This is a genomic window from Phaeobacter sp. PT47_59, assembly GCF_028890025.1.
Lineage (GTDB): Bacteria > Pseudomonadota > Alphaproteobacteria > Rhodobacterales > Rhodobacteraceae > Phycobacter.
In genome coordinates this window covers 168,386-223,972 of the sequence record NZ_JARCJL010000003.1, presented here as the reverse complement: position 1 = coordinate 223,972, position 55,587 = coordinate 168,386, and the positions used below count along the sequence as shown (strand labels likewise).

55 protein-coding genes and 1 riboswitch (2 of these 56 only partly in view) are annotated in these 55,587 nt (G+C 63.6%); of the genes, 24 read left to right on the top strand and 31 right to left on the bottom strand.

Going from position 1 to position 55,587, the window contains the following annotated elements:
* The 6 genes from PXK01_RS04370 to PXK01_RS04345 form a co-directional block, all read left to right on the top strand.
* A protein-coding gene (locus tag PXK01_RS04370; protein WP_274859022.1) for a hydrogen peroxide-inducible genes activator crosses the window boundary here: on the top strand, positions 1 to 241 show its end. The gene continues 686 nt to the left of window position 1, outside the view; the window shows 241 of its 927 coding nt (coding positions 687–927); its start codon lies beyond the left edge, outside the window; the stop codon is at positions 239 to 241.
* 388 nt (positions 242 to 629) lie between these two features.
* On the top strand, positions 630 to 1,766 hold the full coding sequence (locus PXK01_RS04365; protein WP_274847435.1) for an ABC transporter substrate-binding protein: 1,137 nt from the start codon (positions 630 to 632) through the stop codon (positions 1,764 to 1,766).
* A gap of 60 nt (positions 1,767 to 1,826) precedes the next feature.
* The gene (locus PXK01_RS04360; protein ID WP_274859021.1) at positions 1,827 to 2,747 is read left to right on the top strand and encodes a branched-chain amino acid ABC transporter permease; all 921 of its coding nucleotides are present in this window, start codon (positions 1,827 to 1,829) and stop codon (positions 2,745 to 2,747) included.
* 2 nt (positions 2,748 to 2,749) lie between these two features.
* Positions 2,750 to 3,733 (top strand): branched-chain amino acid ABC transporter permease, encoded by a 984-nt coding sequence (locus PXK01_RS04355; RefSeq protein WP_446728357.1) that lies wholly within the window; start codon positions 2,750 to 2,752, stop codon positions 3,731 to 3,733.
* Positions 3,726 to 4,487 (top strand): ABC transporter ATP-binding protein, encoded by a 762-nt coding sequence (locus PXK01_RS04350; protein WP_274847438.1) that lies wholly within the window; start codon positions 3,726 to 3,728, stop codon positions 4,485 to 4,487. Before PXK01_RS04355 ends, PXK01_RS04350 begins: the two co-directional genes overlap by 8 nt.
* On the top strand, positions 4,484 to 5,173 hold the full coding sequence (locus tag PXK01_RS04345; RefSeq protein WP_274859020.1) for an ABC transporter ATP-binding protein: 690 nt from the start codon (positions 4,484 to 4,486) through the stop codon (positions 5,171 to 5,173). The genes PXK01_RS04350 and PXK01_RS04345 overlap by 4 nt, the downstream gene beginning before the upstream one ends.
* 102 nt (positions 5,174 to 5,275) lie before the next feature.
* Here PXK01_RS04345 and PXK01_RS04340 read toward each other — a convergent pair whose 3' ends face one another.
* Genes PXK01_RS04340 through PXK01_RS04320 form a run of 5 tightly spaced genes read right to left on the bottom strand, consistent with a single transcriptional unit; the run spans position 5,276 to position 8,692 of the window.
* Entirely contained in the window at positions 5,276 to 5,926 is a 651-nt protein-coding gene (locus PXK01_RS04340) for an energy-coupling factor ABC transporter ATP-binding protein (protein WP_274859019.1), read from the bottom strand.
* Entirely contained in the window at positions 5,923 to 6,705 is a 783-nt protein-coding gene (gene cbiQ, locus PXK01_RS04335) for a cobalt ECF transporter T component CbiQ (protein WP_274859018.1), read from the bottom strand. The genes PXK01_RS04340 and cbiQ overlap by 4 nt, the downstream gene beginning before the upstream one ends.
* Positions 6,702 to 7,292, bottom strand: coding sequence for a cobalt ABC transporter permease (locus PXK01_RS04330; RefSeq protein ID WP_274859017.1), 591 nt, complete (start codon positions 7,290 to 7,292; stop codon positions 6,702 to 6,704). Before PXK01_RS04330 ends, cbiQ begins: the two co-directional genes overlap by 4 nt.
* Complete coding sequence (cbiM, locus tag PXK01_RS04325) at positions 7,289 to 7,900, bottom strand: cobalt transporter CbiM (RefSeq protein ID WP_274859016.1); 612 nt, start codon at positions 7,898 to 7,900, stop codon at positions 7,289 to 7,291. Before cbiM ends, PXK01_RS04330 begins: the two co-directional genes overlap by 4 nt.
* A gap of 6 nt (positions 7,901 to 7,906) precedes the next feature.
* Positions 7,907 to 8,692 (bottom strand): DUF4198 domain-containing protein, encoded by a 786-nt coding sequence (locus PXK01_RS04320; protein WP_274859015.1) that lies wholly within the window; start codon positions 8,690 to 8,692, stop codon positions 7,907 to 7,909.
* A 129-nt stretch (positions 8,693 to 8,821) separates the two neighbouring features.
* Positions 8,822 to 9,023: riboswitch (cobalamin riboswitch) on the bottom strand.
* Positions 9,024 to 9,277: 254 nt separating this feature from the next.
* Between PXK01_RS04320 and PXK01_RS04315 the strand changes: the two genes are divergently transcribed.
* Positions 9,278 to 9,547 (top strand): glutaredoxin family protein, encoded by a 270-nt coding sequence (locus PXK01_RS04315; RefSeq protein WP_274859014.1) that lies wholly within the window; start codon positions 9,278 to 9,280, stop codon positions 9,545 to 9,547.
* 197 nt (positions 9,548 to 9,744) lie between these two features.
* Positions 9,745 to 10,686 (top strand): hypothetical protein, encoded by a 942-nt coding sequence (locus PXK01_RS04310; RefSeq protein ID WP_274859013.1) that lies wholly within the window; start codon positions 9,745 to 9,747, stop codon positions 10,684 to 10,686.
* A gap of 25 nt (positions 10,687 to 10,711) precedes the next feature.
* On the opposite strand, the gene PXK01_RS04305 is transcribed toward PXK01_RS04310, so the two are convergent.
* The 6 genes from PXK01_RS04305 to PXK01_RS04280 form a co-directional block, all read right to left on the bottom strand.
* On the bottom strand, positions 10,712 to 11,989 hold the full coding sequence (locus tag PXK01_RS04305) for an amidohydrolase family protein (RefSeq protein WP_274859056.1): 1,278 nt from the start codon (positions 11,987 to 11,989) through the stop codon (positions 10,712 to 10,714).
* Positions 11,989 to 12,933, bottom strand: coding sequence for an ABC transporter permease (locus PXK01_RS04300; protein WP_274859012.1), 945 nt, complete (start codon positions 12,931 to 12,933; stop codon positions 11,989 to 11,991). The genes PXK01_RS04305 and PXK01_RS04300 overlap by 1 nt, the downstream gene beginning before the upstream one ends.
* A gap of 1 nt (position 12,934) precedes the next feature.
* On the bottom strand, positions 12,935 to 13,984 hold the full coding sequence (locus PXK01_RS04295) for an ABC transporter permease (RefSeq protein ID WP_274859011.1): 1,050 nt from the start codon (positions 13,982 to 13,984) through the stop codon (positions 12,935 to 12,937).
* Complete coding sequence (locus PXK01_RS04290; RefSeq protein ID WP_274859010.1) at positions 13,974 to 15,518, bottom strand: ABC transporter ATP-binding protein; 1,545 nt, start codon at positions 15,516 to 15,518, stop codon at positions 13,974 to 13,976. Before PXK01_RS04290 ends, PXK01_RS04295 begins: the two co-directional genes overlap by 11 nt.
* 16 nt (positions 15,519 to 15,534) lie before the next feature.
* On the bottom strand, positions 15,535 to 16,560 hold the full coding sequence (locus PXK01_RS04285) for a BMP family protein (RefSeq protein ID WP_274859009.1): 1,026 nt from the start codon (positions 16,558 to 16,560) through the stop codon (positions 15,535 to 15,537).
* Positions 16,561 to 16,811: 251 nt separating this feature from the next.
* Complete coding sequence (locus PXK01_RS04280) at positions 16,812 to 18,434, bottom strand: acyl-CoA synthetase (protein ID WP_274847452.1); 1,623 nt, start codon at positions 18,432 to 18,434, stop codon at positions 16,812 to 16,814.
* A 195-nt stretch (positions 18,435 to 18,629) separates the two neighbouring features.
* On the opposite strand from PXK01_RS04280, the gene PXK01_RS04275 reads away from it, so the two are divergent.
* From PXK01_RS04275 to PXK01_RS04265, 3 genes are read left to right on the top strand one after another with little or no spacing between them, the layout of a single operon-like run.
* On the top strand, positions 18,630 to 19,337 hold the full coding sequence (locus PXK01_RS04275) for an ABC transporter ATP-binding protein (RefSeq protein WP_274847453.1): 708 nt from the start codon (positions 18,630 to 18,632) through the stop codon (positions 19,335 to 19,337).
* 4 nt (positions 19,338 to 19,341) lie between these two features.
* Positions 19,342 to 21,705, top strand: a complete 2,364-nt coding sequence (locus PXK01_RS04270; RefSeq protein WP_274847454.1) for an ABC transporter permease — start codon at positions 19,342 to 19,344, stop codon at positions 21,703 to 21,705.
* 7 nt (positions 21,706 to 21,712) lie between these two features.
* A complete protein-coding gene (locus tag PXK01_RS04265; protein WP_274859008.1) occupies positions 21,713 to 22,921 on the top strand; it encodes an efflux RND transporter periplasmic adaptor subunit in 1,209 nt (402 codons plus the stop codon).
* 22 nt (positions 22,922 to 22,943) lie between these two features.
* On the opposite strand, the gene PXK01_RS04260 is transcribed toward PXK01_RS04265, so the two are convergent.
* From PXK01_RS04260 to PXK01_RS04235, 6 genes are all read right to left on the bottom strand, one after another.
* Positions 22,944 to 23,375 carry a PaaI family thioesterase gene (locus PXK01_RS04260; RefSeq protein ID WP_274859007.1) on the bottom strand — a complete coding sequence of 144 codons (432 nt, stop codon included), beginning with the start codon at positions 23,373 to 23,375 and terminating at the stop codon, positions 22,944 to 22,946.
* Between the two features lie 124 nt (positions 23,376 to 23,499).
* Entirely contained in the window at positions 23,500 to 24,324 is an 825-nt protein-coding gene (locus tag PXK01_RS04255; protein ID WP_274847457.1) for an IclR family transcriptional regulator, read from the bottom strand.
* An 18-nt stretch (positions 24,325 to 24,342) separates the two neighbouring features.
* Complete coding sequence (locus PXK01_RS04250; protein ID WP_274859006.1) at positions 24,343 to 25,683, bottom strand: TRAP transporter large permease; 1,341 nt, start codon at positions 25,681 to 25,683, stop codon at positions 24,343 to 24,345.
* A complete protein-coding gene (locus PXK01_RS04245; protein WP_274847459.1) occupies positions 25,683 to 26,195 on the bottom strand; it encodes a TRAP transporter small permease in 513 nt (170 codons plus the stop codon). The genes PXK01_RS04250 and PXK01_RS04245 overlap by 1 nt, the downstream gene beginning before the upstream one ends.
* Positions 26,196 to 26,321: 126 nt before the next feature.
* A complete protein-coding gene (locus PXK01_RS04240) occupies positions 26,322 to 27,383 on the bottom strand; it encodes a C4-dicarboxylate TRAP transporter substrate-binding protein (RefSeq protein WP_274859005.1) in 1,062 nt (353 codons plus the stop codon).
* A gap of 212 nt (positions 27,384 to 27,595) precedes the next feature.
* Positions 27,596 to 28,636 carry an AraC family transcriptional regulator gene (locus PXK01_RS04235; RefSeq protein ID WP_274859004.1) on the bottom strand — a complete coding sequence of 347 codons (1,041 nt, stop codon included), beginning with the start codon at positions 28,634 to 28,636 and terminating at the stop codon, positions 27,596 to 27,598.
* A 182-nt stretch (positions 28,637 to 28,818) separates the two neighbouring features.
* Between PXK01_RS04235 and PXK01_RS04230 the strand changes: the two genes are divergently transcribed.
* The 3 genes from PXK01_RS04230 to PXK01_RS04220 are packed head-to-tail and all read left to right on the top strand — an operon-like array spanning position 28,819 to position 31,376.
* Positions 28,819 to 29,595 carry an SDR family oxidoreductase gene (locus PXK01_RS04230; RefSeq protein ID WP_274859002.1) on the top strand — a complete coding sequence of 259 codons (777 nt, stop codon included), beginning with the start codon at positions 28,819 to 28,821 and terminating at the stop codon, positions 29,593 to 29,595.
* A gap of 35 nt (positions 29,596 to 29,630) precedes the next feature.
* Positions 29,631 to 30,866 carry a styrene monooxygenase/indole monooxygenase family protein gene (locus PXK01_RS04225; protein WP_274859001.1) on the top strand — a complete coding sequence of 412 codons (1,236 nt, stop codon included), beginning with the start codon at positions 29,631 to 29,633 and terminating at the stop codon, positions 30,864 to 30,866.
* Positions 30,867 to 30,875: 9 nt separating this feature from the next.
* Complete coding sequence (locus PXK01_RS04220; protein WP_274858999.1) at positions 30,876 to 31,376, top strand: flavin reductase family protein; 501 nt, start codon at positions 30,876 to 30,878, stop codon at positions 31,374 to 31,376.
* A gap of 39 nt (positions 31,377 to 31,415) precedes the next feature.
* Here the strand turns inward: PXK01_RS04220 and PXK01_RS04215 are convergent, their stop codons facing one another.
* From PXK01_RS04215 to PXK01_RS04200, 4 genes are all read right to left on the bottom strand, one after another.
* A complete protein-coding gene (locus PXK01_RS04215; RefSeq protein ID WP_274858998.1) occupies positions 31,416 to 31,964 on the bottom strand; it encodes a hypothetical protein in 549 nt (182 codons plus the stop codon).
* Positions 31,965 to 31,980: 16 nt separating this feature from the next.
* Positions 31,981 to 32,820 carry a holdfast anchoring protein HfaB gene (hfaB, locus tag PXK01_RS04210; protein WP_274858997.1) on the bottom strand — a complete coding sequence of 280 codons (840 nt, stop codon included), beginning with the start codon at positions 32,818 to 32,820 and terminating at the stop codon, positions 31,981 to 31,983.
* The gene (locus PXK01_RS04205; protein ID WP_274858996.1) at positions 32,813 to 33,169 is read right to left on the bottom strand and encodes a hypothetical protein; all 357 of its coding nucleotides are present in this window, start codon (positions 33,167 to 33,169) and stop codon (positions 32,813 to 32,815) included. The genes hfaB and PXK01_RS04205 overlap by 8 nt, the downstream gene beginning before the upstream one ends.
* A 205-nt stretch (positions 33,170 to 33,374) precedes the next feature.
* Positions 33,375 to 34,310, bottom strand: a complete 936-nt coding sequence (locus PXK01_RS04200) for a 2-hydroxyacid dehydrogenase (RefSeq protein ID WP_274858995.1) — start codon at positions 34,308 to 34,310, stop codon at positions 33,375 to 33,377.
* Positions 34,311 to 34,434: 124 nt separating this feature from the next.
* Between PXK01_RS04200 and PXK01_RS04195 the strand changes: the two genes are divergently transcribed.
* A complete protein-coding gene (locus PXK01_RS04195) occupies positions 34,435 to 35,670 on the top strand; it encodes an acyl-CoA dehydrogenase family protein (RefSeq protein ID WP_274858994.1) in 1,236 nt (411 codons plus the stop codon).
* A gap of 5 nt (positions 35,671 to 35,675) precedes the next feature.
* Positions 35,676 to 36,476, top strand: a complete 801-nt coding sequence (locus tag PXK01_RS04190; RefSeq protein ID WP_274858993.1) for a thioesterase family protein — start codon at positions 35,676 to 35,678, stop codon at positions 36,474 to 36,476.
* A 311-nt stretch (positions 36,477 to 36,787) separates the two neighbouring features.
* Here the strand turns inward: PXK01_RS04190 and truA are convergent, their stop codons facing one another.
* Entirely contained in the window at positions 36,788 to 37,570 is a 783-nt protein-coding gene (gene truA / locus PXK01_RS04185; protein WP_274858990.1) for a tRNA pseudouridine(38-40) synthase TruA, read from the bottom strand.
* A 145-nt stretch (positions 37,571 to 37,715) separates the two neighbouring features.
* Between truA and PXK01_RS04180 the strand changes: the two genes are divergently transcribed.
* The 4 genes from PXK01_RS04180 to PXK01_RS04165 all read left to right on the top strand — a co-directional run bounded on the left by PXK01_RS04180 (position 37,716) and on the right by PXK01_RS04165 (position 41,751).
* Positions 37,716 to 39,134, top strand: coding sequence for a YcjX family protein (locus tag PXK01_RS04180; RefSeq protein ID WP_274858988.1), 1,419 nt, complete (start codon positions 37,716 to 37,718; stop codon positions 39,132 to 39,134).
* Positions 39,131 to 39,685, top strand: coding sequence for a GNAT family N-acetyltransferase (locus tag PXK01_RS04175; RefSeq protein WP_274858986.1), 555 nt, complete (start codon positions 39,131 to 39,133; stop codon positions 39,683 to 39,685). Before PXK01_RS04180 ends, PXK01_RS04175 begins: the two co-directional genes overlap by 4 nt.
* Complete coding sequence (locus PXK01_RS04170; protein ID WP_274858984.1) at positions 39,682 to 40,719, top strand: YcjF family protein; 1,038 nt, start codon at positions 39,682 to 39,684, stop codon at positions 40,717 to 40,719. The genes PXK01_RS04175 and PXK01_RS04170 overlap by 4 nt, the downstream gene beginning before the upstream one ends.
* A 318-nt stretch (positions 40,720 to 41,037) precedes the next feature.
* Positions 41,038 to 41,751 carry a VIT1/CCC1 transporter family protein gene (locus tag PXK01_RS04165; protein ID WP_274847475.1) on the top strand — a complete coding sequence of 238 codons (714 nt, stop codon included), beginning with the start codon at positions 41,038 to 41,040 and terminating at the stop codon, positions 41,749 to 41,751.
* Positions 41,752 to 41,911: 160 nt separating this feature from the next.
* Here the strand turns inward: PXK01_RS04165 and PXK01_RS04160 are convergent, their stop codons facing one another.
* A complete protein-coding gene (locus tag PXK01_RS04160; protein WP_274858983.1) occupies positions 41,912 to 42,445 on the bottom strand; it encodes a hypothetical protein in 534 nt (177 codons plus the stop codon).
* Between the two features lie 377 nt (positions 42,446 to 42,822).
* Between PXK01_RS04160 and ileS the strand changes: the two genes are divergently transcribed.
* Positions 42,823 to 45,744 (top strand): isoleucine--tRNA ligase, encoded by a 2,922-nt coding sequence (gene ileS, locus PXK01_RS04155; RefSeq protein WP_274858982.1) that lies wholly within the window; start codon positions 42,823 to 42,825, stop codon positions 45,742 to 45,744.
* Between the two features lie 99 nt (positions 45,745 to 45,843).
* On the opposite strand, the gene PXK01_RS04150 is transcribed toward ileS, so the two are convergent.
* Complete coding sequence (locus PXK01_RS04150; RefSeq protein ID WP_274847478.1) at positions 45,844 to 46,314, bottom strand: hypothetical protein; 471 nt, start codon at positions 46,312 to 46,314, stop codon at positions 45,844 to 45,846.
* A gap of 319 nt (positions 46,315 to 46,633) precedes the next feature.
* On the opposite strand from PXK01_RS04150, the gene PXK01_RS04145 reads away from it, so the two are divergent.
* Positions 46,634 to 47,116 carry a methylated-DNA--[protein]-cysteine S-methyltransferase gene (locus tag PXK01_RS04145; protein ID WP_274847479.1) on the top strand — a complete coding sequence of 161 codons (483 nt, stop codon included), beginning with the start codon at positions 46,634 to 46,636 and terminating at the stop codon, positions 47,114 to 47,116.
* Between the two features lie 65 nt (positions 47,117 to 47,181).
* On the opposite strand, the gene PXK01_RS04140 is transcribed toward PXK01_RS04145, so the two are convergent.
* From PXK01_RS04140 to PXK01_RS04130, 3 genes are all read right to left on the bottom strand, one after another.
* Positions 47,182 to 47,820, bottom strand: coding sequence for a hypothetical protein (locus tag PXK01_RS04140; protein WP_274858980.1), 639 nt, complete (start codon positions 47,818 to 47,820; stop codon positions 47,182 to 47,184).
* Positions 47,821 to 48,010: 190 nt separating this feature from the next.
* Positions 48,011 to 48,706, bottom strand: a complete 696-nt coding sequence (locus tag PXK01_RS04135; protein WP_274847481.1) for a CDP-alcohol phosphatidyltransferase family protein — start codon at positions 48,704 to 48,706, stop codon at positions 48,011 to 48,013.
* Positions 48,707 to 48,745: 39 nt separating this feature from the next.
* Positions 48,746 to 48,925, bottom strand: a complete 180-nt coding sequence (locus PXK01_RS04130; RefSeq protein WP_274858979.1) for a hypothetical protein — start codon at positions 48,923 to 48,925, stop codon at positions 48,746 to 48,748.
* Positions 48,926 to 49,135: 210 nt separating this feature from the next.
* On the opposite strand from PXK01_RS04130, the gene PXK01_RS04125 reads away from it, so the two are divergent.
* The gene (locus PXK01_RS04125; protein ID WP_274858977.1) at positions 49,136 to 49,747 is read left to right on the top strand and encodes a class I SAM-dependent methyltransferase; all 612 of its coding nucleotides are present in this window, start codon (positions 49,136 to 49,138) and stop codon (positions 49,745 to 49,747) included.
* A 28-nt stretch (positions 49,748 to 49,775) separates the two neighbouring features.
* On the opposite strand, the gene PXK01_RS04120 is transcribed toward PXK01_RS04125, so the two are convergent.
* The 3 genes from PXK01_RS04120 to fsa all read right to left on the bottom strand — a co-directional run bounded on the left by PXK01_RS04120 (position 49,776) and on the right by fsa (position 52,471).
* Positions 49,776 to 50,696, bottom strand: coding sequence for a tyrosine recombinase XerC (locus tag PXK01_RS04120; RefSeq protein WP_274858976.1), 921 nt, complete (start codon positions 50,694 to 50,696; stop codon positions 49,776 to 49,778).
* Entirely contained in the window at positions 50,693 to 51,403 is a 711-nt protein-coding gene (locus tag PXK01_RS04115) for a DUF484 family protein (RefSeq protein ID WP_274847485.1), read from the bottom strand. Before PXK01_RS04115 ends, PXK01_RS04120 begins: the two co-directional genes overlap by 4 nt.
* A 414-nt stretch (positions 51,404 to 51,817) precedes the next feature.
* On the bottom strand, positions 51,818 to 52,471 hold the full coding sequence (fsa, locus tag PXK01_RS04110; RefSeq protein ID WP_274847486.1) for a fructose-6-phosphate aldolase: 654 nt from the start codon (positions 52,469 to 52,471) through the stop codon (positions 51,818 to 51,820).
* A gap of 107 nt (positions 52,472 to 52,578) precedes the next feature.
* On the opposite strand from fsa, the gene PXK01_RS04105 reads away from it, so the two are divergent.
* A complete protein-coding gene (locus PXK01_RS04105; protein ID WP_274858975.1) occupies positions 52,579 to 54,774 on the top strand; it encodes a primosomal protein N' in 2,196 nt (731 codons plus the stop codon).
* A gap of 8 nt (positions 54,775 to 54,782) precedes the next feature.
* Here the strand turns inward: PXK01_RS04105 and PXK01_RS04100 are convergent, their stop codons facing one another.
* On the bottom strand, positions 54,783 to 55,587 hold the 3' portion of the coding sequence (locus PXK01_RS04100; RefSeq protein ID WP_274858974.1) for a YeeE/YedE family protein. Its footprint extends 257 nt past the window's final position; only the last 805 of its 1,062 coding nucleotides appear in the window; the start codon falls outside the window, past its right edge; it ends in the stop codon at positions 54,783 to 54,785.

Genomic DNA, 55,587 nt, shown 5'->3' with positions numbered 1-55,587 from the left:
TCGCCTGATGGCGGCCTCTGGCGCGGGGGTGGCGATCCTGCCCGAACTTTACGCACGGGTGCAGGCGAAGCAATGCCCTGAAGTTGTGCTGAGACCGCTGGAGGTGCCGGGGGCCAGTCGCAGGATCTCGTTGATGCAGGTGTTTTCCGAGCAGGAGATGAACGGCACCGAGATCCTGGCGGATGCCCTGTTGACCCAGGCCGGATCCGCCGGATTGAGCGTGGAAAAGACTTCTATTTGAAAGGGTTGCACTTATCGCGGCAGGACATGTCCTCGGCGCGGGGGCGCTGTTGCGAGGCTTGGCGCGTTTTCCGGCACCTCCACAAAAATGTTTTAAGGTTTAATATTTTAATGTTGAAATAATGAAGGGAAGCTGCCTAGAGTTTTCATGTCGGCACCCGCCCCGAAGGTCCAGTTCGAAGAAGACCACAGCGGCGGGGCATGCTGGCGAAGGATCCGGCGCCTTAACTGCACCACGACCCGACTTCGGGCGCAAGGTGTCCCCATCAGAGGGAAAAGGCCAGGAAGGACTGGCGCCACCGGCCCATAGCGGAAATAGTGGTGGCATGGAGATAACCGCGGCAAACGCGGATCCCGGTCCAATAACTGCAATAGGGAGACTTTGGGAAATGAAAGCAATCAAGACTCTGGCACTGGCAACCGCCGTTTCGGCCCTGGCCGTGGCGGCGCAGGCGGACACCAAGATCGGCATGATCACCACCCTTTCGGGCGGCGGTGCGGGCCTTGGCGTCGATGTGCGCGACGGTTTCATGATGGCCATCGAAAAGGCAGGCCGCAGCGATGTGGAAGTGGTGATCGAGGACGATCAGCGCAAGCCTGAAACGGCGGTACAGCTGGCCGATCAGATGATCCAGTCCGAGAAGGTCGATATCATGACCGGCATCATCTGGTCGAACCTCGCCATGGCCGTTGTGCCTGCCGCCACCGCGCAGGGCGTGTTCTACCTGTCGCCCAATGCTGGCCCTTCGGCCCTGGCGGGCAAGCGCTGCCACGAGAATTACTTCAACGTCGCCTGGCAGAACGACAACCTGCACGAGGCGGCAGGTGCCTATGCCAGCGATACTGGCTACAAGAACAGCTTCATCCTGGCGCCGAACTACCCGGCGGGCAAGGACGCTTTGACCGGCTACAAGCGCATGTACAAGGGCGATCTGGCCGGTGAGATCTACACCAAGCTGGGCCAGACCGATTACGCCGCCGAGATCGCCCAGATCCGGGCCTCGGGCGCGGATTCGGTGTTCTTCTTCCTGCCCGGCGGCATGGGGATTTCCTTCCTCAAGCAATATGCCGACAGTGGCGTCGACCTGCCCGTGGTGGGCCCGGCCTTCAGCTTTGACCAGGGCATCCTGCAGGCCGTGGGTGAAGCCGCTCTGGGCGTCAAGAACACCTCGCAGTGGAACAAGGATCTGGACAACGCGGCCAACGCCGAATTCGTGGCGGGCTTCCAGGAGAAATACGGCCGTCTGCCCTCGCTTTATGCCAGCCAGGGTTATGACACCGCCAACCTGATCCTGAGCGCGCTTGAGAAGGCCGATGTCTCCGACAAGGACGCCTTCCGTGCGGCGCTGGAGGCGGCGGATTTCGCTTCCGTGCGCGGTGAGTTCAAGTTCGGCCCCAACCATCACCCGATCCAGAACATCTACGTGCGCGAAGTGATCAAGGAAGGCGATGTCTTCACCAACAAGATCATCGCCACCGGTCTTGAAATGCGCGGTGACGCCTACGCCGCCGAGTGCAAGATGTAAGAGACCTCCAATCCGGTGGGGGCGCTGACCGCGGCGCCCCCAATCCGGCGGAACAATTCCATGTCCATAATCCTCATTCTTGAGCAGGTCCTGAACGGGTTGCAGTTCGGGATCATGCTATTCCTCATGGCTGCGGGGCTGACACTGGTCTTCGGCGTCATGGGGCTGATCAACCTTGCCCATGGCGCGCTGTATATGGTGGGGGCCTTTGCCGCCGCCGCCGTGGCGGGGCTGACCGGATCCTTCCTGTTGGCGCTGGTGGCTAGCCTTGCGGCTGCGGCCGCAGCTGGCGCTATTGTCGAGGTCGCGGTGATCCGGCGGCTTTATGATCGCGATCACCTGGACCAGGTGCTGGCCACATTCGCGCTGATCCTGATCTTCTCCGAAGGCACGCGCTGGATCTTCGGCTCCTTTCCGCTGTTCCTGGATGTGCCGGACTACCTCTCCGGCCCGGTGAGCCTGCCCGGCGGGATCGAATACCCGCTCTATCGGCTGACGATCATCGCCATCGGACTGGTGGTGGCGGCGGCGCTGTTCTGGCTGATCGCGCGCACCCGGATCGGCATCCAGATCCGCGCAGGCGAGGCGGATCGTGAGATGATCGCGGCGTTGGGGGTGGATATTTCCAGGCTCTACACGCTGGTTTTTGCCCTTGGCGCGGCGCTGGCGGGGCTGGCCGGTGCCCTGGTAGGCGCGATCCAGTCGGTGCAGGTCGGCATGGGCGAACCCGTTCTGATCCTGGCCTTCGTGGTGATCGTGATCGGTGGCATCGGCTCGATCAAGGGCGCGCTGGTGGGCGCGGTCCTGGTGGGGCTGACTGACACGCTGGGCAAGGTCTTCCTGCCGCAACTCTTTGGCCTGTTCATGGAGCCCGCAAGCGCCACATCCGTGGGGGCGTCGCTGGCTTCGATGCTGATCTATATCCTGATGGCGCTGGTCCTCTTGGTGCGCCCGTCGGGCCTATATGGGGGGAGCAACTGATGCTGACCCGCGAAACAACCTTGAACATTGCGCTGGCGGCGGCGCTGCTGGCGGTGCCGCTTCTGGCGCTGGCGATGGACGAGATCTTTATCATCACGCTCGCCACCAAGGTCGCGATCCTGGCGCTGGCGGGTGTCGGCCTCAATATCGCGCTGGGCATCGGCGGGCTGGTAAGCCTGGGGCATGCGGCCTTTTTCGGGATCGGCGGCTATGCCATGGGGATCCTGGCGGCCCACGCCCAGAACTATGAGCCGATCCTGGAGGCGCCCTTCCTGATCGAAGGCACCAACCAGATGCCCATCATCTGGCTGGTCGCCATCGTCGCCAGCGCCTTGGCGGCGCTGGTGATCGGGGCGCTGTCCCTGCGCACCTCGGGCGTCTATTTCATCATGATCACGCTCGCCTTTGGTCAGATGCTCTACTACTTCGCGATCAGCTGGTCCGCCTATGGCGGCGAGGATGGTCAGTCGATCTGGGTGCGCAACGAATTTCCGGGGCTGAATACACTAGATCCGATCCAGTTCTTCCTGATTGCCTATGTGATCCTATGCGTGGTGCTGGTCTTCTCTGCGCGTCTTGCACGTTCGCCCTTTGGGCTTGCCCTGGCGGCAGCTCGGCAGAGTGAGGAACGCGTGATGACCGTGGGCCTCACGCCCTTTCATCTGCGGCTGGTGGCCTTTGTCATCTCGGGCGCGATCACAGGTCTTGCCGGCGCGCTCTATGCGGACCTCAACCGGTTCGTGAGCCCCACCATGCTGAGTTGGCACACTAGTGGCGAGATCATGGTCTTTGTCATCATCGGTGGGGTGGGACGACTGTTCGGCCCGGTCGTGGGTGCGGCGGTCTTTATCCTGCTCGAACACATTCTTGGCGGGTTCAGCGAATACTGGCAGATCTTCCTTGGCCTATTGCTGCTCTTGATGGTGCTCTTTGCACGCGGCGGGCTGATCGGAGCCATTGCCGGACGGGAGGTGGCCCATGACTGACATGACCCCGGTTCTGAAAGTCGAGGGCATCAGCAAAAGCTTTGGCGCGCTGAAGGCCAGCGACAATGTGAGCCTTGATCTGCGGCCCGGTGAAATCCACGCCTTGATCGGCCCCAATGGTGCGGGCAAGTCGACCCTGATCAAGCAGATCTCGGGCAGCCTCAAGCCTGACAGTGGTAGGATCGAGGTGCTGGGCCGCGATGTCACCGATCTGGATACGGTGGCGCGGGCGCGGCTGGGGCTGGGGCGGACCTTCCAGATCTCGTCCCTGGCGATGGAATTCACGGTGCTGCAGAACGTGGTGCTGGGCGCGCTGGGTGCGCGGGGGCGGGCGTTTTCCTTCTTGCGCAACGTGATGAAGGACAAGGCGCTGCTGGAGCCTGCGCAGCGCGCCCTGGAACGCGTCGGCCTGCAGGACGAGGCGCAGCGGCGCACTGCGGATCTGTCGCACGGGCAACGCCGCCAACTGGAGGTCGCCGTGGCGCTGACGCTGCAGCCGAAACTCTTCCTGATGGATGAACCGATGGCGGGGTTGGGGGCAAGCGGATCAAAGGCCCTGACCGGTTTCCTCGATGAGTTGCGCCATGAGGCGCCGATCCTTCTGGTGGAACATGACATGGACGCGGTCTTTGCCCTCGCCGACCGGATCAGCGTGCTGGTCTATGGCGCGGTGATCGCCACCGGCACGGCGGATGAGATCCGCGCCAATGCAGAGGTGCGCCGCGCCTACCTCGGAGAGGAGGACGCCGCATGAGCCTGTTGTCGCTGAGCAATATCGAGGCCTCTTACGGCCCCTCGCAGGCGCTGTTCGGTGTCTCGCTGGATCTGGCCGAGGGCGAGGTCGTCGCCCTTATGGGCCGCAACGGCATGGGCAAGACCACCACGATCAAGTCGATCTGCGGCATGGTGCAGCCCTTTGCCGGGGATCTGCGCTTCGATGGGCATGACCTGCGGCAGATTGCGTCGCACAAGATCGCGCGGCTAGGCATCGGTCTGGTGCCCGAAGGACGCCGCTGTTTCGGCCCGCTGACGGTGGAGGAAAACCTCACCGCCGCCGCCCGGTCAGGGCCTTGGGATTTTACCCGCGTCGCCGGGCTGTTTCCGCGTCTGAAGGAACGGCGCGACCAGACCGCCAGTTCGCTTTCTGGCGGCGAGCAGCAGATGCTGGCCATCGGCCGCGCCCTGATGACCAACCCGCGCCTCTTGATCCTGGACGAGGCAACCGAAGGTCTGGCTCCGGTGGTGCGACAGGAAATCTGGGCAGCGATTGCGCAGCTGAAGCGCGAGGCGGGCCTGTCGATCCTGGTGGTGGACAAGACGCTGAAGGAGCTCGCCCAGATCGCCGACCACGCGGTGATCCTGAACCGGGGTCAAAGCGTCTGGACCGGCAGAATGGACGCGCTGACCCCGGATCTGACCGACCGCTACCTAGGCGTTTGAAATCGGAGCAAAGTCCAGATCCGTCCGCGTCTCTGCGCAAAGGGCGCGGGCGGGCGGATCGCCAGCCCGATCAATGACCAGTCCGGTCAATGGCCAGTGCGCTCACATGGGAACCAGCCTGCCGCCCTGAAGCTCCAGCCGCTCCGGTGCCAGTGCCGCGCGAAAGGGAGTGGAATGGCTGACCAGCAGGATGGCCTGCGGCAGGGACAGCAGGATCTCCAGCAGACGTGCCTCGTTCTCGGGGTCCAGCGCATTGGTCGGCTCATCCAGCAACAGCGCCTCCGGCTCCATCGCCAGAACCGTTGCCAGGGTGATCAGACGCTTTTCACCGCCTGACAGCTTGTGGGTGCTGCGATCCTTGAGATGCATCAGATCCAGATCGCCCAGCACCCGATCCACAATCGCCATCGCCTCGTGCCGGGATTTGCCCAGGTTCAAGGGGCCAAAGGCGATATCCTCGGCCACCGTGGGGCAGAACAGCTGATCGTCCGGATCCTGAAAGACCAGCCCGATGCGGCGCCGGACCTCGTGAAAATCGGCCTCTTCCTTGCGGTCTTTGTCAAAGATCCTCACAGCCCCCGACGAAGGCCGCTGCAGGCCAAGGGCGATATGCAGAAGGGTGGATTTCCCGGATCCGTTCGGACCGGTGATCGACAGCCGTTGCCCTGCCTGCAGATGCAACGAGGCCCCGGTCAATACCGGCGGTTGGCCGGGATAGGCAAAGCAAATCTTTTCAAGTGCGATGATCGTCATGCAACATCCAGAATGATCAGGCCAAGGCAAAGCACGGTGAAGCCAGTGCCAAAGGTGACGTCCCGGCGGGCCAGGGTAAACTCCTGCAGCAACGGCATCCGGCCCGCAAAACCGCGACATTTCATTGCCCCCAGAATACGTTCGGAGCGCTCAATGGCCCGCACCAGCATCATCCCCAACAGATAGCCAAAGCTGCGGTAGCTGTGCCAATTGGTGCCGGGCCGAAACCCGCGGACCTTCATCGCGGCCCGCAGGCACTGGTATTCGCCATGCAGCACGTCAATATAGCGGATGGTGAACATCAGCAGATGCACCAGCGTTTCAGGGCAGCGCAACCGGTGCAGCGCATGCCCAAGGGTGACCGGCTCCAAGGTGCCGAGCAGCACCAGCACTGCCAGGATCACCGCATTCGCGGTGAGCGCGATTTCGACGGCCTGCCACAGCCCCTGCCAACTGGCCGCAAGCCCCCACAGGACAAGGATCGGATCGCCGGGAACCGTGAAGGGCAACAGCAGCAACATGACCAGGATGAACCCGTCCATCATCGCCATCCGCCTGAGCGTCCGGCGCCATGGCAGCCGCGACATCACCAGGAGCGACAGCGCGATCGCCAGCGCCGCAAAAAGGGCGGTCAGCGACGACAGCGCAACCACCACGACCGCGAAGACACAGGCCATCACGATCCGCAACCGCGGATCGAGCCGGGCGATCAACCCCTGGCGGGCCAATGCGCCAGAACCGGCAAGCGCCTTCTCTTGGGGGCCAAGAACATGTGTCATCGCGCGCCCAACTTGCGCCGCGCGGCAAGGTAGAAGCCAAGTCCGAACAGCCCAAGGATATAGCCGATGCCGCCCAGGATGGTCTGGACATCGTTCTGCTCCCGGTAGGCGGCAATCTCGCGGCGCAAGGGGCGTATCTCGTCGCGCAGGAGGTCGGCAATGGCCTGCTGCTCTTCTTCGGTGAGCGATGCCACAGCGACAGCAGCGGTCGTCGGCGCAGCAGGTTCTGTGTCAGCGGTAGAAGGCGCAGCCTTGCGGGGGATGACACCCATGATCCTGGCCACCTCCCCGGCAGGCATGGTGACTTTGGCCACATGCCCGGCGCCGAGATCGGCAAAGAAGGTATGCGACACCGCCCGTGTCGGCCTGAAGACAAAGAACCCATCCGCGTCGGATACGGTCCGGCCCAGTTCCGCGCCATCCGGGCCGGTGACGATGATCTCCGCCCCCCTTGCCATCGCCCCGTCGGAAAAGCCGATTTCGCCTTCGATGATTGCGCCGGAGGCAAAGACCCCGGCGATCACCTTATGTGCAGCTGCGGGCAGCGGCGCGCAGCACAGGGCAAGGAGGAATGCCAGCCGTTTCATGCGGGTGCCCTGGTGAAAAACAGCTCTGGCTTTGCCTTGCGGGCCAGAAGGATGGCAAAGCCCGTGAGCACCGCCTCGATGGCCATCACCGGGATATGGGTAACGAACACAAGTTTCGCGGCAGGCAGGAACTGATCCCCCGACAGGGCCAGCGCGCCCCCCACCATGACCGTGGTTGCAGCAATCGCAGAGGCTCCACCGATGCCGCCCCAGATGGCGCCGTGCACAGGCGTGCCGCGCCCGATCAGCGGTCGCAGCAGCACCCCAACCAAGACAGCAGGCAGGGCAATATTGAGCGTGTTGATGCCAAGGACGGTCAGACCGCCGAAGCCAAAGAAAACCGCCTGCAGCAAGAGCCCCACGAAAAGCGCCGGAAAGGCGGCCCAGCCAAGCATCAGCCCGGCCAGACCGTTCAGGATCAAATGCACCGAGGACGGGCCGATCGGCACATGGATCAGGGAGGCCACGAAAAAGCTGGCCGAAAGAACGCCGGCCGTGGGAATGCGATCCAGATCCAGCGATTTCAGCCCCCAGGCAATCCCTCCCGCGGCCGCGAGTGCGCCGCCGATCACGACAGGGTTGGACAGGGCTCCGTCGACGATATGCATGCCGGGCTACTCCAGATCCCAGGCGCGGATCCAGATCACCGCATCCTGGCTCAACGCCTTGCCCTGATGCGTGGTCTCGGGGCCGGATCCGAGGGCGGCAAAGCCCCAGTATCCGGCCTTCGGAATGCCGAAGGTGAAATACCCGTTGTCCTCCGAGATCGCGACCAGCGCTCCGCCGGGCAGGGGCGAAATCACGGGCTCCTTGGCGCCCGTGCCCTGCAAGTCGGGGGCGGCCGCGATATATTCGATTTCGATCTCGGCACCGGCCACCGGTTTGCCTTGGCTCAGGACGCGGCCGCTGAAGGTGGAGCCTGCAATGATGTTGTAGGGTTTGTTCAAGGGTTGGATCTCGGTGGCCAATCCCTGCGGCTGATCCCAGTCGGTGGGCAGCGCGTTCCGGTTCAGATAGGCCTTGGTGATCTGCTGGATGTAGATATCCTCGGATTCTTCGTAGTAGGGCGCCGGTACGGTCACCAGCACATAGTCGCCGGAGCGTTTGACCGGCACCGATCCCACGAAGGCCTTGGCACTGTTTTCAGGCCCTTCAAAGGTGGTTTCCCGAAGGCTGCCCATCAGGTCGGTCTTTTCGCCATTGTGGATGACGTAGAACTCTTCCGGTTTTTCCAGTGCCATCACGTGACCGGCCTCTAGCGGATGCCAGAAGACCAGTTTCACCGGGACCTCGCCGGGTCTCGCGATCATCGTCTCTTCGGTATATTCCAACAGGAAATGCGCCTGCGCCAAGACCGGCATCATTGCCGCCGTGGCCGCTGCCAAGAGCAGTTTCTTCATTCTTCGGTCCTCACCTCGTTGCGCCTTCCCCGGCGCATTTGTGCAGTTGGCTGAGGGGGATACGAAGCCAGTTGCCACTCACGGCAAGCGGTTCCAGCGCACACCCCGTCGCCGGTGATGGTCGCCCTTTCCGAGGGCGCTAATCCGGCAGGTATCCTGACTTGCGGGTCGTCACACTTGGCTGGCCTTCCCGGGAGATCCCAGTGGCATTGTCAGCCGTGCTCACCGCCTACAGTTGCGGGGGCAGTTGCAGAATTGGCTTGTCGCAAGCCGCACTGCATTCCCTTTTGCGTCCAGAGCGAACTCCGGAACCGGACATGAGATCTGTCATGCCAGAAGAAAAGAGATCCGGTCAACAACCGATTGTCGCCCAGGGGGATCAAGTCGGCGGTAGAGCGCATGGACGAGGCGGCACGGAAGGGGATGGGCCGCTTTCTGGCGGTTTCAGAGGTCACAAAGGGCAGGTGGCACAGGGGGGAACACGGGGATATGGCCCCTGGTGCACGCCAAAGTGATCGCAGCGGCCTTGCGCATGGGGGCATGGCATTCGACATCAGCCCTGTAAAAACAAAAGGATGCCCCCCCATGCCCAAGGCGGTTTTGTACCGGATGGATTTGCCCAATTACACCTGTGGCTACGGCACCGCTGCGCGTGATCTTCTGCGCCGCGAGAAGTTCGAGATCGAGGAACACATCCTCAGAACGCGCCACGAAACGGATGCCTTCAAGGACAAGCATCACATCGCCACAACGCCGCTTGTGTTCATCGACGGGGAGAAGATCGGCGGCTTTACCGAGTTGAAGGCCCATCTGAAGGCGCAAAAGATGGCGGCGAAACGGTTCTGGAAACGCTGATTGCGCCCCGGGGGTCAAGCGTCTCGATCGGGAGGGATGGAAGAGCCATGCCCGAATCTGACGGGCAAGTATCTGTGGGGTGAGAAGTCACTAAGGGTAGGCACGTCGGCAGCGTGCTAAACTCAGTCCCAAGTGCAGGGGTTGCTGTAGGTACGGCAAATCGGCAAAGTCGTGTTTGATCTCAAATTGGGTTTCGGATGAAACAGCAGCTTGTTTTGTATTTGGATAATTGCGTCTATAGCAAAATGCTGGAGCCAGAGTTTGACTGGCTGCTCAACGCCTTTTTGGCTGGTGACAATAGGGTTGCGTTTTCTGATGTTCACCTCGAAGAGATGCAGGATAACAGCGCCAACTACGCCCGTCTCTTACAACGGTTGGATGCCCTATTCATCCGAAACCCAGGCGCGCTTCATGGGGAATACCATCCCATTTGCTCCTTCGATGAATGTGATATTGAGCGACGGTTCATCGAACACGCTGATTTTAGAACCGCAAATCAGGCCTTCTGCGCGATGCTGGCACCAATGCAGCATTTGCTAGGGGGCCAAAAGGACGCCTCAATTTCGGAGATTTTGGAAGACACAAACTCCGAGGTTTCTGGTTTGTTGTCTCAGCTAGTAGGCGATCATGTAGATAAAAGTAGCCGCTCTGCGGTGCGGGAGAAAATCAAGGCCGTCCTTGCGGATTCGAGCAAAAAACTAGCTTCAATAGATGCAGAGGAAAGCCGATTGTTAGTGGAGACCCAGTTCCAAGGTGCCAGACATGGCGATCCGATGAGGGACATGGATCCTACAGAAAAAGTCGCCCATCTTTTCTCAACTCTCGACGAGGAGAGCCGCGATGAAATTGAAGAAAAGTACCCTCTCCATTTTGCCACGAAAAGACCGTTGGCTAGCGGTGAGTTGACGGTTTTCTCTTTTCTACTTTTTACTTTGGGTTTGACCAAGCGAAAGGGCAAATTCTCTGGTACTCGCCAACTTCAAAAGTTCGCCGCAGAGTTCAAAGATGCAATGCACATTGAAGACGCTTCCCGTTGCGATTGCTTTTTCACCTTTGACGAAGACGCAAGTCGCCTTGCTGCATCAACACTTTCCTATGCTGGTTTCCCAACTCAGGTGGTTCACCTTGCGCGGCGGTAGCCAAGCATCGTGATACTTCTGCACGCTACCCCACACCATGCCGCCGCCGCACACTACCAGGCCGTCCCGGCAACGAAAGCCGCGCATCTCCACGGGCGCTGCGGGCGATCACTTTGCCCTTGGACACCACCGCCAGACGGGTTGGGCGCAGGCGGACGGCTTCGGTCGGGGTGCTGGCGTCCAGAACCACCAGGGAGGCATCGTTGCCGACCTTCAACCCGTACCCCTCTAGCCCCATGATCTGGGCGTTGACCTCGGTCACCATGGTGAAGCAGCGGGCCATCTCGTCGGGGTGGCTCATCTGCGCCACGTGCAGCCCCATGAAGGCCACGTCCAACATGTCTGCGGTGCCAAGGGAATACCAGGGATCCAGCACGCAGTCCTGCCCCCAGCCGACCGGGATGCCAAGGGCCTGCATTTCCTTCACGCGGGTGAGCCCTCGGCGTTTGGGGAAGGTGTCGTGCCGCCCCTGCAGCATGATGTTGATCAAGGGGTTGGGGATGGCGGAAACCCCGGCCTCGGCCATCAGCGGCAAGAGCTTTGAGACATAGTAATTGTCCATCGAATGCATCGAGGTCAGGTGACTGCCCGCGACGCGCCCCTGCAGGCCCAGCCGCTGGGTTTCATAGGCCAGCGTCTCGATATGGCGGGACAGGGGATCGTCGCTTTCGTCGCAGTGGATATCGACCATCAGCCCCCGCGCGGCGGCGATTTCGCAGAGGTCGCGCATCGAGGTGGCACCGTCCTGCATGGTGCGCTCGAAATGGGGGATGCCGCCGACCACATCGACCCCCATATCCAGCGCGCGGATCACGTTCTCGCGGCCCGTCTTGCTGCGGTACAGCCCGTCCTGCGGGAAGGCGACCAGCTGCAGGTCGATATACTCTTTGACCTTTTCCTTCACCTCCAGCATGGCGGTAACGGTGTTGAGGTGATCGGGCGTGGTGTCCACATGGGAGCGGATCGCCAGCGTCCCCATGGAGGCGGCCCAGTCGCAATAGGTCAGCGCGCGCTCCACCATTTCCTCGACCGTGGCAATGTCGCGCAGCTCTCCCCAGAGGGAGATCCCTTCCAGAAGCGTGCCCGAGGCGTTGAGCCGGGGAATGCCGTAGGACAGCGTCGCATCCAGGTGGAAATGCGGATCTACGAAGGGCGGGGAGACCAGATCTCCGCTGGCGTCGATCACTTCGCCCGCTTCGGCGGTAAGCTGCGCCTCGATCGCGGTGATCTTGCCGCCCGTAATACCGATATCGGCCACCATTCCATCGGGCAGGGTGCCGCCCTTGACGATCAGGTCGAACATCATCTTTCCCCCTTGTTGAAGGGCACCATCAGGGCCGCCGGGATCTCGGCGCGGCGGGACATCACCACCAGCGCCAGAATGGACAGGATATAGGGCATCATCAGGAAGACCTGATAGGGCACCACGGCGCCGATGCCGGTTTGTTGCAGGCGTATCTGTAGGGCGTCGAAGGCGGCAAACAGCACCGCGCCCAGCACCGCCTTGCCTGGTTTCCAGGCGCCAAAGACGACCAGCGCAATGCAGATCCAGCCGCGCCCGTTGACCATGTCGAAGAAGAAACTGTCAAAGGCCGAGAGCGTCAGAAAGGCGCCGCCCACCGCCATGAAGCCCGAGCCGACCACAACCGCGCCCATGCGGATCGCGGTGACCGACAGCCCTTGGGCGGCGACGGCCTGCGGGTTTTCCCCGGCGGCGCGCACCGCAAGGCCCAGGGGCGTTCGGTAGAGCACCAGCGCCGTCAGCCCTGCCAGAATGAACGCAGCATAGGTGAGCGGTGTTTGCGAGAACAGCGCAGGGCCGACCAGCGGCAGATCAGACAAGAGCGGGATTTCATAGGGCTGGAAGGCGGTGATCTTGGGCGGGGACGAAACCTCGGGGAGGACCACGCGATAGGTGTAGAAGGTGAGCGAAGTCGCCAGTAGCGTCAGGCCAACCCCCACCACATGTTGCGACAGGCCAAAGGGCACGGAAAACACCGAATGCACCAGTCCCAGCATCATCCCCGTCAGCAGCGCCACGGCAACCCCGCCCCAAAGCGGCAGCCCGCCCCAGACCGCGATCCAGCCGGCAAAGGCGCCCGCGACCATGATGCCCTCGATGCCGAGGTTCAGAACGCCCGCGCGTTCGCAGATCAGCTCTCCGATGGTGGCGAAGATCAGGGGCGAGGCGATGCGGATGGCGGCGGCCCAGAAACTGGCGGACAGCAGGATGTCGATCAGCTCCATATCAGTCCCTCCGCACGCGGAATTTGGTGAGAAGGATTGCCAGCACCATGAACAACAGGGCCGAGGCGAGCATGATATCGGCGAGATAGCTCGGCACACCCGCCGCGCGGCTCATGCTGTCGGCGCCCACAAAGATGGCGGCCACGAACAGCGCCGCGACAACCACGCCCAGGGGGTGCAAGAGCGCGAGCATGGCAACCACGATGCCGGTGTAGCCAAAGCCGGGGCTGAGATCGAGGGTGAGGGAGCCTTTGAGGCCCGAGACCTCGGAAAACCCCGCAAGGCCCGCAAGCCCCCCGGACAAAAGCGCGGTTTTCAGGATGACTTTGGTCACGGGAATGCCGGCGAATGCGGCCGCCTCGGCGTTCTGGCCGACGGCGCGCATTTCATAGCCGAGCGTGGTGCGGGCGTTGATCACCCAGACCGCGATGGCGGCGATCAGCGCCAGGGCAAAGCCCCAGTGCAGGCGCAGCCCCTCGACAATGCGGGGCAGGCGGGCCTCAGGGATCAGTCGCGCGGATTTAGGCCAGCCCATGCCCATCGGGTCTTTCAGCGGCCCTTCGAGCAGGTAACTGACAAAGAGCAGAAAGATGAAGTTGAACAGCAGCGTGGTCACCACCTCGTCAACGCCCAGCCGGGTCTTGAGCAGGGCAGGCCCCAGCAGGATCAGCGCACCCGCCAGCATGGCGGCGATGGCGCAAAGTGCCAGCATCAGCGGCGCGGGCAGGGACAAGGCACCGGTGCCCAGAACCACGGTGATCACCGCGCCTGCGTATAGCTGAGCCTCGGCGCCGATGTTCCAGAGCTTGGCGCGAAAGGCCACCGCGATGGCCAGCCCGGTAAAGATCAAGGGCGTTGCGCTGTTGAGCGTCTCCAATATGGCGAATTTCGACCCGAAGGCGCCTTTCAGGATCAGGCCGAAGACCGCGAATGGATTGCCGCCCGCAATCATCGCCAAAAGCGCCGCCACCACAAAGGTCGCGCCAATCGCCAGCGCAGGCGGCAGGATGCGCCGCCCGAAGGAGGGCGCTGCTATGGGTTCAAGCCGCATCTGTATGCCCCTTCTCAAAACCCTCGCCCGCCATCCAGCGGCCCAGATCCTCGGGGCGCATGGTGCCGCGGGCAAATTCCGGGCTGAGCCGCCCTTCGGAGATCACATGGATCACATCGGACAGGCGCATGATTTCGTCGAGGTCTTCCGAAATCAGCAATACCGCGGCGCCGCGGTCACGGGCCTTGGCCAGTTGTTCATGCACATAGTTGACCGCGCCAATGTCCAGACCGCGCACCGGCTGGTTGGCGAGGATGATGTCCGGTGCCCCCTCCAGCACGCGGCCCAGGATCAGCTTCTGCATATTGCCGCCAGATAGTAGGCGAATGCGGATATCCGGGCCGGGGCAGCGGATGTCGTAGCCTGCGATCAGTTTCTGGGCGAAGGCGCGCGCGCCGCTCCAGTCAAGCCAGCCGCGCGAGCTGAACCGGGTGGCATAGGTTTCAAGGATGGCGTTTTCGGTGAGGTCGAAATCGGCGATGGTGCCGGTCTTGTGCCGGTCCTCGGGAATGCGGGCCACGCCATTGGCGATGGCGGCGCGGGGCGACCAGCCTTTTGGAGAGGCTCCGTGCAGCTCCATGCTGCCGCTGGCCGGGGCGATGAGGCCCGAGATCAGATCGGACAGCGCCGCCTGCCCGTTGCCGGACACCCCGGCCAGCCCGGTGATCTGACCCGCGCGCAGGTCAAGGCTGACGCGGGCAAGGCCCGGTGCGGATCCTGCCCCCGGCGTGGTCACATCGCGTAAGGTCAAAAGCGGCGCGCCGGGGTTGGCAGGTGCGATGCTGGGTGCGCTCACCTCGGCGCCGACCATAAGCGCGGCCAGTTCCTCGCCATGGGTATCTGTGGTGGCGCGTTCGGCCACAAGGCGGCCGTGGCGCAGCACCAGCACGCGGTCGGAAATCGCCATGACCTCATGCAATTTATGGGAAATGAAGATCACCGACAGCCCCGAGGCAATCGCCTCGCGCAGGGTGGCGAACAGGGCGTCGGCCTCCTGCGGGGTCAGCACCGCGGTGGGTTCGTCCAGGATCAGGATTTTCGCATCCCGGTACAGGGCCTTCAGGATCTCGACCCGCTGGCGTTCCCCCACGGTGAGACGGCCCACCTTGGCGCCGGGGTCGACCTTCAGGTGAAACCGCTCCGACAGGGCACGGATGCGGGCCTTGGCGGCGGCGGGTTTGAGGCTGGCGGTACTGAGCGCATCAACCCCCAGCACGATGTTTTCCCAGACCGTCAGGTTCCCGGCGAGGGTGAAATGCTGGTGCACCATGCCGACGCCAGCGTCCAGCGCGGCGCGCGGATTGCCTGCGGGCAGCGGCTGGCCGAACAGCTCGACCGATCCTTCATCGGCGGTGTACTGGCCGAAAAGGATATTCATCAGCGTGGTCTTGCCCGCGCCGTTTTCCCCTAATAGAGCGATCACCTCGCCCCGGTGTAGGGCAAAGCTGACGTCTTCATTGGCGGTGACGGGGCCGAACCGTTTGGTGATGCCGTCAAGGCGCAGGACAACCTGCGCCTTTTCTTTTTGTGTCATGAACGCGCAGCCCGGATCACGAGGATTTGGGTTCGTCGTCGTTGATCGCAACGGTGTAGGAACCATCCTTGATCGCGGCGGTGCGGGCGGCGACCAGATCCAGCGCCTCTTGCGGGATCTTGCCTTCGAAGGTGCCATAGGGTGCCAGCGAGCAGCCGCCTTCCTTCATGAAGGAATAGGTCCCGTAATCGGCGGCGCTGAAAGAGCCCGCCTTGACCGCTGCAATGGCCGCATCCAGCGTCGGCTCGAAATGCCAGATCGCCGAGGCCACCACGGTTTCGGGGTAATCGGCCTGGGTGTCGATCACGTTGCCGATCGCCAAAATACCCTTTTCCTTGGCCGCATCCGAGACGCCAAAGCGTTCGGCATAAAGGATATCGGCGCCGTTCTCGATCATGGCGAAGGCGGTTTCTTTTGCTTTTGGCGGATCGAACCAGGAACCGATGAAGGAGACCTGGAACTTCATTTCCGGGTTCATCTCGCGCGCACCGGCCATGAAGGCGTGCATCAGGCGGTTCACCTCGGGGATCGGGAAGCCGCCGACCATGCCGATATTGCCGGATTTCGACATGGCGCCCGCGATGATACCCGACAGGTAGGCCGCATCCTGGATGTAGTTGTCAAAGACCGAGAGGTTCGGGATCGCAGCGTCTTCCTTGAAGGAGGAGCCCATCAGGAAGGCCACATCCGGGTAGTCGGCCATGACCTCGCGCGCCTCGGCCTCGACGCCGAAGATCTCACCGATGATCATCTGGTAGCCCTGTTCGGCATATTCGCGCATGACGCGGGAATAGTCCGAGTTCGAGGTGTTCTCGGAATAGGTATAGCTGATGTCGCCGCGGTTCTGTGCGGCCAGCGCGGCCACGTGAATGCGGCTGACCCATTGCTGTTCGACCGGTACGGTATAGATGCCCGCAACCTTCAAAGGCTCGGCCGCGAACAGGGTGTTCGGAGTGGCCAATGCGCCCGCAGTCAAGGCAGCAGCGGCGCTGGTGGTCAGGAAGTGGCGACGCGACAGAACGCCCGTGGTTTGATCTTTCATGGAACAATCCCCCTGTTGAAATCAGCCCCTGTTAAATCCGGGACCATTGTCCAATCGGTAAAAATCTTAGCCCGCGCAGACAAGCGGGCCGCCGTTGGAAGCTTATTCTTTGAAGCCTGCGCTCAAATTATGGGCGTTTGCAAGAATTTTCGCCACTTTGCGCGCCGCTGAGCGGATGGGGGAAGGGCGTTGGCTTAGGGGATATGCCGCGCCCCGGATCCGGGGCGCGGCCTTGGAGGGCAGAGCCGTATCTAGGCGTCTTGCCCGTCGAAGACACCGGCATAGGCGATGCGCAGATCGCGTTTCAGGATCTTGCCGCTGGCGTTCTTGGGCAGGGCCTCGGTCAGGGCGATATGCTTGGGGCTTTTGAAGTGGGACAGCGTTTCGCGGCAATAGTCCATCAGCGCCTCGATGGTGACCTCCTCGCCCGGTTTCGCCACGACAATAGCGGTCACCGCCTCGATCCACTTGGGGTGGGGCACGCCGAAGACGGCGACCTCGGCCACGGCGGGATGGCGGAAGATGGCTTCCTCCACCTCGCGGCTGGCCACGTTTTCGCCGCCTGTCTTGATCATGTCCTTCTTGCGGTCGACGACATAGAGATAGCCGTCCTCGTCAAACCGCCCCAGATCGCCCGAGTGGAACCAGCCGCCCTCAAACGCTTCCGCCGTCTTGGCGGGATCCTTGTAGTAACCCAGGATCAGATGCGGGCTGCGGTGCACGATCTCGCCCACCTCGCCCACGGGCAGGTCGTTGCCCGCATCATCCACCACGCGGGTTTCCACATTGAGCGCGGGCCGCCCGGCAGAGCCGAGCTTGCTCAGCTGTTCATGGGGCAGGAGGATGGTGGCGACGGGGGCCATTTCCGTCTGGCCGTAGAAGTTGAACAGGCGCAGGTTCGGCAGGCGCGTGGTCAGTTCCTCGATGATCGCGGTCGGCATGATCGAGGCGCCGTAGTAGCCCTTGCGCAGGGCGCTGAGGTCGGTCTTGTCGAAATCCGGGTGGCGCAGCAGCGCGATCCAGACGGTGGGCGGGCAAAAGAGCTTGGTGACGCCCTCGGCGGCGATGGCTTCCAGCATCTTGCCGGGATCCGCGGCCTCCATCAGGATGCTGGTCGCGCCCAGATACAGGTCCGGCGTCAGGAAGCAGTCGAGCTGCGCACAGTGGAACAGCGGCAGGCAGTGGAGTTCGATGTCGTCGGCGGCCATCTCGCCATCGCTGATGCAGCTGCCGTATTGGGCAAAAAGCGCATCCGAGGACAACAGCGCGCCCTTGGGGCGGGATTCCGTGCCGCTGGTGTACATCATCTGGATCGGATCATCGCCTGCGATCTCGACATAGGGCGCGCTATCGTCGGCGTGGTCGAACAGCGGCTCGGCGGCCTCCCAGCCGGTCGGCAGGCTCTCCATTGCATGAGAGATCGACAGGCGGAACTGCATCGGCTGATCCAGCTGCGCAAGGGCCGCATCAGCGGTGGCGCAAAGGGCGTCCTCGGAAATGATGGCCCGGGCGCCGGAATGATCCAGGATATAGGCGACGTCCTCGGCGCTGAGCATGAAATTGACCGGGGTGGTCACCGCACCGAGCCGCGCCAGCGCCATGCGAAAGACCACGAAGGCGCGGTTGTTATGGGAAAAGAGTGCGATGCGGTCGCCCTTGGTGACGCCGCGTGCGGCCAGCGCATTGGCGCAGCGGTTCACCAGCCGGTCAAGCTCTGCGAAACTGTCGCGCTGGCCGCGAAAGACCAGCGCGGTCTTGTTCGGTGTACGGGCGGCGCTGCGGCGCAAGAGATCGCCCAGCTGCTGGCTGCGCGCGCGGGCGATGGTGGCGGAGAGCTGCGAGTCCTGTGGATCGGCGGGGGCCGGTGTTGTCATGTTTTCCTCCCTGGTTCTGGCGGCGATCCTGCCAACTGCCCAGATTTCGTCAAGCATTATAAGTCTCTATCCCTTTGTCACGCTGCGTGCCGCCCCCGCGCCGCGCTGGATTTCAATTCAGGCTTTGGTTTCAGCTTGAGCCATGTCAAAGTCTCTGCATTGCAGCATGCCTATCCCTTTGGGGCAGAGGTGATTATGAAAGACGTCGTTTTCAAAACCGAAGGTGTCACCAAGGTCTATGACACCGGCACCCAGAAGGTGCATGCGCTTGCCGGGGTGGATCTGGAGCTGTTCACCGGCGAATTGGTGGTGCTGCTGGGGCCATCGGGGAGCGGCAAGTCGACGCTGCTGAACATTCTGGGCGGGCTGGATCATGCCACTGATGGTCGGGTCTGGTTTCGCGACCAGGAGCTAACTCGCATGAATGACCGTGGCCTGACGCGCTATCGGCGCGATCACGTCGGCTTTGTCTTTCAGTTCTACAATCTGGTGCCCAGCCTTACGGCCTGGGAAAACGTGCAGCTGGTGACCGATGTGGCCCGCAACCCGATGCCGCCCGAAGAGGCGCTGAAGGAAGTCGGCCTGGGCGCCCGCATGGATCACTTCCCGGCAGAGATGTCAGGGGGCGAACAGCAGCGCGTCGCCATTGCCCGTGCCATCGCCAAACGCCCCGAGATCCTGTTGTGCGATGAACCGACAGGCGCCTTGGACAGCAAGACCGGCGTTCAGGTGCTGGAGGCGTTGCAGCGCATCAACGAGACCACCGGCACCACCACCGTGGTGATCACCCATAACGCGGCGATCCGGCAGATGGCGCATCGGGTGATCTGGTTCCAGGACGGCAAGATCCGCCTGGTGGAGGAAAACGCCACCCAGCTCGCCCCTGCCGAGATCGAGTGGTAGGGCGATGGAGGCGCTGGATCTCAAGCTCCTGCGCAGTTTCCGCCGCCTCTGGGCGCAGGCCCTGGCGATTGCCCTGGTGCTGGCCTGCGGGGTTGCGATCCTCCTGATGGCTTTTGGCATGCAGCGGGCGCTGAGCGACACCCGCGCGGCCTATTACGAGCGCAACCGTTTCGCCGATGTCTTTGCCAAGGCAACCCGGGTGCCGGATCACGAGATGACCCGGATCCTTGCCATCGACGGAGTGCGCGCCGGCGAAGCACGGGTGGAGCATTACGCGATCCTCGATCTGCCGGGCAAGGTGGAGACGGTGACGGGCTTGGTGCTGTCCTTGCCTGTGAATGGCGGGCCGGTGTTGAATGTGCCGCTGCTGCGCTCCGGGCGCCTGCCTGAGGCCGATGCCTCGGATGAGGTGGTGGTGAACGAACCCTTTGCAGAGGCGAACGGGCTGAAACCCGGTGATCGCTTCAGCGCGAATCTGGATGGCAACCGGCGCGAGCTGCGCATCACCGGCACGGTGCTGTCGCCCGAATTCATCTACACGCTTGGCCCCGGCGCACTGATGCCGGACAATGAAACCTTCGGGATCCTCTGGCTGCCCGATCGCGTGGCCGAGGCGGCCTTTGACATGCAGGGCGCCTTCAACAGCGTTTCGGTGAAACTGGACCCCGCGACCCGTGAAGAAGAGGTGATCGACCGGATCGACGATATCCTGGCGCCCTATGGGGGGCTTGGGGCGCATGGGCGCGATCTGCAGCTCTCGGACAGTTTCATCGATGCGGAACTCAAGCAGTTGAAGAATACCGCCCTGATCCTGCCGCCGATCTTCTTTGGAATCACGGCCTTTCTTGTGAACATGGTGATCGGCCGCATCATCCTGCTGGAACGCAGCGAGATCGGCCTGCTGAAGGCGCTGGGCTATTCCAATGCCGAGGTCTGCCTGCATTACCTGATGCTGGCGGGGCTGATCGCCGGTCTCGGCATCCTGATCGGCTGGGCGACAGGCAGCTGGCTGGCGCGTTCGCTGGCTGAGCTTTACGCGCAGTTCTTCGAGTTTCCCTATCTGATCTTCCGCACGCCGCTGGATGCCTATGGGCTGTCGGGGGTGCTGGCGCTGCTGACCGCGGGCCTGGGGGCCGCGCAAAGCGCGCTGCATGTGGCGCGGCTGGCCCCGGCGGTGGCGATGTCACCGCCCGCACCGCCCCGGTTCAAGCGCAATGTCTTTGATCGGCTGCTGACCCGTCTGCGCCCGTCGCAGGCGGTGATGATGATCCTGCGCAGCCTGGTGCGCTGGCCGATCCGTTCGGCTCTCAGCATTCTGGGCCTGTCGCTGGCGGTCTCGGTCCTGGTGGCCTCGGGGTTCATCGAAGGGGCGCTGGATGAGATCATGGAGACCTCCTTCTACCAGGCCAACCGGCAGGATGCGGCGCTGATCTTCTCGCCGGAAATACCCGAAACCGCCCTGGCCGATGTGGCGAACCTGCCCGGCGTGGTCAGGGCCGAGGGGCAGTTCTACCAGGCGGCGGTGCTGCGCAATGGCCATCTGAGCAAGGATCTGTCGATCGAGGCCCGCCGCCCCGGCGCCGATCTGGCTCGGATCCTGGATGCGGAGGGGCGCGTGGTGGAGCCGCCCGAAGGCGGGATCCTGTTGTCGGAACGGGTGGCCACCCAGCTGATGGTGCAGCCCGGAGACATGATCGATGTGGAGCTGAAGGGCGGGCGGGCCGAGACCTACAGTGTACGGGTCTCGGGGATCGTGACACAGTATTTCGGCCTGGGCGCCTATATGAACCTCGACAGTCTCAGCGCGTTGTTGCGTCAGGCTCCTCGGGTGAACGTGGCGCATCTGCGGCTGGACCCGAACGCGCTGCCGGAGCTGCACGCGCTGCTGAAGGAGACGCCCTCGCTGAGCGGCCTGTCGATGATGACCGAGATCCGCCAGTCCTTCCGCGACACGATCCGTGAAAACGTGGTCATCATGAGCACGATCTACAGCGTCATCGCGGTGCTGATCACGGTGGGCGTGGCCTATAACGGCGCCCGCATCCAGATGTCCGAGCGTGGGCGCGAGCTGGCCAGCCTGCGCATCCTCGGCTTCACGCGGGGGGAGGTCTCCTTCATCCTGGTGGGGGAAACCATGTTGCTGGCGCTTCTGGCGCAGCCGCTGGGCTGGGTGCTGGGGGCCGGGATCGCCAAGATCCTGGCCGAGACCTCGGCCAGCGATCTTTATTCGATACCTTTGGTGCTGAAACCGGCGGGCTTTGCCACGGCGAGCCTGGTGGTCCTGGGAGCGGCTCTGGTGTCGGTCCTGGTGGTGCGGCGGCGGCTGGACCGGCTGGATCTGGTCCAGGTCATGAAAACGCGGGAGTAGAGAGACGATGCTGAGAACACGCACGGTTGTCATGGCCGGATTGGTCCTTCTGGTGACGGGTACCCTGGGATATGTCGCCCTACGCCCCGAGCCGGTCGCGGTGGATTTGCACGAGATCGCCCGTGGTCCCCTGCAGGTGACGGTCAATGCCGACGGCAAGACCCGGATCCGGGAAATCTACGATGTGTCGGCGCCGATCACCGGTACCGCGCAGCGCGCGCCCGTCCGGGTGGGGGATGTGGTGGTGGGCGGTGAAACCGTGGTCGCGGTGCTGAAGCCTGCGACAGCCAACCTGCTGGATGCGCGCAGCCGCAGCCAGGCCGAGGCCGCCGTGCGCGAGGCCGAAGCGGGGCTTGCGGTGGCACGCAGCCAGATGCGCCAGGCCTCGGAAACGCTGACCCTGTCGGAAAGCGAATTCAATCGCGCCGACACATTGGTGCAGCGCGGCGTGGTTTCCAAGACCCGGCTGGAAGAGCTGGAGCAGAGGCTGCATATCGACCGCGCCGCGATGACGGCGGCGGTTTCGGCGCTGGAGATGGCCAAGGGCACCCTGGATCGCGCCCGCGCCGCGCTGATCGAACCCGGTGCACCCGAGGCGGGCAGCGCCTGCTGCCTGACGGTGACAGCACCGATGTCGGGGCAGGTGCTGACCGTCGATGTCTTGAGCGAACAGACCGTTCTGGCGGGCACGAGGCTGATCTCGCTTGGCGATCCGGGCGATCTGGAGATCGTGGCGGATCTTCTCTCCACCGAAGCGGTGCGGCTGAAGGAAGGGGATCGCGCCATCGTCGAACGCTGGGGCGGCACGCAGGAGCTGGGCGCCCGGGTGCGGCGGATCGAACCGGCCGGCTATACCAAGGTTTCCGCCCTCGGCATCGAGGAGCAGCGGGTGGATGTGATCCTCGATTTCACCTCCCCGCCCGAGGATTACGCTGGGATGGGGGACGGGTTCGCCGTCTTCCTGCGCGTGGTTGAATGGGAAAGCGATGACGTTCTGTCGGTGCCGCTGAGCGCGGTCTTCCGCCGGGGGACCGACTGGGCGGTCTTTGTCGAAGCAGACGGGCTGGCGCAGCGGCGGCGCGTCTCTTTGGGGCGGCGCAACGATCACATGGCCGAGGTGCTGGACGGGCTTGCCCCCGGCGATGCGGTGATCCTGCACCCGTCGGATTTGATCAGCGAAGGCACATTGATCGAGCCGAGGCCCGACGCGCTGTGATCCGCGCCACAGGGGGCGGAGGTCAGCCCTGCGGCAGCCGGTTCTGCGGCACCCGCCGGAAGACCCCGTTGGAGGTCGCGATCAGGGTGCCGTCCTCTGCCTCCAGCCGGGCGGATATGAACAGGGTGCTGCGGCCGCCGCCGGTGATCTGACCGGTCGCCGTCACCCGTCCTGCGGGGGCGGGCGCGATGAACTGGGTGGTCAATGAGATGGTCAGAAAGGGCGCGCGGCCGGTGGGGTCGACGCTCATCGATCCGGTGGCGCCGCTGGCGCTGTCCAGCAGGGTCGTGGCGATACCGCCATGCAGCACCCCGTGACGGTTCAGGTGGCCATCGTTGATATCCAGCCAGCAGCGTGCGCCGCCGTCGCCTGCGCTGTTGCTCACATCCAGCACATAGCCGATCAGCCGCTGCGGGCCGGTTTCTGCGTGGATGATCAGGTCGGGGGCGGACATATGCGGTTCCTTTTGGATGGTCTTCGCGGGGCCTGGCCGGGGCAGGCACAGACGGCGGTCACTATGGCCCCCGATACGAGAGCGATACGGAATTGAAATGCGCGGTTGCTGGCTGTGGCCTGGCTTATCCCCGTTGCACCAGGGCCGGGCTCTTGCCGGTCATCCGCTCGAGGTTGCGCACGGCGGCCTGCAGTTTCGGTCCGACTTCGGCCTCCATCCGCTCCTGGCTCAGCATTTCGGGCGTGGCGCCGCAGGTAAAGACGACGGGTTCGTCGAATTCATGGCTACGGAAGGGAACTGAAACGGCGTTGACCGTGCTGGCATAGCGCAGCCCGTGCCCCGCGATCACGAAGCCGCGCGCCACCAGTTGCGAATAGGCATCCTCGCGCAGGCCGGTGACGGTGACATCGGCTTCCTCCAACGCGTCTCCGTAGGTCTCCAGATAGGCGGCGAATTCCCGGTCGGACTGGGCCGCCAGCTGGGCCTGCCCCGATGACGAATGGGTCAGCGGAATGCGGTGTCCCACCTCCAGCCAGATGGAAGAGGCCTGATGCGGGCGCCAGGTCTTGGTCAGCAGGATCTTCTGCTCGTCCCGCACCCCGATCAGCACCAGGGTGCCGGTCTCATCCGCCAGGGGCTGCATGATATCCGTGGCCGTATCGACAAAAGACACCGAGGCCGAGGCGACATTCCCCAACGCCAGCAGGGCGGGGCCGGGGCGGTAGCGGTCATGCCGGTGCCCGTGCGACAGATATCCCAGCGTCTGCAGCGTGAAGGTCAGCCGCGAGACGGTGGATTTCGGCAGGCCTGTGCGCTCGGACAGTTCCTGGTTGCTGAGCCCATCGTCGCTGGGGCGAAAGGCGCGCAACACGCTCATCCCGCGCGCCAGGGTGGTGGCGAACCGGCGATCGGTCGGGGCTTCCTTGGCCATATCTGTCGTTCCCGTCATGCTTTGGTTCAGACCGGATTACATCATTGAGTTCGGTAGAAGCAATGAAATCGCGGGAAAGACCATCAGAAGGATCAGAACGATCACGTCCACGGACAAAAACCGTGCGATCCCGGCAAAGATCCGGTCGATCGGCGCCTCCTTGCCCACCACATTGGCGATGACAAAGACGTTGAGGCCCACGGGCGGGGTGATCAGGCCGATCTCCAGGAGCTTGATGACCACCACGCCGAACCAGATCAGGTCCAACCCGTAGGTTTCCACCAGCGGCACCATCAGCGGCAGGGTCAGCACCATGATCCCGATGGGATCCAGGAACATGCCCAGAAGCAGGTAGATCAGCGCAATCGACAGCATCAGCCAGAACACCGAGAGCTCGGCTGCGGTGACCACATCGACAATGGCGGGGGCCACGCCGGTCAGGGCCACGAAGGCGACAAAGATCTTGGCCCCGGCCGCGATGAAGAAGATCGAGGCGGTCTGCAGGCAGGTCTCGCGGAAGGCTTCCCAGATCGAGGTGAGCGTCAGCTTGCGCTGAGCGATACCGATCAGCACGGCAGCGCTGAGGCAGACGGCAGCGGCCTCGGTCGCGGTGAAGATGCCGCCGTAGATGCCGCCGATGATCACCAGGAACAAGACCAGCGCGGGCCAGGCCAGAAGGGCGGCACGGAAGCGCTCGCCGTAGGTGATTTCGCTCGTGTCAACGGGGGCCGAGGCGGGGTCGCGCTTGACCCAGAGATAGATCACCAGAACGAAGCCCGCCAGCGTCAGCAGCCCCGGCAGGATGCCCGCCACGAAGAGCTTGTTGATCGAGGTTTCGGTGAAGATGCCGTAGATGATGAAGAGAACGCTGGGCGGGATCAGCGATCCCAGCGTGCCGCCGGCGGCGACCGAAGCGGTGGCCAGGCGGTTGTCATAGCCCATGCGCAGCATTTCCGGCGTGCAGATCCGCCCCATCGTCGAGGCGCAGGCGATCGACGATCCGGTGATGGCGGAAAAGCCGCCACAGCCCATGACCGAGGCCATGGCAACGCCGCCGGGCACAGCCGACAGCCAGACCCGCGCCGCGTGGTAGATCCGGGTGGTGATGTCAGCCTTGTAGGCCACATGCCCCAGCGCGATGAACAGCGGGATCATCGACAGGTCATAGGAATGGATAAGGTCGAAGGAGTTGGAGAAGACCATCGACGTGGTGGCCTTGATCGCGCGTTCCGGCATGAAGGTGCCGGTGCGGAAGGCGAAGATGCAGAAGGTGCCCACGGCGGCAACGCCTGCAAGGGTGAAACTGATCGGCACCCGCAGTGCCAGCAGGATCAGAACGGCGGCAAAGGCAATCAGCCCGATTGTTGAGGCGTCCATCAGTCCAAACCCTCTGCATGTGTGTCGACAAAGTTGAAATCACCTGTGCGGATCGCGCGTATATCCTGCACCACCAGCACCAGAAGGCGCAGCCAGCACAGCGAGATCCCAAGCAGGAAGACGAGGCGTCCGGGCCATTTCGGCAGCTCCAGATCGCCATAGAAGAACCCGCCCGAGGTGAAGGTATGCGCGAACTCGCGCCCGCCTGCGTAGATCAGCGGCATCAGCGCAAACAGCCCCACAAGCGAACCGAACACCGCCAGCCAGGCCTGTGCCCGATGAGGCAGTTTGGCGGCAATGAACTCGACCGCCACATGGCTGCGCGCCAGCGTCGCCGCGGCGAGCGGCAGAACGATGGCGGCGACCATCAACTCGCGCACGATGATGATCGTGTCGGGCAGGGCAAAGTTGAACAGGGCGCGCGAGACAACGCTGGCCGTGATCAACAGACCCAGGGCGATGACGGCAGCCACCGCGAGGTTCAATAGGAAGCTTTCCAGCGCTTTCAGCATTGGCGTCTCTTATCTGTCAGGCAGTTGGGAAAAGAACAGGGGCGGCACACGGCCAGCCCCTGCAAGGATAGGCCCCCCGAGGTGGACAGGCCACCGAGACTGAGGAGGGGGGACCTAAGACCTGTTTCAGCGCGCCCAGGGGTAGCCCTTGCTGTCACGCTCTTCGGTGTATTTGGCGATCAGGCCGCGGTATTCCGCCAGGAGGGCGGCGCCATCCATGCCCGCAGCGTTCATCTGCTCGACCCAGGCGTCGATGTATTTGCCGCCTGCGGCCACCAGCTGAGCGCGCTCTTCCTCGGGCAGGGTGATGACCTCGATGCCCTTTTCCTTCATGGTCTCGATTGCGGCATCGTTCGCGGTGGTGATCAGGCGGCCGAATTCATCCGCCATGCCACGGCCGGAGTCCAGCAGCACCTGCTGCTGTTCACCCGACAGGCTGTCGAACACATCCTTGTTCATCAGGATGCCGACGGCTCCGACCTGGCCCCAGTTCAGCAGCGTGTAGTTCTCCATCACCTCCTGCTGCTTCAGCGCGGTCACCGCGTAGGAATAGCCCTGCGAACAGTCCAGAAGGCCGGTGTCCAGACCCTGGTAGGCCTTGTAGATGCTCATGTTGACCATGTTGCCGCCGAGTTCGCCGAACACCTTGCCATAGGCGCCGGTGCCGCGGATCTTGCGGTCCTTGATGTCCGCGACCGAGCGGATCGCGTCACCGGTGCAGCCGATATGCACGGCCGAGGTGGTGAAGGTGCCGATGTAAACCAGGTTCTTCTTGGCCAGATCCTCGGCGATGACCGGGGAAGAGCGCATCAGCTCGTCCGTGGCGCGCATGCCGACCCAGGCGTCGGGGTTGTCGAGCGGCAGATCCGCGATGCCGTAGGACTGCATCTCCTGCGGGTAATAGACCGCGATCACAGTGCCGAGGTCCGCAACGCCGTCGCCGATGGATTGCACCGCGGCATTGGCCTTGAACAGGGCGCCGCCCCATTGCACATCGATCTTCAGGTCGCCGCCCGAGGATTCGCCAACCTTGTCGGCAAACCACTGCAGCGCTGAGGCGCGGGCGCCGCGATTCGGACCGGCCTCACCGTGGATCAGCGTGGTTTCTGCCGAGGCCACACCGGCAAAGGCCATCAGGGCCGCAGGCAGAAGGGCGGATTTCAGGCGCGATTTAAAAGGGGTCTTCATGATGGTCTCCTCCCAGAGATATTCCACTATGCAGAATTAAGTTCCGACAATGGAAATTCATGGCGGATCGACGGGAGAAAGGCAACAGGATTTTTGAGCCCCTTCGCAAAGGACGTAACGCAAGGGAAACGCGCTGCGATGCGGCATTGTCGTGATGGGCGTATCAGAGGTTGAAAAGCGGTCCTGGCGATGGATCCGTACTGATCGATGGATCAGGCCAGGAAATCGCGGGCGCGGGCGTTTCTCAGGGTGTCCTGCGGGCTGCAGCCGTAGCGGGATTTGTAATACTGGGAAAACCGGCCCAGGTGGGTCATCCCCCAGCGTTCGGCAATTTCGGTGACGCTGTCATCGCGGCGGCCCTGGAGCAGATCCTCATGCGCCCGTTGCAGGCGGGTGGCGCGCAGATAGGCCATGGGCGCGGTGGACAGGAAGCGTTTGAACCCCATCTGCAGGTTGCGCGCGCTGACCCCGGCATAGGCGGCGATCTCGTCAATCTCCAGGGGACGGTCCAGGTTGGCCAGCATATAGGCCTGGGCCCGGCGCACATGGCCGGGAATCACGGAGGAGGTCACCCGCCGCAACTGGTCTGAGTAATTGTGCCGGTGCGCCTCCAGAAGCCCGGTCATGACCGGGCTTTCCATGTAATGGGTCAACAGCGGACTGTTGCTGGCGGCAACGGGGCTGTGGGCGTTTTCCGCATCGGCCACCAGCATGTGCACCAGCCGCAACAGCCGCGCGCCGGCCCCATGAGACAGATCCAACGCCCCGTCGAATGTGATGGGGTGATCGGTGCTGAGGCCAAGGTTGGCATTGGCATGGGCATGCAGCGCCCGGCGGCTGATCTGCAGCAGCAGCTGCCTGCAGCTTTCCTCCCAGATCATCGTGGTTTCCCGATGTGGATTCAGCACCGCCGCGCGGCGCGTATCGCTGGTGTAGCTGTCGGCGCCGTTGATGATGGCGGCACTGCCGCTGAGCGGGATCTGCACCAGGTAGAACTGATCAAGGCGTCCCGGCGCGATCTGCGTCTTGGCGCCATATTCGATGTAGTTGAGCGACACCCGCTCGCCCGGAACGTGGTGGTGGCGGGCGGCAAAGGGCGCCTTGCCGATGGTATGCAGCTCATGGGGACAGAAAATGCGGCCGACGGCCTCGCGAGCCTCGTCCAGATCTTGCGTGCGGAACCGTGCAAACCGCGCCAGCGGTGCTGCCGGTCCCCGGTCCGCCTTATGCTGCGTGTCCTGCGGGGCTGGCATCTGTCGTCCTGTTGAACCTGGCCGACCATAGCATGAGACCACCCCGGCACATAGCGCGGCGTCGTTTCCTTCGTTTTTTGGATAATGGCTGCGCCCAACGGATAGCCCGGCGGCGATTGGGCGGGAAATCCTGTCTCCCACAACAATGCAAGAACCACAACAGCACGACAGGGATATGACAGATGAAGGGATTGGACGGCAAGGTTGCCATCATTCCGGGCGGCGCCACCAAGATCGGCGCGGCCATCGCACAGGCGTTTCGCGCCGCCGGAACAAAAGTGATGATCGCGGACATCAACGAGGAGGCAGGTCAGGCTCTGGTCGCCGAGGGCATTGCCTTTTGCAAGACCAACCTGCGTGAAGATGCCGATATCGAAGCCTTGGTCAAAGCCACCAAGGAGCAGTTCGGGCGTATCGATTTCCTGGTGAACGTGGCCTGCTCCTATCTGGACAACGGGGCGGAGTCGACGCGGGCCGAGTGGCTGGAAAGCCTGGATGTGAACATTGTCGGATCGGTCCTGCTGATGCAGGCCGCGCGCGAAGAACTGGCCAGGACCAAGGGCGCCATCGTCAATTTCGGCTCCATCTCGGCGCGCGTCGCGCAGAAGGGGCGCTGGCTTTACCCGGTGTCCAAGGCGGCGATCCTGCAGCTGACGCGCAACCAGGCGATGGATCTGGCCCCCGATGGCATCCGCGTCAACGCAGTCAGCCCCGGCTGGACCTGGTCCAACATCATGGACGAACTCACCGGTGGCGACCGGGCAAAGACCGACGACGTCGCCAAGCCGTTTCACCTGCTGGGGCGCACCGGCAACCCGGAAGAGGTCGCCAATACGGTGCTGTTCCTCTGCTCGGACGAGGCGGGTTTCATCACCGGCACCGATATCCGCGTGGACGGCGGCTATACCGCCATGGGGCCCGAACGCGACGAGGAAGCCATCGCCCAGCTGATGGCCTGAACCGCGCAAAGACAAAAAGACAGGGAATAACGACAATGAGAAAGATCACCATCATCGGCGGCGGCCAGTCGGGCCTGCAACTGGGCCTTGGCCTGCTGAAAAAGGGCTACAAGGTGCGTATCGTGCAGAACCGCACGGGCGAGGACATCAAGGCCGGCCGGGTCATGTCCAGCCAATGCATGTTCGGCGAATCGGTGCAGAACGAGCGCGATCTCGGCATCGAATTCTGGACCGAGGATCAGTGCCCGCCGGTCGAAGGCATCTCCTTTGCCGTGCCGCACCCGGAACAGGCAGGTGCCAAGGCGATTGACTGGACGGGGAAACTGGACCGCTTTGCCTATTCGGTGGACCAGCGGGTCAAGATGCCGGTCTGGCTGGATGAATTCGAACGCCTTGGCGGCCAGTTGGTCATCAAGGAGGCCGGGATCAGCGATCTGGAGCTTTACGCCCGCGAGGATGACCTGGTGCTGGTCGCCTCGGGCAAGGGCGAGGTCGGGCGTCTGTTCGAACGCGACGCCGAGAAATCCCCCTATGACGCGCCGATGCGGGCGCTGGCGCTGACCTACGTCAAGGGCATGACCCCGCGCGAAGATCATTCTGCCGTCTGCTTCAACCTGATCCCCGGCGTGGGCGAATACTTCGTCTTCCCGGCGCTGACCACCACCGGCCCTTGCGAGATCATGGTGTTCGAGGGTGTACCGGGTGGCCCGATGGATTGCTGGGGTGATGTGAAATCCCCCGAGCAGCATCTGGCGAAATCAAAGGAGATCCTCTCGACCTTCCTGCCCTGGGAGGCAGAGCGCTGCAGCGATATCGAACTGACCGATGACAACGGCATCCTTGCCGGTCGCTTCCCGCCGACGGTGCGCAAACCGGTGGCAACGCTGCCCTCGGGCGCCAAGGTGCTGGGCATCGGCGATGCGGTCTGTCTCAACGATCCGATCACCGGGCAGGGATCCAACAATGCCTCCAAGGCGGCGAAGGTCTATATGGACCGGATCCTGGCGCGGGACGATCTGCCCTTTGACGAGGCCTGGATGCAGGGCACCTTCAATGCCTATTGGGACTATGCGCAATGGGTGGTGAACTGGACCAACATGATGCTCTTGCCGCCGCCGCCACATGTGCTGAACATCATGGGCACCGCCTGTGGCGAACAGCGTCTGGCCGACCGGATCACCAACGGGTTCGACGATCCGCGTGATTTCTTCCCATGGTTTGCCGATCCGCAGGCGGCCGAGGCCTATCTTGCCGAACTCCAGGCGGCCTGAGGCATGAGCATGAGCGTCGATCAAGCCAGCTTCCGCTCGGCCATGGCGCGGTTTCCGGGGGCGGTGACGGTGATCACCGCCCTGTCGGGACCGGAAGCGGGGGCAGAGCGGCGCGGCATCACCGCCACCGCCGTCTGCTCGGTCTCGGCCGATCCGCCCAGCCTGCTGGTCTGCGTCAACCGCGCCACCGGCACCCGCGCCGCGATCCACGAGACGGGCCGTTTCAACGTCAACCTTCTGGCCAAGCCGGACGGTCTCTTGGCGATGCAATTTGCAGGCCAGGGCGGCGTGACCGGAGAGGAGAAATTCGCATGGGGAGATTGGAGCTGCGATGCCCGCGGCCTGCCGCGGCTGGCTTCGGCGCTGTTGTGCTTTTCCTGCGATGTGAGCGAGGCGACCGAGGCGGGCAGCCACACGGTCTTCATCGGGCGGATCACGGACATCGCGCAGGGCGAAGGCGAGCCGCTGCTCTATGAACGGTCCGGCTTCCAGTGTCTTGCCCCGATCTGAAACCCCGGCGGATCGGGAGGATCCGCCGAGACTGGCGTATTAGTTCAAAACCGCGTTGGTCACCGTCAGCGAGTTTCCGATCGCCGCGGCGGTGACTGCGGCGGCGTTGGTGACCTGGCCGCTGACAGAGGCGGTGATCGCGCCGGTGTTGAGCTGCCCCATAGCCGAATGGACGCCGGTTGCACCGCTGAGGTTGAGGCTGGCCGAGTTGCCGATAGCGGCCACTGTCACGGTGGCATCGGTGACCGATCCGCTGAGCGTGGCCAGGGTCGCGCCAAGGTTCGCTTGCTGCACGGCGGTCCCCAGGTCCGACGTCAGCGAGTTGGCGATGGCGGCCACTGTCACGGCCGAGTTCACGGCGTCACTGGCGGTGATCGTCGCCTCTTCGGAGATCTCGGCAGTGACATCGCCAAGGTTCAGCTGGCCGTTGAGAGCCATGGTCTGGGAGACAGCCGTTTCAACGCTGAGGTTGATGTCGCTCAGAACGCCATTGCCGTTCCCGTTTCCATTGCCGTTTCCGTTGTTGTCGGCCAGGGCCGGGGCCGCCAGGCAGGTCAGAGCCGCGCCGGTGATCAGTTTCATCTTCATCGGGTTTTCCACTCGTTCAAAGGGTTTGGGGTTGGGATGCCGGGGTCTCCAGGTCCAACACGCAGACCTCCGGATCAATCTGCAGATGGGTGCGTGTCAGGTCCGCGACGGCCTTTTCGATCATCGCCCGAACCGCCATCTGCATCGGTTCCAGCGCCCGTTCGGAAACGGAGAGATCGAAAAGGTGATCGCCGAAGAATTCAAAGACCCCGGCGCGTACTTCGCGGCCGATGATCTGTTTCTGGTAGCTGACCACATCGACCACCCTCAGGCTTTGGGTCTCTACCAGCCGCAGGTCGATCGCCACGTTCATCACGTAGACCTGCGAACCGAAGCCGCCATTGCCTGCCAGGAGATCGACCGCGCTGGAGCCGATATTGTAGTTCAGCTCGGTAATACCGCCGAGCAGCACCAGGTCACTGCCGAGGACGCTGGCGGGCCGGATGTCGCGCACGGCGCCATCGTCTTCGATAAGGTTGTTGTTGGCCAGCTTCAGCTCATCCGTGGCCACGGCGGTGTCCAGCCGCTCCACCAGCGGCAGCCCGATCCGGTCCAGCGCCGAGATCGCCATCAGCGATGCCCCCTGCGTGACCCGCCGCCCGCCAAGGTTGTCGGAATACTTGCCGGTATAGTCGGTGATGGCGCCAACCGCGATCCGGGGCGCGGTTTTCCTCTCCACATGATCGGAAAGGCAGGTCAAGGCCTTGCTATAGGGTGTTTCATTGCCGATCACCGGAGCCGTTCCGATGGGGGTGACGTATTGGCCCTGCGCATCCGGGCGCATTGTCACCGAACAGGCGCTGAGCACCAGGAACACAGGCCCGAACAGCGCGGATATGCGCGACCGGCTACTCAAGGTTCAGCCTGCCATTGAGACTGTCTGCGGCGATCAGGGCGCCGGAGTTCGTCTGCTCTGCGTTCAGGATGATGGTATTGCCCGATCCGCTTTGCACGATCGAGATCGTATTGGCGATTGCCCCGATCGAGCGGCTTTGCGCTGCGGCGCCAAGCGCGCTGCCGGTCGAGATGATCCGGTTGAAATTCGCATCGCGCTGCGGCGTGATCGGGATTTCGAAGAGCGTGCCGCCATCATCGGCGCGGGCCGGGGAGGCCCCCGCCACGGCGATGACCCCAAGGATCACCGCTGCAGGTAGTCTGCAACAGAGGTTTGCGGTTTGGCTGTTCGGCGAAGGCGACCGTCTCATGTCGAAGACCCTTTCTTGTGCCGGGCGCGGGCCGACAGGCTTCGATTTGAGAATAATTTGAAAAGAATTTGCTGTATGTCCCGCCTAGGGTCAGGACCAGCCCCTAAAGGTAGCGGCTCTCCTATTCCATCGGTATCATCTGGCGCAGAAGAACCCCTCAGTTATCCTTAATTGCTGTGAGTCGCAGACGCTGGCGGGCGGGGGGTCAATATCCCCGCGCCCGGTCCACCTCATGCAAGAGCGCCTGTCCGGCCTCAAGGCGGCGCAGATTCTCCACCACATCAGCCAGGGCATCGCCCAGATGCCAGCCCGACACATGCGGCGTGATGGTCACTGAAGGATGGCGCCAGAGGGGATCGTCCTGGGGCAGGGGTTCCGTGCACAGCACATCCAGCACCGCATGGCCGGGCGTGCCGCGATTCAGGGCGGCGATCAGGGCGGCCTCATCAATCAGATCGCCGCGCCCGGCGTTGATCAGCATGGCGCCGGGCTTCATGGCGGCCAGCATCTCGGGGCCCATCAGGCCGCGTGTTTCAGAGGTCGAAGGCAGGATGGCGCAGACATAATCGCATTGGCCCAGCATCCCCGGCAGGGCGTCCGCGCCGTGATGACAGGTGATGCCTTCGATCCCTTTTGCCGAGCGGCTCCAGCCGTGTACCTGAAAGCCGAGGCCTGCCATCAGCCGCGCCGTCAGCCCGCCGATATGACCCAAGCCCAACACGCCCACGGTTGTCATATGGGTGCGTTTCGGGGCCACCGGATCCCAATGGGCCCGGGCCTGCGCCTCGGCGTGGTGCAGGAGATTACGTTGTGCGCGCAGAACATAGGCAAGACAGTATTCCGCGATCTCGCGGGCGGGCTCCTCGGGCTTCAGCCGCGCCACGCGCACATGGGGCGCCACTGTGGGATGATTGACGGTGGTTTCGACGCCCGCACCCAGTTTCTGCACCAGCTTCAGGTTCGGCAGGCGTGCGGCGATATCTGTCTTGAGGGTCGAGACCGCCAGCATGGTGATCTCATCCAGGTTGCCGGGGCTGGATGCGGGGCGGATATCGGCGCCGGGGGCCAGCGCGCGCAGCTCCTCTGCCAGATCCTCTTCGCTGTACCAGCCGCCATGTCCGATGCTGATGAGTAGTGCCATTTTCGATAGTCCCTCGTCTTTGTGCCGTACGGTCAGCCTGTTACGTTCCGTCACAGTGCTGGACAGTCTTCCACGGACTAAGCCATGGTTTCGACCAAAGCGAAAGTCGTGAGGGAGGACGGTCATGGATATGAATTTCGGAATGCGGGAGGAGAACCGCAAGCTGCTTGATCGGGTCGCGGCCATGGTGCGCGACGAGATCATGCCGCTGGAGGCAGAATACCAGGCCGAGATCGGCAAGGGAGACCGCTGGACCTATACCGAACGGCAGGCCGAGATCCTTGAGGGGCTGAAGGCCAAGGCGAAGGCCGCCGGTCTGTGGAACTTCTGGCTGACCGACAGCGACCGGGGCTTTGGCCTTACCACTGTGGAATACGCGCATTTCGCCGAGGAAATGGGCAAGACCCCGCTGGGATCCGAAGTGTTCAACTGTTCGGCACCGGATACCGGCAACATGGAAGTCTTTGAGCGCTACGGCACTGAAGCAATGAAGAAACAGTGGCTGGCGCCGCTGCTTGAGGGCGAGATCCGCTCCGCCTACCTGATGACCGAGCCGGACGTCGCCTCGTCCGATGCAACCAATATCGACATGTCCTGCGTGCGCGATGGCGATGACTACGTGCTGAATGGCGAGAAGTACTGGGCCTCGGGTGCAGGTGATCCGCGCTGCAAGGTCTATATCGTGATGGTGCGCACGGGCGGTGACGATCTGCCCAAACACGGGCGCCATTCGATGATCGTGGTGGCAGCCGACACGCCGGGCATCGAGATCCTGCGCCCGATGGAGGTCTTCGGCCATGACGATGCGCCCCACGGCCACATGCATCTGCGCTTCACCAATGTCCGCGTTCCGGCCGAGAACCTGCTGGTCGGCGAAGGGCGCGGCTTCGAGATCGCGCAGGGGCGTCTTGGGCCGGGCCGCATCCACCACTGCATGCGCTCGATCGGTCAGGCCGAGGCGGCGCTGGAGCTGATGTGCCGCCGCTCGCTCGAGAAAGAAGCCTTTGGCAAGAAACTGGCGCAGCTCGGCGCCAACTACGACATCATCGCCGAATGCCGCATGGAGGTCGAGATGGCCCGGCTTCTGTGCCTCAAGGCCGCCTGGATGATGGATCAGGGTGATGCGCGCGCCGCGGCGCCGCATATCTCGCAGATCAAGGTGGTGGCTCCGCGCGTGGCGCTGAAGGTGCTGGATGAGGCGATGCAGATGTATGGCGGCCAGGGCATTTCCCAGGACACGCCGCTGGCCATGGGCTGGACCTGGCAGCGCGCGCTGCGCTTTGCCGATGGGCCGGATGCGGTGCACCGCCGCCAGGTGGCACGGACCGAGCTGAAGAAATACACGCAGGAAAAGGTCTGATTCCCATGAAGGATGCGCTGTCGGCGGTGCCGTTTTTCTCGCAATCTGCCGATGGCGTGTTTGTTGGAAACGATACCGCCCGCGGCCCCTGGTCTCCGGAGCACTGCCACGCAGGTCCGGTGACCGGACTGGTGGCACGCGCCGCCGAGCGTGAGATCGGGGCAGAGAAGATGCTGGCCCGCCTGACGCTGGATATCCTGCGACCGCTGCCTCTGGCCGGGCTGGTTGTCGCGGCCGAGACCACGCGCCACACACGCACGTTGGCGACCACATCGGTCACGGTGCATGATCTCGACGGCACGCTCTGCGTTCAGGCGACAACGATGCACCTGGTGCGCAAGGACCTGGGCGCGGTGCCAACGGCCCCCGTGACGCCGCTGCGGTTCGAGGAGGCGGTGCCGGGGCAGTTCTTCCCGGACCGTGGGCCGCACCAGAAGCCGTTTTTCGCGGATTTCATAGAGGTCGCCTACCCGCCGGGGTTCTCGGTTGGCGTGGGGCCAAAGACCATGTGGATGCGCGCGCCCCGTCTCTTGGAGGGGGAAGAGCAGTCCCCGGTTCAGTCGATGTGTGCTCTTGCAGATTGCGGCAACGGGATTTCCTGGAACGCACGCCCATCCGAGATGGGCTTCATGAACACGGATCTGACGCTGCACATCCACCGCGCCCCCGAAAGCGACTGGTTGGCGTCGGAGTCGGTGTCGCACTGGCATGGCACCGGGATCGGCATGTCGCAATCGGTGCTGCATGACACCAGGGGTCCGATTGCCACCGCGCTGCAAACATTGGTGCTGCACCCACCGTCCTGAATGGGCCGGGGCTCCCGCCCATTCGCGACATTCTGTTGAATGCCGCTCACGGTTGGGCCTGGCGCCGCTGGCGCGGCGCGGGGGGCTGGGGAAGCGGTTCAGGGGCTGGTCTGCCCCTGAACGCGCCATTGCGATTTTGTCGAAGAGTGCCGCCTCAAGGGTAAACCGCGCGTGCCGCGCGGCGGCCTTGCCGCCCTTGACCCGGCTTTCGTGGGGTGGAAGTGCGCCGCGGTAGCGGCGCCGGGCCCAAGGCTTTTTGCTGCATCTTCGATGCGGGGGAAAGGCGCGGGAGCCATCCCCGCCTCGTGGGACTAGCGAGGTGTGTCTTCGGGAAAGACCGGATCTGGGTAGCCGACGCGTGCAAGGTAGAGGCCCTGTCCGGGGCAGACCGGGCCGCAGGCGGCGCGATCGCAGGCCTCTAGCGCGGACTTTACATCAGCAGGGGACCAGCTGCCTGCGCCGACACGTTCCAGAGTGCCTACGAAGCTGCGCACCTGATTGTGCAGGAAGCTGCGGGCGCGTACGTGGAAGTGCACCTCGGGTCCGGTGAAACCTGTCACGCGTTCCACCCGCAGCTCGTCCAGCGTCTTGACCGGGCTTTGCGCCTGGCAGATGGACGAGCGGAAGGTGGTGAAATCGTGCCGCCCCAGGAGGTTGTTCGCCGCCTCCTGCATCGCTGCCACATCCAGATCATGGGATATCTGCCAGACCTGTCCCGCCTCATGGGTGGCCGGGGCGCGGCGCATCAGGAGGCGGAAGAGATACTGCCGTTCAACTGCCGTGAACCTTGCATGCCAGTCATCCGCGACCCTGGCGCAGGCGGTGATCGCCACCGGTGCCGGTTTCAGGTGATAGTTCAGCGCTTCGGACAGGCGGAAGGGATCCCAGTCCTTTTGCAGGTCGCAATGGGCCACTTGTCCCAGCGCGTGAACGCCCGCATCGGTGCGCCCGGCGGCGGCGATGGTATGCTCGCCCGGTTCCAGCCGCGCCAGCGCAGCCTCGATCGCCCCCTGTACCGAGGGCTGATCCTTCTGTCGTTGCCAGCCCGCGAAAGGGGCGCCGTGATATTCGACTTTCAATGCAAAACGCGCCATGGCGGGGCGATAGCGCGGGCTGCGGCGCGAGACAAGCCCCTTGCCGCTGCGGCGCTCTGCACTGGTAACCCCGGGCCGGGCTGCCTATCTTGGTCCTGTCGGCGGAAAGGCCGGATCAGAATGCAAGGCAACAGAAGGCAGGCGCGTGGTACTGACATCCCTAGCCGACAGCACGGCCCGCCGGGTCGAGGCGCTGGGCAGCAGCCTGTCGGAGACGTTTCTGGAACCGACCGTACGCCTTGGGGTTACCGGCCTGGCGCGGGCGGGCAAGACGGTTTTCATCACCTCGCTGGTGGCCAACCTGATGAACCGGGGCCGCATGTTGCAACTGTCAGCGGCGCGGGACGGGCGCATAGAGGCCGCCTTTCTGCAGCCCCAACCCGACGACACCGTGCCGCGTTTCGATTATGAGGCCCATCTTGCGGCTCTCACCGGTCCCGCGCCCCATTGGCCCGAAAGCACCCGCGCAGTCTCTGAACTGCGGCTCAGCCTGAAGGTGCGGCCCACGGGGCTGCTGGCCGGGCTGCAGGGGCCGCGGGTGCTGCATCTTGATATCGTGGACTACCCGGGAGAGTGGTTGCTGGATCTGGCGCTGCTGGACAAGAGCTACGATCAATGGGCGGCCGAGGTTCTGGCCCGGATCGAGGCGCGGGTGCAGGCGAAAGACTTCCTGTCTGTTGTCACCGCCACCGATCCCGATGCCGCCCATGGTGAGCCGCACGCCCAGAGCCTGGCTGCGGCTTTCACCGGATACCTGCAGGCGGCCCGCGAGGCCGGGTTTTATGATTGCACGCCGGGGCGCTTCTTGTTGCCCGGCGATCTGGCGGGGTCTCCGGTTCTGACCTTTGCGCCGCTGCCGACAGGTCAAGGCACGGCGCCCCGTGGCAGCCTGCGCCGCGAGATGGCGCGCCGCTATGAGGCCTATAAGGCGCAGGTGGTGAAACCCTTCTTTCGCGATCACTTTTCCCGCATCGATCGACAGGTGGTGCTGGTGGATGCGCTTGGGGCCATTCATTCCGGCCCCGCTGCGGTCGAGGATCTGCGTCAGTCGATGGCGGATATCCTTGCCGCCTTCCGCCCCGGTCGTAATCGGTTCCTGACCCGGATCCTTGGCGGCAAGCGGGTGGAAAAGATCCTGTTCGCAGCGACCAAGGCGGATCATCTCCATCACGAACAGCATCCGCAGCTGACCGCGATCATCGAGGCGCTGACGCGGGAGGCACAGGATCGGGCACGTTTCGCCGGGGCCGAGACGGCGGCGCTGGCGCTGGCCTCGATCCGGGCCACGACCGAGGAAATGCGCCCACATGACGGGAAAGACCTGCCTTGCGTGCGTGGCACCCTGTTGGACAGCGGGCGACAGGCGGCCTTTTACCCCGGTGCGCTGCCTCGGGATCCGGGCAAGCTGTTGATCCCGGCGCGCCAGGGCGCCGAGGCCTGGCTTGAGGGTGAGTTTCAGGCGATGCGCTTTGCCCCGGCAGTGCTGGATCTGAAACCCGGAGACGGCCCGCCGCACATCCGGCTGGACCGGGCGGCGGACTTTCTGATCGGAGACCGGCTATGACCCAGATGCAAACCCTGACCCTGCGCCCGGCGCGGTCCACCGATGCAGGCGGGATGGGAGAGATCCTGCACCGGTTCGAGATGGAAACAGCTTGGATGCCGAAACAGCATTCCGGTGCCGAGGCAATTGGCTTTTGCGGGGTGATGATCGATCGTGGCTGGGTCACCGTGGTCGAGGGGGATGGCGCAATCCTGGGGTTTCTGGCCCGGGACGGGGATGAAATCTGTTCGCTCTACGTGATGCCAGAGGCCTGCGGGGGCGGCATTGGGAAACGCCTTTTGGATGCGGCCAAGATCGCGGTTTGCAAGGGTGGAAACGACGGCACCGCCGATACTGACGACAGGGACGAGAGGAACGACAGGGTCGGAGAGGCGGATCCGGCCCGGCTCAGCCTTCGCACCTTTCAGGCCAATGAGGGCGCACAGCGGTTCTACCTGCGTGAAGGCTTTGCCGAGGTCGGGCGCAGCGACGGGGCGCAGAATGACGAAGGCCTGCCGGATATCGAATATGTCTGGCCCGCGTCACTCAATCCGAAGGAGCGCGCCGGATGACCCAGGGCCCCGTTGTCTTTGATCTGGAGCATGACCCGCAGCCCGCCCCCAAGGTGAGCGATGCGGCTCCGGTGCCGGAGGCCCATACAGGCGAGGGGGGCGATACAGCCCCTGCCGCGATGGCGCGCATGGCGGTTGCTGCCACGCGCCGACCCTCGCGCGTCGGGCGGTGGTTCTGGCGCATCCTCCTGGCGGTGCTTGCCGCTGTGTTGTCGGTGGCGGCCTGGGATTTTGCCACCGGGTTGATCGACAGGATCCCGGTCTTGGGATGGATGGTGAGCGCGGGGCTGGTCCTGGCGCTGGCACTGGCGCTGATCATGATCTTGCGGGAAGGGCTGGCCCTCGCGCGGCTCCGGCGCATTGACGATCTGCGCCAGGCGGCGATCCAGGCTCGCAGCCTGGCAGCGGAGGGGCCGGTAGCGGTTCAGGCGTTTCAGGCGCGGCTGGTCCGGTTTTACGCTCATCGCAGCGATCTGTCCTGGCACCGTGCCCGACTGGCAGAGCGCTCTGCGGAGCTGATCGATGGGGATACGGTTCTGGATCTGATCGAGGATGAACTCCTGGCCCCACTGGACGCGCGTGCCCTGGCAGAGGTGGAGGCGGCCGCCCGGCAGGTTGCCCTGGTGACAGCCCTGGTGCCGCTGGCGCTTGCGGATGTGGTGGTGGCCCTGGTGGCCTCGGTCCGGATGATCCGCCGGGTGGCCGAGATCTATGGCGGGCGTTCGGGACTGTTCGGATCCTGGCGCCTGATGCGGACGGTTTTGGCGCATCTCGCGGCCACCGGGGCCATGGCGGCCGGGGAGGACATGCTTGATACGGTGCTGGGCGGCTCTGTCCTGTCAAAGCTCTCGCGTCGCTTTGGCGAAGGCGTGGTGAATGGCGCGCTCTCGGCGCGGGTGGGGATCGCTGCAATGGAGGTCTGTCGGCCGATGCCCTTTTCCGAGCGGCACAGGCCCGCAACCCGCAAGGTGATCAAAGGCGCGCTGTCCGGGCTGTTTTCCCGCAGTAAATCCACCGAAGGATCTGACGGCTGATCCGGCGCCAAGAAGCCGTCCGGAACAGGTCTTCGGAGGGGCTCCCGCCCGGGCCACGGCCGTCTGGCGACCGCCTTGCACGGTTGGGCCCAGCGCCGCTGTCGCGGCGCGGTCACTCTGGTCCGAAAAACCGGTGGCTAGATCCTACGGGCGCGCGGCGCCCTGCGCCGCGCCAGGCCCAAGCCTGCCAGGGTGAGGGGCGCAGGCACCTCAACCGAGGGCGCGGGAGGGCTCCGCTTCAGTCGGCATGTTGATCTGTCGCAAGACGTGCTCTGGTCAATGCGATAGTCTGGGCGGACCCGCATAAGGAAGCTCGCCATGGCAGTCGAACACGGCCACAGCCCGCAAGAAATCCAGGACCGTATCGGAGCGCCCCCCGGGCGCGGCCTGTTGCGGGATATCGTCTATGGCGGCATTGATGGCTCAGTCACAACCTTTGCCATCGTGGCCGGGGTCGCGGGGGCGGGGCTGTCGCCCTTCGTGATCGTGGCGCTTGGCCTGGCCAATGTGCTGGCAGACGGGTTCTCCATGGCGGCTGGCAACTATTCGGGCACCAAGGCCGAGCTGGACGACATCCGCCGCCTGCGCCAGATCGAGAACCGGCACATCGACACCTACCCGGACGGCGAGCGCGGAGAGGTGCGCGAGATCCTGCGGCTCAAGGGATTGAGCGGGCGGGTGCTGGAAGAGGCAACCGATGAGATCTGCAAGAGCCGCGACACCTGGGTCGATCTGATGATCGAGGGGGAATACGGTCTCTCGGGCGTCGATCCGCGCCCGATGAAGGCTGCCGTGGCCACCTTTGCCGCCTTCATGGTGGCGGGGATGATCCCGCTGCTGCCCTTCCTGTTCGGGCTTCAGAATGCCTTTGCGGTCTCGTCCTGGATGACCATGGGCTGTTTCTTCGCCATCGGCGCCTTCAAGAGCCGCTGGTCCCTTGCGCCCTGGTGGCGGTCGGGCACAGAAACGCTGCTGATCGGCGGTGCGGCGGCGGCCATGGCCTATGGGGTCGGGCTGCTGTTCCACGCCTGACGGGGGCACTTGCCGTCTGGCAAATATTTCCTGCACGAAACCTGTTAGAGGCCCGTCAACGCTGAATACCATTTCCCACCCGTGGCGTGCGGCTTGGCCAGATCGCATATGCCATGATGGAAAACATGCGCCCCCTATAGTTGGGGGGGCGCATGTCGCATCAGTTCAGTTTCACCAGGTTCGGGTAGCCCCAGACGTCCTTGGACTTGTCGCGTGCGCTGGCATGTCCGGCGGTGATGGCCGCGCCAAGCAGACCGAAACCGAACAGCATGTGACCGGCTGCCGCGGCCTGTACCGCCTGCTGGGTCAGGTTGACCACCGATACGGTTTTGGCGACCTCGTCACGCTCCGAGCTGCAGGTGACGGTCATCGGCGGCGTCTCTTCGCCATAGCTGGGCAGGTTCAGCTGCGCCGGTGCGGTAAAGGCCGCCTTGAAGTAGGGGCTGCTTGCGATACAGTCCTTCGGCCGGGTGGACACCGGACTTGCCGAGTAGGAATTGTCGTGCACGTATTTGATGGTGACGGGCAGCACGTTGACTGGCGTTTGCTTCTTGCCCGCCTTGGTCAGCTGAATCTCTGTCGATTGATTGCGGGAAACGATCTGCTGGTTTTCACCCCCTTCGGCCGTTGTGGTGTTGCATCCGGCCATGAGGGAGAGCGCGCCCAGCAGCGCGGGTAGAATAGCGTATTTCACAAATAGTCCCTGTTGTTTTTGGTTGATTGGCGCAACGCAAATACCAGCCTGGGTGGCGCTGGGCAACCGGACGGCTATCGCCGGACAACCGGGCGGGCATTGAAGGGCGTTGAAAGAGGCTCAGGGGGGGAAGAGGCACAGGGGTGGTTGAAAGAGGCACAGCCGTGGCCGTGTCGCAGCGCTGCACGCTTTACCCTTGCCGAAAGCCGCCCTATAAGGCGCCCATGTCCCACCGCGCGGCCATCATTATTCGAATTACCTACCCGGCGCTCTGATCCCCTTCGCGGGAAACGCAGGAGCCGCCGGGCAAAGGTGCTTGAGCCATCGCACCGAACCGAATATCCCAAGACCGAACAGCCATTCAAAGGACGCCACCGATGTGCGCCGATACGCCCCAGACCCCCGACTATAAAGACACGCTGAACCTGCCCAAGACCGATTTCCCCATGCGCGCAGGCCTGCCCAAGCGCGAGCCCGCATGGCTGGAGCGTTGGGCGAGGATCGGCGTCTATGACCGCCTGCGGGAAAACAACGAAGGCCGCCAGCCGTTCACGCTGCATGACGGCCCTCCCTATGCCAACGGCCATCTGCACATCGGGCATGCACTGAACAAGACCATCAAGGACATCATCGTGCGCTCGCACCAGATGATGGGCTATGACAGCCGCTATGTGCCGGGCTGGGATTGCCATGGTCTGCCAATCGAGTGGAAGATCGAGGAACAGTACCGCAAGAAGGGCAAGAACAAGGACGCCGTGCCGGTGGTCGAGTTCCGCCAGGAATGCCGCGCCTTTGCCGATGAATGGGTGGGTATCCAGCGCGAAGAGTTCAAGCGTCTGGGCATCACCGGCAACTGGGCCGATCCCTATCTGACGATGGATTACCACGCCGAGGCGGTGATCGCGGGCGAATTCCAGAAGTTCCTGATGAATGGAACGCTCTATCAGGGCTCCAAACCCGTGATGTGGTCGCCGGTGGAGAAAACCGCCCTGGCCGAGGCCGAGGTGGAATACCACGACAAGGAAAGCTTCACCATCTGGGTGAAGTTCAAGGTCGCCGAGCCTGTCGATCACAAACTGGCAGGCGCCTATGTGGTGATCTGGACCACCACCCCCTGGACCATGCCCTCGAACAAGGCCGTGGTTTACGGCGAGGACATTGCCTATGGCCTCTATGAGGTGACCGGCACGCCCGAGGAATCCTGGGTCAATGTGGGCGACAAATACGTTCTGGCCGATAACCTGGCCGCAGATGTGATGAAACGCGCGCGGCTTGAGGAAGACCAGTACACCCGCGTGGCCGACGTGCCGGTTTCAGATCTTGCCGGTATTGGCCTGACCCACCCGCTGGCGGGCGCGACAGGCGGCAATGGCGAATGGGATGACATCCGCGATTTCCGCGCGGCCGATTTCGTGACCGACACCGAAGGCACCGGTTTCGTGCACTGCGCGCCCAGCCACGGGATGGAGGAATTCGAACTCTACCGTGACCTTGGCATGCTGGAGCAGGTCATCACCTATAACGTGATGGACGACGGCTCGTTCCGCGCCGATCTGCCCTTCTTTGGCGGCAAGTATATCCTCAACCGCAAGGGCGGCGAGGGCGATGCCAACAAGACGGTGATCGACAAGCTGGTCGAGGTCGGCGGGCTGATGGCGCGCGGCAAGATCAAGCACAGCTACCCGCATTCCTGGCGCTCCAAGGCGCCGATCATCTATCGCAACACGCCGCAGTGGTTCGTGGCCGTGGATCGCGAGCTGGGCGATGGTCAGGATACCTACGGCAAGACCATCCGCGAACGCGCCCTGACCTCGATCGATCAACTGGTGAAATGGACGCCGCAGACCGGGCGCAATCGCCTCTATTCGATGATCGAAACCCGCCCCGACTGGGTGCTGTCGCGCCAGCGCGCCTGGGGCGTGCCGCTGACCTGCTTCACCAAGAAAGGCGCCCTGCCGACCGATGCGGACTTCCTCTTGCGCAATGACGAGGTGAACGCGCGTATCGTGGCCGCCTTTGACGAAAAGGGCGCCGATGTCTGGTACGAAGACGGCTTCAAGGAACAGGTTTTGGGCGGCATCGTCGATCCGGAGGCTTATGATCAGGTCTTTGACGTGCTGGATGTGTGGTTCGATAGCGGCTCCACCCATGCCTTTGTGCTGCGTGACCGCGCCGATGGCACCGAGGACGGCATCGCCGATGTCTATATGGAAGGTACCGACCAGCACCGCGGTTGGTTCCACTCATCCCTGCTGGAGGCCTGCGGCACCCTGGGCCGCGCGCCCTACCGCAACGTGGTGACCCACGGCTTCACGCTGGACGAGAAGGGCATGAAGATGTCCAAATCCCTGGGCAACACCATCGTGCCGGAAAAGGTCGTGCAGCAGTACGGCGCCGATATCCTGCGCCTGTGGGTGGCCCAGACCGACTACACCGCCGACCAGCGGATCGGCCCGGAGATCCTGAAAGGCACCGCCGACAGCTATCGCCGGCTGCGCAACACCATGCGCTTCATGCTGGGCAGCCTTGGCGATTTCTCGGAAGATCAGCGCGTTGCCCCCGCCGACATGCCCGAGCTGGAGCAATGGGTGCTGCACCGCCTGGCCGAGCTGGATCACACCGTGCGCGAAGGCTACAAGGCCTTTGATTTCAACGGCGTGTGGCAGGCGATCTTCAACTTTGCCACGGTGGATCTGTCGGCCTTCTACTTCGACATCCGCAAGGATGCGCTCTACTGCGATGGCGATACGGCAAATGCCCGTGCCGCGCGCACCGTGCTGGACATCCTGTTCCACCGGCTCACCACCTGGCTGGCGCCGGTCCTGGTCTTCACCATGGAAGAGGTCTGGTTGGAGCGCTACCCGGGTGACGACAGCTCGGTGCACCTGGTGGATATCCCCGAAACGCCCGCCGATTGGCTGAACGAGTCGCTGGCGGCGAAATGGGCCGCGATCCGCCAGGCCCGCCGGGTGGTGACCTCGGCGCTGGAGATCCAGCGCACCGACAAGGTGATCGGTGCCTCGCTTGAGGCCGCCCCGGTGGTGCATCTGCGCGATGGCGATGTGCTGGCGGCGCTGAAATCGGTGAACTTCGCCGATATCTGCATCACGTCTGACGTGGTGCTGACCGGTGATCCCGCCCCGGTCGAAGCTTTCCGCATGCCAGAAGTCGACGGTATCTCGGTGGTCTTTGAAAAGGCCGAAGGGCAGAAATGCCAGCGTTGCTGGAAGATTCTGCCGGATGTGGGCAATCACGCCCATGCCGGTGTCTGCGGGCGCTGCAACAGCGCGCTGGGCTGACCCGGATCCACAGGGCGATCTGGCAGCCGTTAAAGGCTGCCGCGCCGCCGCGACCCTCGATGGGTTGCGGCGGCGCTTTTTTGTTCAGTCGAATGGGGTTTAGGCGGCGACCACCTGTTTGGAGGCGGCGTAGCTTGCGCAGGCCTCGATCACGCTCATCGGCAGCGGGCCAACCGCCCGCCCGGACATCAGCGCCATGTACTGCTGCCATAGGGCCTTGGCGGCAGAAGAAATCTGGGATTGGGCCGCCGCTGCGGCAGTGCCGCTTTGCCCCGCGCTTACCGGTGGGTTCTGCCACTTTGGGGCCAACCCCATTTGCATGACTTGCTGCAAATGGCTTTGGGTTCCGGGCAAGCGGTCGCCCTGTAGTCCAATCCGGCGCTGTTCCCGATAGGCCATGCCCCGGTCGCTGCCCTCGATCGGCTTGGTCGGGGTGAGCGGTGTTTCTTTCTTGGACAGGGCCGTGAGGTGATAAACGGTATGGTCGCGCAGATCCGGATCGACACGGATCGGACGATGAACCTTCAGTCCGTTCTTCCAAAGTGTATGGGGTTTATCCAGTGTCAGCATGACTCTTGTTGAACCTTTGGTTACCATTCCCATGGCGTCTTTGACGCCTGCCGCCCGGGACCGCTTCGTGTTCACAAAGGCTAATTGATGCTTAAGTCCGGGCTTTCCAGTTGTATTAAATTAGCAGATTCGCTGCAGGTCGCGCACCTGTGCCCTGGGAGAGGCGAGCAGGTCAGAGGGTTATCAGACCTATACCAAAGTGTATAAGCGCAGCGCTGTGCAGGTGCGCACTGTCGCAAGCCGCCAGGGCGCCAAGAGAGGCACCAGTAGAGGCGCCGGGGAAAATGGTACCAGGGAAGCAGGGGACGAAAGAAAGACAATGGAGCGGCACCGCAGTGCATGCCTGCAAACGCCGGTGGGGTGCATCACTCTGATCGCGGCCGGAGAGGCGATCACCGAACTGTCCTGGAGTGCAGCGGGAACGGCGGCGGCCTCTGCAAGCGCGCAAGCCGATGATGTGCTGCGGCGCGGGATCGAACAGCTCGACGCCTATTTCGCAGGAGATCTGCGGATTTTCGATCTGCCGCTCTTGGTCGCGGGATCCGATTACCAGCGTGCGGTCTGTGCCGCGATCGCCGCGATCCCCTTTGGAGAGACCCGCAGCTATGGTCAATTGGCCGAGCAGCTGGGCAGTTCGGCGCAGGCGGTGGGCAATGCCTGTGGCGCCAACCCCATTCCCATAATCATTCCCTGCCACCGAGTGTTGGGCCGAAATGGTCTGGGAGGGTTTTCCGGCCAGGGGGGTGTGGAAACAAAAGTGGCCCTCCTGCGCCATGAAGGCGCGGCGGGCCTGTTGATTTGACAGGTGAGCGGGCAGCAGCGCTTGTAAGGTGACGCCGTTCGGAGCGCTACCGACCGATGAATTCGTCAGGAAAACAGGGTCTTCATCTGTTCGTATTCGGACATGGCACCGGTGCTGGATGGCGCGCCGTCGCCCGAGGCGAGGCCCAGCACCATGGCCTCCATATCGGCGCCACTGGGTGCGGCCGGTGCCGTCGCGGGGGCGTTCTCTTCGTCGACGATTTCCAGCGCAGTGGCGGGATCGCCTTCGCTGAGATTTTCGACCGAAAGCTTGAATTCGCCCAGTTCGTCGGATTCGAATTCCACCTTCAGGCCACCATGTTCACCGCTTTCAAAGGCGATCTTGATTTCACCCTGGTCGGTCTCGGCCTCGATTTCGACGCTCAGCCCGCCTTCATCCCGCGAGACTTCGATCTTGAATTCACCGGCTTCGATCTCAAATTCGAGCTTCAGCTTTATCTCGCCGAAGCTGCCGCTGAACAGGGCATCGATCCCGGAGGCTGCCGGTGTTTCTGCAGGTGTCTTTGGGGGCGGCTGCGTGGCCTCCATCTTGGCGGCTTGCTTGGCGCGCCAGCCCCAGGCCTTGGCATGGTCGGGCGGGCCAGACTGTACGGCATGTTCATCCGAACCGTGACGATGTTGGTGGTGATGCATGTGAATGGAGTGGGCGTTCGAATGGCCGCCCAGGGCGGAAAGCGCAGTCATGTCGTGGTCTCCTGATGGGTCGTCACACGATCGGACGAGTGGGATTGAGGAGACATCATTGCAAATGGGGTTTAATTGCTGATGAGTTTGGGATTGCAAAACTGCACAGGATTTGAGTGAGCTTTGCCATGTATTTGCAAGCTGCCGTTCTGTTTGACTTTTTTGACGTTCACCGCTGTGCGGGGCTGTCTCAGCTGCGCTTGGGTGGGATGATCTGCTGCAGGATGCCGACAAACAGCAGGTAGAGAGAGGTCACCACCAACCCCCAATGCGCCCAGCTTTCGGGGTGGAAGTCGATCCAGGCTGCATAGCCCGCCAAGAGCGTCCAGATCAACGCGACGGGCAAAGAGACCTTGCGCCAGCGCTCAGTGCGCACCGGGTGAATGAACTTCAGCGGCAGGAACATGGCGATTGCCAGCAGCGTGACCAGCGCCAGGCTGGTCCAGTGGCTGGGCTCAAGGGCGAAGATCACCAGGACCAGCATGTTCCAGCATCCCGGAAAGCCGGAAAAGGAATTGTCCTTGGTCTTCATCCGGGTGTCGGCGAAATACATCGCGCTGGCAAAGGTGATCACGATGATGGCGAACCAGCCGGTCCAGCCTGCCATAAGCCCGGATTGGAACAGGGCAAAGGCCGGGATGAAGACATAGGTGAGATAGTCGATGATCAGGTCCAGCAGCACCCCGTCGAACTGCGGCGCATAGCGTTTGACGTGGTAATGGCGGGCCAGCGGCCCGTCGATACCGTCCACGGCAAAGGCGACCACCAGCCAGAGGAACATCAGGCTCCACTCGCCCTTGGTCGCCGCCAGCATGGCCAGCATGGCAAAGACGGCGCCGGTGGCGGTCAGAAGATGAACAAGGATGGCGCGGATCTGAGGTCTCATTCATCCGTGATGGCGAATTTGCCTCAGGCCCGCAAGGGTTCAATGCAGGGTTTTGTTCCCCTGCGGCCCTGCATCGGCAAAGAGGCGCAACTCTTCGGCGATGGCATCGGGCGTGGGCCATTGCGTGACAGGGATCGAGCGCGGGCAGCGAATGCGCGAAACCGGCGGTGCGGGCACGGCGGGTGCCTGGTCGAGGAAGAGGGCCGAATCGTGAAACATGGGAGCATCCTTTCTGGAGCGGGAGTGCCCATAAAAGCCCCGGACGTGGTTAAGGACAGGTTGCGGATTGCCGTCGAATTATCTTGCATTTTAAGGATATTGCGGGTCGTCCGGCCATCTTGGTGACAAGTCTTTCACATTCCGTGGGTGGAATGTAACATTTGCAGCAACCCGATAGCGTTGTCGGGGCGACCTTGGAGGGGAAATCGGATGACAGATTGCAAGGCGCACTGGAACGCTGTCTATACCCGGAAAGATCGCTCGGAGGTCAGCTGGTATCAGGCCCATCCCGAGGCCTCCTTGAAGGCGCTTTCTCTGGTCGGCAGGCAGGACGTGCCCTTTGTGGATATTGGCGGTGGGGCCTCGGATCTGGCGAAGATCCTGTCAGAGCGCGGATGGCGGGATCTGACCGTTCTGGACATTTCCGAGGCTGCCCTTGCGGTTGCCGGGCGCAGGTTGGGAGAACAGGCCGTCGGCGTTGCTTTGATCGTTGCCAATATCACCGACTGGACACCGCCGCGCCGCTATGAGGTCTGGCATGACCGCGCGGTCTTTCACTTCCTGACCGATGAGAAGGACAGGGCAGCCTATGTTGCGGCTCTGAAAGCCGGGGTGTGCTCTGGCGGGCATGTGATCCTTGCCACTTTCGCGCCGGATGGGCCGGAGAAATGCAGCGGCTTGCCGGTCCGCAGGTATTCCGCCGATCAGTTGGCGGCGGAACTGGGCCCCGAATTCGATCTGCGTCATCACTGGCAGGAGATGCATGTGGCGCCCGGCGGCGCAGAGCAGTCCTTTACCTGGACGGTCTTTCAGCGTCGCTGAATGAGGTCCGCACGCCTGTCAGCGCGTCTTACGCCTTGGGATGGCTCCGGTTGTAGACCTCCATCAGATGCGCCGTATCCACCGCCGTATAGGCTTGGGTGGTCGAGAGCGAGGCATGCCCCAGAAGCTCTTGTATGGCGCGCAGATCTCCACCTGCTTCCAGCAGATGGGTGGCAAAGCTGTGGCGCAGCGCATGGGGCGTGGCCGAGGCGGGCAGGCCCAGCTGGGCGCGGGTCTTGGCCATCACGCCCTGGATCTGACGCGGGTTGAGGGCACCACCGCGCACCCCGCGAAACAGCGGGCTGTCCTTGTCCTGCGGGTGCGGGCACAGGTGCAGGTAGCGGTCGACTGCGGCGCGCGCGGCGGGGATCACCGGGACCACGCGCTCCTTGTCGCCCTTGCCGGTGATGCGCAGCACCTCGGGCAGGGGGGCATCGCAGCCGCTGAGGCCAAGCGCTTCGGAAATCCGCAGGCCGCAGCCATAGAGCAGGGTCACCACAGCCACGTCGCGGGCGGCGACCCAGTCGGTGCTGGATTGCTGCTCAACCGTTTCAAGGACCGCGCGGGCGGCATCCTCGGCAAGGGGGCGGGGCAGTTTCTTCTGGAACTTCGGCGCCCGGGCGGCCAGCACGGCGGTGGGTTCGAACCCTTCGCGCGCGGCCAGCCAGCGGTAGAAATTCTTCACCGACGAGAGCTTGCGCGCCAGCGAGCGCGCGCCGGTGCCCGCGTTGCGTTCCGAGGCCATCCAGGCCCGCATATCGGCGGTGGAGATCCGCGCCAGCGCGCCGAGACCCTGCGGCGCACCGTGATGGGTGCTCATGAAGGCCAGAAAACCGCTTACATCCGCGCGATAGGCGGTGATGGTGTTGTCAGAGGCGCCCCCCAGTGCGCTCAACCCCTCCAGCCAGTGCTGAAGGGCGTCGCGGCACGCCGGAGAGATCAGGCTCATGCCAGCCAGCGGCGCATGGTGCGTTCGAAGACGCTGGCAAAGAAGGCCAGAAGATCGGTGCCTTGCTGGGGCGAGAACTGATGCGGGTCTTCCGCCCCCAGCACCAGCATGCCGGGCAGGCGGCCAGGGCCGAAATCCAAGACCAGGCAGGCTTCGGAGCGGATCCATTCCGCCTTGGTGCCATAGATCCGCGCGCTGCCGTTTTGTACCTGGCGCAGGCTGATCTGCCGGTCGGTGCCGCCACGGCTGCCTGCGGCGGCATAGTCCGCAACGAACCCCGGAGCCACCGGTTTCAGCACATCGCCGATGCGTTCGGCGGCACTATTGCCATCTTCCTGTCGGGTTTCCAGCACCAGGGCCAGCGCATCGACCCGCAGGATCTCGGCCATGTCCTGGTTGAGACTGGCCAGGAAACCGGGGAAATCCTCGGGATCCAGCAGGCGCAGGATGGCGCGGTGGATCTGGTTGGTGCCCGCGAGGTTTTCGTAAGCGGCGGCGATCACCGAGCGGTGGGTGTCCTCCAGCCGGTCCAGCCGTGCCTCCAGCCGTTCCATGGCAATGCCGCGCAGATCGACGATATTTGTCCCCATGGCGCGCTCATTGGCGCTGACGAGGGCGTTCATCAGATTCGGGTCTTCCAGAACCGCATCCGGTTTTTCCAGAATCGCGGCGCGGAGGGCGTCATCAAGGGGGGCACTGCTGCTCATGTAGGAACCTCTGCTGGGTCTTTGGCCCGGGTTATAGCATGGGTTTTGGCGGATGCCGGCGAAAAATGTGGTAGTGAGGGAAAATCGCCGAGATGTCTTGGGCGCGAGACAGGGGAGGCTCCCGCCCACTGCGGGACAGTCGGAGACTGGCCCTTGCCGGTTGGGCCGGGCGCCGGGCTGACGCCCGGCGGGGCGGTCCTTGCGGACCTATTGTTGTGCGGAGAAGCGTTTGAGGGGGCGGTCTGCCCCCTCGAAAGCGCCCTATCGATTGTGTTTGAAGAGGCCGCGTCAAGGGTGGATCGCGCGCTGCGCGACCGCTGTCGCGGCCCTTGACCCGGCATTCTGGGCCTTGCGGCATGAAAAAGGCGCCCTGAACCAGAGCGCCTTGTCAGATCGGGTATGCTGACCGTTCGATCAGAGGATCTTGATGTCAGCCGCCTTGATGTCGGCGAGGAAGGCATCAAGGCCCTTGTCGGTCAGCGGGTGATTGACCATGGATTTGATCACGGCGGGCGGGGCGGTGATCACGTCGGCGCCGATACGGGCAGAGTCCAGAACGTGATTCACGGTGCGGATCGAAGCGGCGAGGATTTCGGTCTCAAACCCGTAGTTGTCGTAGATGGTGCGGATGTCCTCGATCAGCTCCATGCCATCGAGGTTGATATCGTCCAGGCGCCCGATGAAGGGAGAGATGAAGGTCGCACCCGCCTTGGCCGCCAGAAGCGCCTGGTTGGCGGAGAAGCAGAGGGTGACGTTGACCATGTGGCCATCGTCGGACAGCACCTTGCAGGCCTTCAGGCCATCCCAGGTCAGCGGTACCTTGACGGCGATATTCTCGGCGATCTCCACCAGCTTGCGCCCTTCGGCGATCATGGTCTCGGCGTCGGTCGCGGTCACTTCGGCGGAGACGGGACCGTCGACCAGATCGCAGATCTCCTTGGTGACCTCGATGATGTCGCGGCCGGACTTCTTGATCAGCGAGGGGTTGGTGGTGACACCATCCACCATGCCAAGGTCGTTCAATTCGGCAATGGCATCGATTTCGGCGGTATCTACGAAGAATTTCATCTGACGTAATCCTTTGGCGTGGGTTGGCCTTGTTTAGACTAGCCTTTACCTCATGGGAGAGGCATTAAAAAGCCCCGGCGGGGCGCTGGGGCGGAAGGTAGGCAGCGGTGAGCGGACAGGAGCATTTCGAGGCAGGGGAACGGGTGGCGGTGCTGACCACGCAACCGCTTGACCGGCTTCTGGATTACCGTGCGCCGGAAGGCGGCTGTTTTCTTGGCGCCTATGTGGAGGTGCCCCTGGGTCCGCGCAAGGTCTTGGGCGTGGTCTGGGGGCCGGGTGCGGGCGGCTTTGATTCGTCGAAACTGCGCAGCGTCATCCGCGTGCTGGATGTGGCGCCGATGCGCAGCGAGATGCGCGCCTTCCTTGGCAAGGCCGCCGATTACACGCTGACACCGATGCCCGCGATGCTGCGGCTGGCGAGCCGCGCGCCGGGGCTGTCTGATCCGCCCTCGATGCGCAAGATCCTGCGGCGCGGCGATCGGGACCCCGACCGGATGACCGATGCCCGCGCACGGGTGCTGGACACGATCGAGGAATATGGCGGCCTCGCCTTCACACCGAAAGAGCTGGCCGATATGGCAGGCGTCACCCCATCGGTGGTGAAGGGCCTGGTGAAACAGGGCGCCCTGCGTGAGGAGGAAACCCCGCGCGATCTGCCCTATCCGCATCTGGATCCCGATCTTCCCGGCAAGGAGCTGACCCAGGATCAGGCGACGGCCGCGGCGGCACTGGAGGAGGGCGTCAAGAGCGGCGCCTATGGCACCACGCTGCTGAAGGGCGTCACCGGGTCGGGCAAGACCGAGGTGTATCTTGAGGCCGTGGCGGCTGCTTTGCGCACCGGGCGTCAGGCACTGGTGCTATTGCCGGAAATCGCGCTGACGGCGGAGTTTCTGAAACGGGTCGAGGCGCGGTTCGGCGCCACACCGGCGGAATGGCACTCGGGCGCCACCATGACCGAGCGGCGCCGGGTCTGGCGAATGGTCGGGCAGGGCAAGGCGCAACTGGTGATCGGCGCGCGCTCGGCCCTGTTCCTGCCGTTTCGCGATCTGGGTCTGATCATCGTCGATGAGGAGCATGATACCTCCTACAAGCAGGAGGATGGCGTCCTTTACAACGCCCGTGACATGGCGGTGCTGCGCGCGGCCATGTGTTCGGCCCAAGTTGTGCTGGCCTCGGCCACGCCCAGCCTGGAAACCTGGGCCAATGCAGAGGCCGGGAAGTACAAGCGGCTGGATCTGAAATCCCGGTTTGGCGCCTCGGTGCTGCCGGAGATGCGCGCGGTGGATATGCGGTCCGAGGATTTGCTGCCCTCGACCTGGATCTCTCCGACGCTGAAATTTGCCATGAAGGCGCGCCTGGAACGCGGTGAGCAGTCGTTGTTGTTCCTCAACCGCCGGGGATTTGCGCCGGTGACGATCTGCCGGGCCTGCGGTGCGCAGGTGGCCTGCGATCACTGCGACAGCCGCATGGTGGAGCACCGCTTCCTGAAACGGCTGATGTGCCACCAATGCGGCGAGACAAAACCCGTGCCCGAGGTCTGCCCCTCCTGTCAGGTCGAGGGCAAGATGGCCCCGGTCGGCCCCGGCATCGAGCGGCTGGGTGAAGAAGCGGCGGCACTGTTCCCCGAGGCGCGCATCGCGGTCCTGAGTTCGGATCTGTTCGGATCGGCCCGCGCCCTGAAACAGAGGATCGAGGAGATTGCGGCGGGGGAGGCGGATATCATCCTTGGCACGCAGCTGGTGGCCAAGGGACACAACTTTCCGCTGCTGACGCTGGTGGGGGTGATTGATGCGGATCTGGGCCTGCAGGGATCGGACCTGCGCGCGGCAGAGCGGACATTCCAGCTGATGCGGCAGGTTGCGGGCCGGGCGGGGCGTGCGGAAAAACCCGGCGAGGCGCTGTTGCAGACCTTCCAGCCCGAGCACCCGGTGATCCGCGCGATCCTGTCGGGAGACGAGGAGGCCTTCTGGAAGGCCGAGGCCGCCGAGCGGCAGGCCGCCGGGGTGCCGCCCTTTGGCCGCATGGCGGGGATCATCCTGTCGGGGCCAGATCTGGCGCAGGTCTTTGATCTGGGCGAAACGCTGGCGCGCAACGACGGCGCGCTGCGCCAGATCGGGGCGCAGCTCTTTGGGCCTGCGCCTGCGCCCATTGCCCGCATCCGGGGGCGCCACCGGGTGCGGATGTTGGTGAAGGCCGCCAAGGGCGCCCCCCTGCAAGAGGCCATTGCCCGCTGGATCGCGCCCTTGCGGCTGAAAGGCGATCTGCGGCTCAGCGTCGATATCGACCCGCAGAGCTTCTTCTGAAGGCTGACTTAGGCCAGCGCGCGTTCGGCGCGTTGATCGACCAGAAGATCGGTGACCATGGCGCCCACCCACATGCAGAATAGTGCCAGCCAGGCGGTTCCGGCAAAGATTGATCCGCCGGTGACGCCCGCGCCGATGGCGCAGCCACCTGCCAGCATGCCGCCAAAGCCCATCAGTGCGGCGCCGATCATCGCCTTGCGCATGGTGACGGGACCGTCAAAAGCCTGGATCTTCATCTCTCCGGCAAGGGTGGCGGCGATCATCGCGCCGATGAAGACGCCAGGCACCAGGCCCACGTCGAATTCCAGAATGGCGTTGCGATCCAGGAAGAACATCAGCGTATGGGCCGAGGGTCCGGTGAAAGTGGCGCTTTCGATCTGCACCGGGTCAAAGGCCACAAGGCTCAGGCCATGGGTGAGCACCCAGCCCAAGGCGACGGCAAAGCCCACGCCCGAGGCAAACACCAGCCGCGCCGCACCGATACGGTTCCTGCGCGACAGCCACAGCGCCAGCACCGCAATCGCCGCGCCCAGTGCCAGTCCGCCCCATTCTGGCAGGCCCGCGACGGCCATCAGATCCATGTTGCGCCCGCCCGAGGTGACCCAGAGCGCGGCCAGCTTGTCGCGCAGGGGCGAGAGCACGCCCGCAAGGCTCATCTGGGCCACAACGGCAAAGATTAGACCCGAGACGACAGACCGCAGGTTGCCGGTGGCCGCCAGCACCAGAAGGCGGCCCGAACAGCCGCGCGCCAGCACCATGCCCGCGCCAAACAGCAAGCCGCCGATCACGGCGCCGGACCAGCTGCCGGGCACG

Coding starts and splice junctions, on each gene's coding strand:
- PXK01_RS04365 (WP_274847435.1), top strand. CDS start 630: ATGAAAGCAATCAAGACTCTGGCACTGGCAACCGCCGTTTCGGCCCTG.
- PXK01_RS04360 (WP_274859021.1), top strand. CDS start 1,827: ATGTCCATAATCCTCATTCTTGAGCAGGTCCTGAACGGGTTGCAGTTC.
- PXK01_RS04350 (WP_274847438.1), top strand. CDS start 3,726: ATGACTGACATGACCCCGGTTCTGAAAGTCGAGGGCATCAGCAAAAGC.
- PXK01_RS04345 (WP_274859020.1), top strand. CDS start 4,484: ATGAGCCTGTTGTCGCTGAGCAATATCGAGGCCTCTTACGGCCCCTCG.
- PXK01_RS04340 (WP_274859019.1), bottom strand. CDS start 5,926: ATGACGATCATCGCACTTGAAAAGATTTGCTTTGCCTATCCCGGCCAA.
- cbiQ (WP_274859018.1), bottom strand. CDS start 6,705: ATGACACATGTTCTTGGCCCCCAAGAGAAGGCGCTTGCCGGTTCTGGC.
- PXK01_RS04330 (WP_274859017.1), bottom strand. CDS start 7,292: ATGAAACGGCTGGCATTCCTCCTTGCCCTGTGCTGCGCGCCGCTGCCC.
- cbiM (WP_274859016.1), bottom strand. CDS start 7,900: ATGCATATCGTCGACGGAGCCCTGTCCAACCCTGTCGTGATCGGCGGC.
- PXK01_RS04320 (WP_274859015.1), bottom strand. CDS start 8,692: ATGAAGAAACTGCTCTTGGCAGCGGCCACGGCGGCAATGATGCCGGTC.
- PXK01_RS04315 (WP_274859014.1), top strand. CDS start 9,278: ATGCCCAAGGCGGTTTTGTACCGGATGGATTTGCCCAATTACACCTGT.
- PXK01_RS04310 (WP_274859013.1), top strand. CDS start 9,745: ATGAAACAGCAGCTTGTTTTGTATTTGGATAATTGCGTCTATAGCAAA.
- PXK01_RS04305 (WP_274859056.1), bottom strand. CDS start 11,989: ATGTTCGACCTGATCGTCAAGGGCGGCACCCTGCCCGATGGAATGGTG.
- PXK01_RS04300 (WP_274859012.1), bottom strand. CDS start 12,933: ATGGAGCTGATCGACATCCTGCTGTCCGCCAGTTTCTGGGCCGCCGCC.
- PXK01_RS04295 (WP_274859011.1), bottom strand. CDS start 13,984: ATGCGGCTTGAACCCATAGCAGCGCCCTCCTTCGGGCGGCGCATCCTG.
- PXK01_RS04290 (WP_274859010.1), bottom strand. CDS start 15,518: ATGACACAAAAAGAAAAGGCGCAGGTTGTCCTGCGCCTTGACGGCATC.
- PXK01_RS04285 (WP_274859009.1), bottom strand. CDS start 16,560: ATGAAAGATCAAACCACGGGCGTTCTGTCGCGTCGCCACTTCCTGACC.
- PXK01_RS04280 (WP_274847452.1), bottom strand. CDS start 18,434: ATGACAACACCGGCCCCCGCCGATCCACAGGACTCGCAGCTCTCCGCC.
- PXK01_RS04275 (WP_274847453.1), top strand. CDS start 18,630: ATGAAAGACGTCGTTTTCAAAACCGAAGGTGTCACCAAGGTCTATGAC.
- PXK01_RS04270 (WP_274847454.1), top strand. CDS start 19,342: ATGGAGGCGCTGGATCTCAAGCTCCTGCGCAGTTTCCGCCGCCTCTGG.
- PXK01_RS04265 (WP_274859008.1), top strand. CDS start 21,713: ATGCTGAGAACACGCACGGTTGTCATGGCCGGATTGGTCCTTCTGGTG.
- PXK01_RS04260 (WP_274859007.1), bottom strand. CDS start 23,375: ATGTCCGCCCCCGACCTGATCATCCACGCAGAAACCGGCCCGCAGCGG.
- PXK01_RS04255 (WP_274847457.1), bottom strand. CDS start 24,324: ATGACGGGAACGACAGATATGGCCAAGGAAGCCCCGACCGATCGCCGG.
- PXK01_RS04250 (WP_274859006.1), bottom strand. CDS start 25,683: ATGGACGCCTCAACAATCGGGCTGATTGCCTTTGCCGCCGTTCTGATC.
- PXK01_RS04245 (WP_274847459.1), bottom strand. CDS start 26,195: ATGCTGAAAGCGCTGGAAAGCTTCCTATTGAACCTCGCGGTGGCTGCC.
- PXK01_RS04240 (WP_274859005.1), bottom strand. CDS start 27,383: ATGAAGACCCCTTTTAAATCGCGCCTGAAATCCGCCCTTCTGCCTGCG.
- PXK01_RS04235 (WP_274859004.1), bottom strand. CDS start 28,636: ATGCCAGCCCCGCAGGACACGCAGCATAAGGCGGACCGGGGACCGGCA.
- PXK01_RS04230 (WP_274859002.1), top strand. CDS start 28,819: ATGAAGGGATTGGACGGCAAGGTTGCCATCATTCCGGGCGGCGCCACC.
- PXK01_RS04225 (WP_274859001.1), top strand. CDS start 29,631: ATGAGAAAGATCACCATCATCGGCGGCGGCCAGTCGGGCCTGCAACTG.
- PXK01_RS04220 (WP_274858999.1), top strand. CDS start 30,876: ATGAGCGTCGATCAAGCCAGCTTCCGCTCGGCCATGGCGCGGTTTCCG.
- PXK01_RS04215 (WP_274858998.1), bottom strand. CDS start 31,964: ATGAAGATGAAACTGATCACCGGCGCGGCTCTGACCTGCCTGGCGGCC.
- PXK01_RS04205 (WP_274858996.1), bottom strand. CDS start 33,169: ATGAGACGGTCGCCTTCGCCGAACAGCCAAACCGCAAACCTCTGTTGC.
- PXK01_RS04200 (WP_274858995.1), bottom strand. CDS start 34,310: ATGGCACTACTCATCAGCATCGGACATGGCGGCTGGTACAGCGAAGAG.
- PXK01_RS04195 (WP_274858994.1), top strand. CDS start 34,435: ATGGATATGAATTTCGGAATGCGGGAGGAGAACCGCAAGCTGCTTGAT.
- PXK01_RS04190 (WP_274858993.1), top strand. CDS start 35,676: ATGAAGGATGCGCTGTCGGCGGTGCCGTTTTTCTCGCAATCTGCCGAT.
- truA (WP_274858990.1), bottom strand. CDS start 37,570: ATGGCGCGTTTTGCATTGAAAGTCGAATATCACGGCGCCCCTTTCGCG.
- PXK01_RS04175 (WP_274858986.1), top strand. CDS start 39,131: ATGACCCAGATGCAAACCCTGACCCTGCGCCCGGCGCGGTCCACCGAT.
- PXK01_RS04170 (WP_274858984.1), top strand. CDS start 39,682: ATGACCCAGGGCCCCGTTGTCTTTGATCTGGAGCATGACCCGCAGCCC.
- PXK01_RS04165 (WP_274847475.1), top strand. CDS start 41,038: ATGGCAGTCGAACACGGCCACAGCCCGCAAGAAATCCAGGACCGTATC.
- ileS (WP_274858982.1), top strand. CDS start 42,823: ATGTGCGCCGATACGCCCCAGACCCCCGACTATAAAGACACGCTGAAC.
- PXK01_RS04150 (WP_274847478.1), bottom strand. CDS start 46,314: ATGCTGACACTGGATAAACCCCATACACTTTGGAAGAACGGACTGAAG.
- PXK01_RS04145 (WP_274847479.1), top strand. CDS start 46,634: ATGGAGCGGCACCGCAGTGCATGCCTGCAAACGCCGGTGGGGTGCATC.
- PXK01_RS04140 (WP_274858980.1), bottom strand. CDS start 47,820: ATGACTGCGCTTTCCGCCCTGGGCGGCCATTCGAACGCCCACTCCATT.
- PXK01_RS04135 (WP_274847481.1), bottom strand. CDS start 48,706: ATGAGACCTCAGATCCGCGCCATCCTTGTTCATCTTCTGACCGCCACC.
- PXK01_RS04130 (WP_274858979.1), bottom strand. CDS start 48,925: ATGTTTCACGATTCGGCCCTCTTCCTCGACCAGGCACCCGCCGTGCCC.
- PXK01_RS04125 (WP_274858977.1), top strand. CDS start 49,136: ATGACAGATTGCAAGGCGCACTGGAACGCTGTCTATACCCGGAAAGAT.
- PXK01_RS04120 (WP_274858976.1), bottom strand. CDS start 50,696: ATGAGCCTGATCTCTCCGGCGTGCCGCGACGCCCTTCAGCACTGGCTG.
- PXK01_RS04115 (WP_274847485.1), bottom strand. CDS start 51,403: ATGAGCAGCAGTGCCCCCCTTGATGACGCCCTCCGCGCCGCGATTCTG.
- fsa (WP_274847486.1), bottom strand. CDS start 52,471: ATGAAATTCTTCGTAGATACCGCCGAAATCGATGCCATTGCCGAATTG.